Raw genomic sequence first — 56,955 nt, forward strand, 5'->3', positions numbered from 1 at the left:
GGAGCCGCAGGCGATACCCACCAGCACCCGCGGTTGAGGATCACGCCAACCAAGGCGAAACAAGGCCTTGCTCGCGACGCGCAACGGATCGTGAACGGTTCTACGACGTAACGGCCTCCAGCCTTTCCATCGCCCTCTGCAAACGCTGCTGCAAAGGCTCCAGCAAGGCCCACAAGGCCTTGCCGCGCACTTGCGCGTTCTCAGTGTGACGCAGCATCAACAGCACCGCGCCCAAGGCTTCATTGCATTGACGCAGCTCTTCGGCGATATCGTCGTAATGCTCGCAACAGCGGGCTAAATGGATCAACGCCGGATCAATGGCGGAAAGCGCGGCATTTTCCGAACGAAGACCTTGCAGATATTTGACGGTCTTGATTAGACGGCTAGCCGCCGGGGGAACGGAGGGAGATTGAACGGCCTCCTTGGGCGGAGGCGGTTTTGAAAGCAGGGACAGCACTGACAATATCGGCATGACGGGCTCCTACTGAACAGAGAGCCTGCCACCCCGCTTCCAATCAAGATGGGCAGGCATATGGCAGGGTTGGAAGACAGGCGAGTAGGAGCCAGCAGGCCAAAGGCCTCCCTGCCATAACCTGCCCTGATGGGCGCAGCTATAGCGTGGCGAGGGATGATAAATCCCTCCTACTCAATTCAGGCTTCCATTCCTGATGCCGCGCTGTATGAAACGGCATGCGGCCCATGTTGCCCACCCCGCCTGGCCTGGTCAAGCGCGGCGCGTCCGGGGACGTATTCGAAATACCGTCCCATCCCGGTGACGGCGAACACGCCAGGACATTTGGATAGCGCTTGCCAGCATCCTTGCGCCATGTTCTGCTGTGAAGCCGCCGCCCCGCCGCAACCCTGATGCCGCGGCGCAGTCAAAACAGGCCATAAAAGGGCTCAACGCATGCAAACCTTCCACCTGAACGCCGACGACGGGGAAACCCTGCACGCCGCCTGCTGGCTGCCGGACGGCGCCCCGCGCGCCGTGGTGCTGATCTCCCACGGCATGAGCGAATACGCGGTGCGCTACCACCGCTTCGCCCAGACCCTGAGCGCCGCCGGCTACGCGGTCTACGCCCACGACCACCGCGGCCACGGCGCCGCGCCGCGGCTGCGCGGCCATTTCGCCGCCGACGGCGGCTGGGACAAGGTGGTGGCCGACGTGGAGACTTTGCGCCGCCATGCCGCCGAGCAACACCCCGGCCTGCCGGTGGTATTGTTCGGCCACAGCATGGGCTCCTTCATCGCCCGCGCTTATTTCCTGCGCCACGGCGCGGCGCTGTCCGGCCTGGTGCTGTCCGCCACCGGCTACCGCCAGCGGCCGCTGGCCTGGCTGCTGCGCGGCCTGGCCCGGCTGGTGGCCCGCTGCGGCAGCCCGGAACGGCCCAGCCGGCTGCTGGCGCGGCTGGTTTTCGGCAGCTTCAACCTGGGCTTTCTGCCCGCCCGCACCAGCATGGATTGGCTGAGCCGCGACCCGGCGGAAGTGGACAAATACCTGGCGGACCCGCTGTGCGGCTTCGACCCCTGCCCCGGACTGTGGATAGATTTGTTCGGCGGCATCATCGCCATGGAGCGCGGCGAGGCGCAGGGCGACGAGCTGCCGCGCCGCTGTCCGGTCTGGCTGCTGGCCGGCAGCCGCGACCCGGTCAGCCTGGGCAAGCTGGGCCTGGGCCAGCTGGAAATCCGCTACCGCGAGGCCGGCCTGCTGGACGTGCAAACCACGGTCTACCCCGGCGGCCGCCACGAAATGCTGAACGAAACCAACCGAGTGGAAGTGGAGCAGGACATGCTACGCTGGCTGGAGCGGATAAGCGCGCAACCCGCCGGCGCGGGCTGATCCCGAGCGCGCCGGCGCGAATTGGACTAAAATCCGGCGATTCGTTTTTCGCAGGAGGCCGCCATGAGCCTGATTCCCGAGATCAAACCGCAGCAATCGCTGGAACTGCTCAAAGAGCTGCACATCCTGACCCGCGACGGCAAGATCAACCAGGACACCCGCCGCAAGCTGAAACAGGTTTACCACCTGTACCAGTTCATCGAACCGCTGATGGCCGACGTGCTGGCGGAAAAAGGCGAGATGAGCCTGGCCGACCACGGCGCCGGCAAATCCTACCTGGGCTTCATCCTTTACGACCTGTTCCTGAAGGACAAGGCCGCCGGCAGCGTCTACGGCATCGAGACCCGGCCGGAACTGGTCAGCCGCTCGCAGGAGCTGGCCGCCCGCCTCGGCTTTGAACGCATGGGCTTCTTGAACCTGAGCGTGGAACAGTCGATCACCTCGGACCAACTGCCGCAGCAGGTGGACATCATCACCGCGCTGCACGCCTGCAATACCGCCACCGACGACGCCATCCGCTTCGCGCTGGCCAAGAACGCGCGCTACATCGTGCTGGTGCCTTGCTGCCAGGCAGAAGTGGCCGGCGTGCTGCGCCAGAAGAAAAATCAGAGCTTCGGCCTGACCCCGCTGTCCGAAATGTGGCGCCACCCCATCCACACCCGCGAGTTCGGCAGCCATCTGACCAATGTGCTGCGCTGCCTGCAGCTGGAAGCCCGCGGCTATCAGCTCACCGTCACCGAGCTGGTGGGCTGGGAGCACTCGATGAAGAACGAGCTGATCATCGCCAAGTACACCGGCCAGCGCAAAAACAGCGCGCGCGAACGCCAGGAAGCGATTCTGAAAGAGCTGAACCTGGAAGATCTGCGCGAGCGCTTTGTGTACTAAACACCGGCTCAAAGCCTGACACGCCGCGAAACCCTGTACGCAAGGGGTTTCCGCGCGGGTATCGCTGCGCTCCACCCCCCCTACCGATGACAAGCCGCCGCGCGTAGGGTGGCTGAAGCCGCAGGCGATACCACCGCCCGCCGCAGTCCGCACCGGCAGGTTTTAGCTCCGGTCCGCTTCATACCGAGAAGACTCCCGCGCGGGTATCGCTGCGCTCCTCCCACCCTACCGATGACAAGCCGCCGCGCGTAGGGTGGCTGAAGCCGCAGGCGATACCGCCGCCCGCCGCAGTCCGCACCGGCAGGTTTTAGCTCCGGTCCGCTTCATACCGAGAAGACTCCCGCGCGGGTATCGCTGCGCTCCACCCACCCTACCGATGACAAGCCGCCGCGCGTAGGGTGGGTGGAGCCGCAGGCGATACCCACCGCCCAGCACTGACGCCCGTCGCCTCGGCCCGCCTCCGGGCCCTGAGCATAATGGGGACGACGCACCCGGACCGCCCCGCGCGGCCGGTCCCGCCCCCGCCCGCCTCTCCTCCCGCCTCAGTTTCTTTCGAGCGTCTCTCCGCGTCCGCCGGGGGCCCTTCCCAGGAGCCCGACATGAATATCAGCGCCAACGGCGTCAAATTGATCCAGCAATTCGAAGGCCTGCGTCTCAAGGCCTACCAGGACGCGGTGGGCGTCTGGACCATAGGCTACGGCCACACCGGTCCGGACGTGACGCCGGGCCTGGTCATCACCCAGGCCCAGGCCGACGCGCTGCTGGCGCGCGACCTGAGCCGCTTCGAAGCCGGCGTCACCCGGCTGGTCCAGGTGCCGCTGAACCAGAACCAGTTCGACGCGCTGGTCAGCTTCAGCTACAACCTGGGCCTGGGCTCGCTGCAAAACTCCACGCTGCTGCGCCTGCTGAATCAGCGCGACTACGCCGGCGCCACCGCTCAGTTCCCGCGCTGGAACAAGGCAGGCGGCAAGGTCCTGCCCGGCCTCACCCGCCGCCGCGCGGCGGAGCAGGCGCTGTTTCTGAAGCCGGCCTGAACACGCGGTCTGAGCCATGAAAAAAGCCCAAGCGGATGCTTGGGCTTTTTCTTGCGGAGCGCGGCTTACTCAGCCGCGCCAGCACCATTGCTTATTGCGGCGACTGCACCAGCTGGGACTCTTTCACCCCTTTTTGACCTTCCGCCTCGTCAACGCTCTGCAGCTTGTTGCGAGCGTACAGCACGCCCATCTTCACTTCCTGCCAAACGTAGTAAATCTTGCCCGCCATCAGGTCCAGAGTCAGGCTGGAGTCGTTCTCGGCCTTGCCCACCAGGGTATGGGAGCCCGGCTCCAGGTCCGCCATGATGTAGGTTTTGGCCACGGTGTCGCCCAGGGCCTTGTTGTCGGCCAGCACGTTCATTTTCACGGCGGCGCCCATCGCCTCGTTGCGATAGATGTAGACGCGGGCCTTGGCCGGCTGGGAGTTGAACTGCTTGGCTTGGGCGTCCGCCTCGGGCGTGGCCAGCGTGGTGGAGGCGCAACCGGACAACAGCGCGAGCAGGGAAGCCGCGGCAAATAGTTTTTTCACGGAAAGTTCTTTCTTATATTTGAATGGTATGGCGGCGGGGATTCTACATGCAAATATTCCGCCTCGCATCCATCCATTTTCACTTTTCGTGAAGCAGAGCCGGGCTCATCGCCCCCACTCAATCCTCGTCCGCCAACACCGTCTCCCCATCGCGCTGCGCCAGCGTGAAACGGCGCAGCGGCCGGTGTCGCGCAATCAGCTCCGCCAGCCGCGGCGAATGGCTGGTCACCCACAGCTGGCTGTGGCGGCCGGCTTCGGCGATCAGCCGCGCCAGCGCCGGCAGCAAGTCCGGGTGCAGGCTGTTTTCCGGTTCGTTCAAGGCCATGAAGGCCGGCGGGCGCGGGCTGAGCAAGGCCACCGCCAGGCACAGGAAGCGCAGGGTGCCGTCGGACAACTCGGCCGCCTCCAGCGGCCGCAGGATGCCGTTGCGCTGCATCAGCATCTGAAAACGACCGTGCAACGCCTCCACCTGGAAGCTGCTGTCCGGAAACGCGTCGGCCAGCACGCTGCGCAGCAGTTCGACGTCGCCGATCTCCACAATGGTCTGGAAGGCCGCCGCCAGGTTGCCGCCGTCGTGCGCCAGCACCGGCGAGCGGATGCCCACCTGCGGCGCGCGCGGCGGCGAGCCGGGCCACACCGCGAACTCATGGTAGAAGCGCCAGCGCCGCAGCGTCTCGCGCACTTGCGACACCTCGGGATAAAGATGCGGCTCAGCCAATTGGCCGAACACCGATTCCTCGGCTTGCAGGCCCAATGGATAGGTAGTCCTGACCCCGTCCACGCTGGTGAGAAAGGCGCTCTGATTGCGCCGTTCCAACACCTGGGCCGAGGGGCGGCGGCCCTGTCCGGCCAACCACAGCGTTTCCTCCTTCACCAGCGGGTCCAGCGAAAACAGGCTGCGGCTGGGTTCGGGGTAGCCCAGCTGCAATTCGTAGTCGTAGTCGGCCAACCGCGCCGCCAACGTCATGCGCTTGGGCTCGCCCTTGCGGTCGCCGCGGCGCAGGCCGCCGGCCCACATCGCCTTCTGGATGCCGCCCTCTTCCGCCAAGGCAGCGGACAGGCGGCCGCAAGCGGCCTCGTGCAGCAGGCGCACCGCCTTGTAGAGATTGGATTTTCCGCAGCCGTTGGGCCCGACGACGACGTTGAGCGGCTCCAGCTCCAGCCGCAGTTGGCGGATGGAACGGAAGCCCTTGAGGCTGAGCTCGTGAATGGACATGGCGGCTCCGGTGACGACGGAGCCGCCATTCTAGCGCGGACGCGCCGGTTTACTGCAGCGCCTGGTTGATCACCATGGCGATGCGCGCGCCGGCCTTGACCAGCTGCTGTTTGACCAGCTGAGCGCCGGCGGTCTGGTAGGTGCGGTCCAGGTAGGCCACGTCGCTGGGCGCGCTGCCGCAGCTGAAGTTGGACAGCGGGCCGTAGACCTCGCTGCGCGCGTACTGATTGGATTCCTTGATCCAGTCATTGACCTGCCCGCTCTGCCAGCCGGCGATGTTGCGCGCGTAGTACTTGAGGTTCTGCGCCGCCCAGCTCTGCTCGTTGGCGCCGCTCAAGGCCTGCTGCACCAGGGCGGTGTCCCACACCGAGTGCAGATTGCCGGTCTTGTTGCTGCCGGCCAGCCGCGTCTTGACGTCGTTGCCGCCGCGGTCGTGGTTGTCGGCCGCGTGCAGCGGCTGGTGGATGTCGCCGATCATGTGCAGCAGGAAGGTCAGCGCCTGGGCGCGGGCGGACTTGCTGGCGCTCTTGTCGGCCAGCACCTTGCTGTAACGCGTGATCTGATTGGACGCGCAGTTGCCGCTGGGGCAATCGTCCTCTTCCACGCCGTCGCACACCGGTTCGTCGTTGTAATGCCATTGATCCGAGCCCGGCAGCTGCTGCTTCAATTCCTGCTTGTGCTGGTCCATGTACAGGGCCAGCTGGGCGAAGTCCGCGTTGGGGATCAGCTGATTGACCGCGGCCTTAGCCTGAGGGCTCAACAGTTGCTGGGCGACGTAGCCGGTGACGCGGTGGCCTTCCTGACCCCAGGCCAGCGCCTGGGCGCTGGGCAGCGCGAAGGCGGCGGACAACAGCAGGGCGAGCGTAAATTTCTTCATGACGGTTTCTCTTGTGATTGTGATTGGCCAAGGCGGGCGCTCCGCCCGCCGCTTTTATGGCGGACGGATATTACCCGAAAATCGTTAAATTTAAATGCCATTATCATTTCACATGGAGATATGTCGCAGCTCGATGCCCGTAAAAAAACCCGGCAATGCCGGGCTCGGTGTTCTCGATAACTTGCGGATTCAGTCGGTGCCGTATCTAGGAGAGTACGGACCGTACAACAGACCGCCGTTGCGACCGGCGCTGAACAGACGCTGGCTGGTGACGCCGGCCATATCGTGGCTGGCGTCGGTGGCGCTGTTGATGATTTGCTTCAACGCCGCGGTCACCAACAGACCCACGAGGCCGCCGCCGGAGTTGTTGTTGCCCTCGTTGTTGGAGGCTGTGGCGAAGCCGCTCCACAGCACCGCGCCGGTCTTCAGATCCACCATCTTGGCGCTGGCGGACACCACGGTGTCGCTGCTGATCACGCTGTAGCGAGTGCCGTACTTGCTCACGGTCACGTACAGCGCGGCATCCGCGCCGAAGATTTCCTTCAGCTTGGCCGGAGCCACGCCGTGGATGTCCGAGGCCGTGCTCATGCCGTTCTGCTTGAAGGTTTCGTCCACCAGCGTCACCGGCAATACGTAGTAGCCGGCTTCGGCCAGCGGCATGGTGACTTGCGACAACATGCCGTAGCTGGCGGCCACTTCCGGCGATTCGTTCAACGGCGGCAGCACCAGCAGGGAACGCGGCCGGCTCTGCTTGTAAGCGGTGTAGTCATAGGGCTTGTGGCTGGCGCAGCCGGTGGCCAGCGCCGCGATGGCCAGGAAGGCCAGCCATTGGGCAATGCGTTTGATCATGGTGCGGGCTTTCACTTCTTGGCTTTCTTCAGCAGGAAATCCATATAGGCGGCGGACTCCGGAAACAGCTGCTTCTCGGTCTGAAATTCCTGAGCCATCTGATCCCCCTTGCCCAGACTGGCGTACAACATGCCCAGGTGGGCGTGATAGCCCGGCGGCGGGGTCTTGCCGTTTGCGCGGATCTTCTGCAGATCGCGCTCTAGCGCGGTGACCTGCTCTTCCGCCGCCGCGCCCTTGAAGTGCTGATAGACCTGGGGCTGGTAGCTTTCCCACTGGTACAACGAGTGTTGGCTGGCGCAGCCGGTCAACAATGCGCCGCCCAGCAGGGCCAGCGCCAATAGCGGCGTTTTCGCCATCTTGTGTTTCATGATGTTCATCTTGCAAAAGGTAAGGCGGACGGGCTGCCGGCCCGCCCTGTAATCATCCGAGGCTTGCTTAACGCTTAGAAGCGCAACGCAGGATCAGCCGGTCTTATTTGGCAGGCTGCCAGGCGCCGGAATCTATGGCCGCGGTCAGCTTGTTCACCGCCTCGCGCATCGCCAGGTCCAGCACCTTGCCGTTCAGCGTAGAGTCATAGCTGGCGGTGCCGCCGAAGCCGATGATTTCGCGGTTGGACAGGCTGTATTCGCCGGCGCCCTGAGTGGAGTACACCACTTCCGAGGTGGCCACCTTGACGATGTTGAGGTTGACCTTGGCGTAAGCGATCTGCTGCTTGCCGCGGCCGAGGATGCCGAACAGCTGGTGGTCGCCCACTTCCTTGCGGCCGAACTCGGTCACGTCGCCGGTCACCACATAGGTAGCGCCCTTGACCGCCTGCGCTTGCTTGCTGAACGCGGCCTCCTGCTTCATTTCTTCCAGGTTGTCGCGGTCCAGCACATTGAAGCGGTTGGTCTGCTGCAGGTGAGTGATCAGGATGGTCTTGGCCTGGCCGCCCAGACGGTCCACGCCGTCGGAAAAAATGCCGCGCATATAGCTGGAGCGATTGTCGAACTTGCCCACCGCGATAGGGGAACGCGGGCCGGCGTAAGGTTTGCCGGCGGTTTCCACCTGGGCAACCGTCAGCGCGCGCGAGCTTTCCGTCGCGCAGCCGCTCAACCCCGCCGCCGCGACCATGGCGAATACGACGCATTTGTTTGCGATCTTCATTTTTTATTCTCTCTAAACATCCAACTCGGACAGTCGAACATCATACTGCCGCGCCGATAGGCCGGTCGACGCTATTTATGCCAAAACAGACTTATCAAATATAGGTTCCAAACCCTTTTCCAGCGCTGGATAGCCAACATTAAATCCCTCAGCTCTCCGGCAATTTAAGACCATTGGAATTGAAAAGCCCGGCATAGCCGGGCTTGTTACTTTCCTCCCGCTCCGCTCAACGCGGCCGGTCGCCCAGGATGGTGGCGCGGTGCATCACCCGGCGCTGCGGCAGGTAATCCGCCACCGCGTAATGCTGGGTGACGCGGTTGTCCCAGAACGCCAGATCGTTTTCCTTCCAGCGCCAGCGCACGGTGAATTCCGGCCGCGCGGCATGGGCGAACAGCAAGGCCAGCAGGGCCTCGCTCTCGCGCGGCGCCAGCTCCAGGATGCGGGTGGTGAAGCCCTCGTTGACGAACAGGCCCTTGCGGCCGGTGACCGGGTGGGTGCGCACCACCGGGTGCACCACCGGCGGATGGTCGCGGCTGGCCTGTTGCCAGCGCGCGTATTGCGGCGTGTCCTTGAAGCGGCTTTCCGGGAAGGAATGAATAAAGCTGTGCTCGGCGCTGAGGCCGTCAAGCAACGCGCGCAAGGCCGGCGACAGCGCTTCGTAAGCGGCGCTGTTGCTGCTCCACAGCGTGTCGCCGCCCACGTCCGGCAACTGCCGCGCCGACAACACCGCGCCCAGCGGCGGGGTGGCGATGAAGGTGACGTCGGTGTGCCAGTTGTCGTTGTCCGGCAGATTGTCGACATGGGTGTCCAGCACGATGATTTCCGGCTGCTCCGCCACCGTCGGGTAGACCGGGTGCAGGTGCAGATCGCCGAAGCGGGCGGCGAAATCGCGCTGCTGGCGCGGCGTCAGCGGCTGGTTCTCGAAGAACAGCACCTGGTGGCGCAGCAGCGCCGCCTCAATCGCGTCGCGCTCGGCGCCGGACAGCGGCGCGCTCAAGTCGACGCCGGAAACGATGGCCCCCAGGGCCGGGCTGAGGGCTTGCAGTTGCAGGCTCATGAATGTGCTCCTTATCCGCTCAGCGGATTCAAATCCAAGAAATCGAAAACTCGCTCAAAACCGCTCCGGCGCGGCCCAGCCGGCGAAGCGCCGCTCCGCCCAACGCAGCCCCAACTCCAAGGCCAGCGCGATCCAGGCGATGATCAGGATGCCGGCGATCACCGCGTCGGTGACCAGGAACTGGGCGGCGGACTGCACCATGAAGCCCAGCCCGCGGGTGGCGGCCACCAACTCCGCCGCCACCAGCGTGGACCAGCCGACGCCCAGGCCGATGCGCAGCCCGGTCAGGATCTCCGGCAGCGCGCTGGGCAGCACCACCAGCCGCAGCAGCTGGCCGCGGCTGGCGCCTAGCGAGCGCGCCGCCTGCAGCCGCGCCGGGTCCGCGCGGCGCACGCCGGCGGCGGTGGCGATGGCCAGCGGCGCGAAGATGGCGAGATAGATCAGCAACACCTTGCTAGCCTCGCCGATGCCGAACCAGATCACGATCAGGGGCAGATAGGCCAGGGGCGGCACCGGTCGGTAGAACTCGATCAACGGGTCCAGCGCCGCATGCGCGCGCCGGCTCAGGCCCATCAGCATGCCCAGCGGCACCGCGGTGGCCGCGGCCAGCAGCAGCGCCAGGCCCACCCGGCCCAGGCTGGCGGCGGCGTGACGCCACAGGCTGGCGTCCATGAAGCCGTTGACCGCCAGGTCCGCCAGCCGCGCCGCCACCTGGGCCGGGCCGGGCAGAAACAGCGGCGACACCAGGCCGCCGGCGCTGGCCGCCCACCACAGCAGCAGCAGGCCGCCCACGGACAGCGCGCTGGGCCAGCGCCGACGCCAAACAGCGCGGCCAGGACTAGGGGTGGGGGGATGGGCCGGCGGCGGCGCACTCAGCTCGGCCTGCGCGGCCGGGCCCAGTTCAGTCAGCTCAGTCAGTTCAAGCGGCGGCATGGTCGGCCTCCTCGGCGCGTAAAATCCAATCCAGCAAGTGCTCGCGCATGGCGATGAAGGCGGGATCGGCCTTGATCGAACGCGCCGATTCGCCGGCGGCGTAGCGCTGGGCGAAGCCCAGCTTCTGCCGCAGCGCGATGCGGCCGGGACGCGGCGTCAGCACCAAGAGCTCGGTGCCGAGAAACAGCGCTTCCTCGATGCTGTGGGTGATCAGGAAGATGCCCTTGCCGCTGCGCTGCCACAGGCTGAGGATTAGCGACTGCATCTTTTCCCGGGTCAGCGCGTCCAGCGCGCCCAGGGGCTCGTCCAGCAGCAGGAAGTCGGGATCGGCCGCCAGCGCGCGCGCCAGGCCCAGGCGCTGGCGCATGCCGCCGGACATCTGGCTGAGCGCGTGGCCGGCGAAGGCCTCCAGCCCCACCCAGCCCAGCATGCGGCGCGCCTCGCGCCGCCGCTGCTCGCGCGGCACCCCGCGCAGGCGCAGGCCGAAGGCCACATTGTCCTCGGCGTTGAGCCAGGGCATCAGCGCGTCGTCCTGGAACACCACGCCGCGATCCGCGCCCGGCCCGCGCACCGGCCGGCCGTTGGCCAATACCCGGCCCTGGCTGGGCGTCTGAAAACCGGCCATCAGCCCCAGCAAGGTGGATTTGCCGCAGCCGGACGGCCCCAGCGCCACCACGATTTCGCCGGAACGCAGCTCCAGCGACACCCGGTCCAGCGCCTGCACCGGGCCGGACGGGCCGGCGTAGCTGACGCCGGCGTTTTCCACGATCAAGCTCGCCATCGCGGCCTCCTGGCGCTCAGCGCGGCTGCGCCAGCCGCACGAAGCGCGGCTCGACATAGGCTTGATAATCCGGCAGCACCGCTTCCACCTTCTTCTGCTCCTTCAGGAACAGCGCGGTGTCGCGCAAGGCCTTGGCGGTGCCGCCGCCCAACAAGCGCGGCGACAGCTGCTCCTGCGCCAGCGGGAAGCGGCTGCCGGCCAGCAGGCCGGGAATCTGCGCCGGATCGGCCCCGGTCAGCCGCGCGATCTTGGCCACCTGCGGCGAGCCGGCGCTCCAGGCCGCCGGCTTGGCGCGGTAATCGGCGAAGGCCTGCAAGGTCACCTTGGCGAAGGCGGCCAGCGCCTGCGGCTGGGCGGCGGCGAAATCCTTGCGCGCCACCCAGGCTTCGAAGGTGGGCGCACCCCATTGCCCCACTTGTTCGGAGTTGACCAGCACCGAGCCGGTTTTCAACGCCTGGCTCAGCGCCGGATCCCAGACATAGGCGGCGTCGATGTCGCCGCGCTGCCAGGCGGCGCTGATCTCGGATGGGCGCAGATTGACGATGGACAGCTTGGCCGGGTCCAGCTTCCAGTGTTTGAGCGCCGCCAGCAGGCTGTAATGGGTGGTGGAGACATAGGGCACCGCCACCTTTTTGCCGATCAGGTCCCGCGGGCTCTTGATGCCGCTGCCCTTGCGCGCCACCAGCGCTTCGGAGTTGCCGATCTCGGCGACGATCAGAAAGGTCTGGATCGGCAACTGGCGGGTGGCGGCGGCGCTGAGCGGGCTGGAGCCGAGGTCCGCGATGTGCACGTCGCCGGAGGCCAGCGCGGCGAGCACTTCCGCGCCGCTCTCGAACTTGCGCCACTGCAGCGGCCGGCCGATGGCTTTTTCGTACAGGCCATCGGCCTGGGCCACCTTGGAAGGATCGACCCCGGTCTGGTAGCCGATGACGATGGGGGCCTCGGCGGCGTGTGCCGCCAAGGCAACAAGAGAGAGGCTGGCGAGGCTGAGCGCCAGCAGGGAACGGCGGGAGATGAACATGGACATGGCGAGTTCCTGAACAAGGGGGACTCAGCACACTATAAAAGCCATGTTTAATATCAAAAAGTAATTAAATTTGCTTTCAATATTCCAAATAAATCAATAGCGTATTGGAGCCTGTTCAAAGTCTCGCGAGCAAGAGCGAGACAAGGCGAAAACGAGCGAAAAAGCGGAATGTACGAGTGGTACATGAGCATTTTGAGCTTGCTTTCAACGCCGTATCGCCGAAGCGCAGCAGACTTTGAACCGGTTCTTAGAGCCCGGCCCGCCTCACCAAGCCACCTGATCATTCAACGTCAGCCCGCCGGCCGGCGCCTGCAACACGCGGTTGCCGGCGCGCTGCTCCCAGCTCACGCTGCCGTCGGCGTTCTTGCGGTAGTACTTGTACTCGATGCGCTGGCCGGCTGGCAGATTGACCCGGGTCTTCCACAGCGGATAAGCCGCCGCGTCGGCCGGCAGGCCCAGGTCGGTGTTCCAGTTGCCCAGAGCGCGCGCCGCGCCGGTCACGTACAACTGCTGTCCCCAGCTGGTCTCGGCGGCGGCCTGGATCTCCACTGTCGCCTCGCCGGCCTTGGGCGGCACCCGGCAGGCGTAATAACGCGCGCAGGCGGCTTCCGGCAGATCGACGACGCGGCCGGCGCGGATGGAGGCCAGCAGGCTGATGTATTCGCCCATCGCCCAGCTCAGCGGCGCGATCGAACCGGTGGGCGTGCCGGCCCGCTTGCCGGCCGGCGTCTCCACCGCCCAGCCGTCCGGCAGCACCGCGCTGTGCGGCCACACCTGCTCCGGCAACATGCCCTCCGGCGTGGCCAGCTGCTTCAGCGCGGCAAGATAGGGCTGGCCGGCCGCGCCGCCGCCCTGGCGCGCAATCTCGTAGATGCCGCGCTCGGCGGTGAAGATGGGCCACAGCCGACCCACGCCGCTGCCGGCGAAATCGCCGCCGTCGTTGCGCTCGCCGTAGCCGTCGAAGTTGTAGCGGAACCAGGCGTTCACCGGCAACGCCGGCGCGCCGGACAGTTCCAGCCGCTGGCCCAGCACCGCGTCGTAAATGCCCAGCGTGGCGGCGATGGCCGGATCGTCGGCGCGCTTCACTCCCATGCGCACCAGCTCCAGGAAACCGCCGTCTACCACCCGGCGCGCGTCGCGGCTGCCGCCGCCGTTCTTCACCTCCAGCGTCTGCGGCGTGTCCGGGCCCAGCGCCGGCGCCTGGCCGGCGCGGCTGGCTCCGCCGGCGCGCGCCGACGGGTTGAGGCGCAGATAATAACGGCCGTCGCCAAAGCCGCCGCTGCGGGTGAAGGTCCAGGCGTCCACGTTCTGCTGCCAGTAATCGGCGGCGGACAGATAGCGCGCCGCGCTGGCGTCGTCGCCGTTGGCGCGGGCGATGTCGGCGGCGGCGGCCAGGCCGGCGATCTGCGCCGCCAGCGTGGACGGCGAATAGCCGCTGTTCTCCTCCCAACGCTCCTGATAGGTCCACGGCCCGGCGCTCAGAATGTAATCGGCGGCCAGCTTGATGTGCGGCCACAGCGGCGAATACACCGCCGGCCCCTGCCGCCAGGCCAGCAGGATGGGCATGGCCTGCTCGTCCATCTGGGTGCCCTGCCAGTACTGCGTACCGCCGACCCAGGCGTTTTGCGGAAAGCGGCCGTTGCGGCTGAAGCCGTCCGGGCAGCCGGCGGCGTCGTATTCGGCCGTGCCGCAGTCGCGCCGCTGCTGCAAGGTGTTGAACAGATAATCCGTCACCCGCGCGGCGGTGGCGCGGTCGCCGGCGGTGAGCAGGGCGTTGGCGAACTTGAACAGGTCGCGCGGCCACACCAGGTGGTAGCCGCCGGCGTTGGCGTCGCCCTGGCTGGCGCCCCACGGCGTGCCCAACCCTGCCACCATCGCGCCGCTGTCCTTGTCCTGCATGGTTTTCAGCGTCATCGCGGCCAGGTAATAGCCGTCGTCGGCGCTGCCGCCCTGATCGGACAGGCCGGCGGCGTAAGCCTGCCAGCCGGCGTCGTAGCGCCGCTGCGCCGCGTCCAGATCGCCGCCCAGCGCGGCGGCGGCCACGTCCAGCGCCTGCCCCTGGCTTACGCCGAAGCCCAGCACCACATCGAAGGACACGCTGGCCGCGCGCGGGTCGCCCAGTTCCAGCCAGCCCATCTGCGCCACATTGCCGTTGCCGGCGGAATCGAAGGTCCAGTCCATGCGCTTGTCCGCCGCGCCGCCCAGCAGATCGGTCCAGCCGTCGCTGAGGCCGACGAAGCCGTTGGACAGCATGCGGCGGCCGTTCTGCGTCTTCCACGGCAAGCTGCTCAGCAGCGCCGAGGCGCGTTGATTGCGGCTGGCCGCCAAGGCCGCGCCGCCGCCGGCGCGCGCCAGGGTGGCGGCGCTGTTGCCGGCGCCGGCGTTGTCCAGATAGGGTTTGAACAGCAGATAGAGCCGGAAATCGCCGACGCGGCGGCCGTCCAGCGCGCTGAAGGTGACGCGCTGGATCAGCGCGTCGCGCGCCGGGTCAGTGAAGATGCGCTTGCTGATGCGCCAGTGATGGGCCGGGTTGCCGGTCTGCGCCTGCCAGCTCATGCTGCGCGGATGCAGCCGCTGCACGCGGTAGTCCTGCCGCTTTTCCTCGTCGACGAAGCCGCCGCCGGCGTCGCCCACCAGGAATTGCAGATCCACCGCCGCCTGGGTGTCCACCGCCGGGTAGAACACCTCGGACACCACGCCGCGATAGCCGGTGAAATACACTCGCGACGGCCCCTCCGCCGCCACGCCGACGAAAGACTTGGCAGCCGGGCCGCGCACCGCCGTCAGCCCCGGCGCGCCAAACGCTTCCCCGGCCTGCGCCGCGCCGCCCAGCCCGCCCAGCAGCAGGGCCAGGCCCATCCATTGCTTGATCATGTCCGCTCGCTCCTGATTTTGGCTGGGAGCGTAGCAAAACAAAATCCAAATGTCATTCCAAAAACAGAGGATTTCCAGCCTGGTCAGGCCTTAGGGTCAGGCGCTGAAATTTTACTACCCGTTGTTTAGCCGCTGTTCACAATCACGCAAGCTAAAAAGAAAGCTGAGTGACCTAAGGTGGGTGAGCATTTAGAAGGTGCGCCCACCGTGTTACGCCTCACAACGCAAGACTTGGGTGCGCAGCCACCAGAAGCAAACTCGAGCGGCATTTTGCCGCAGTCTCAAGCAGACAGAGATCACCCAGGATGATGGCGACCCCAACGATGGAGTTGGTCGGCATGCCGGAACGCACCGCCACGACACCTACGCATGCGGCAAGGCGGTGGCGGCGTGCAGGATGGTTATTGAGCAGAGTAAGTTCTATTGCATGCGTCGCCGGGTAACTCAGGATGCGTTGCACACCTCATCGCCATGCCATTATTTATGGCAAATTGGTTAGGGTAAAATGCTCCGCCAATGCTGTATAACGCGGGGGGTCTCCAGCATTGGCTCTATGCGCGCAAAATAAGGCGCATAGTAAGGCCGCTTGAGTTGCTGCTGCTCTAGGTAGGCCCGACTGCTCCAAACTTCATGCAGCAGTAATTGACAGGGCTGGTCAGCATTCTGCAACACATCAAAACGCAGACAATCCGGTTCTCGCCTAATGTGAGCCAGCAAGCCGGACAACTCCTGCAAATAGTCCGCCAGATACTCCGCTTTTATCGTTAGCGGAACAGTGATGATATGCATGTTATCCCCCTGTCACCACCCATGTACCAAGCCGCCATCAGTGAGCAAAGTCCGACCGGTGATCCAGCCCGCATCCTCTGAAGCTAAGAACTCCACCACCTTGGCAATGTCCTCTGGCACCCCGATTCGTCCCAGCGGCGTAGCATCTATCACTTGCTGGCGGCTGGCCGCCGGCATGGCCGCAGTCATATCGGTCTGGGTCATTGATGGCGCCACCGCATTAACAGTAATGCCGCGCGGCCCCAGCTCCCCAGCAAAAACACGGGTTAGCGCCGACACCGCAGCTTTGCTAGCCGAATAAATCGCACTGTCTGGTTTTGATTGGTAAACAAGATTACTTGATATATTAATAATACGCCCGTTGTTGAGTGGAAAATACGGCAATGCTTGCTGGGTCAGATAAACCACGCTATTGACATTGACATTGAACTGCCGCGCGATGTGCTCAGCATCAATCTCCGCCAAACTGCGCATTTCCAACATGCCGGCGTTATTGACCAGAATATCGATCTGGCCAAACTGGGCAATGATTTGCCCAATGGCCTGCTGTACTGCAGTTTCATCACTGACATCGGCGGCGAAAGCGGCTGCGTGACCACCAGCGTCTTGGATCGCGGCCACCACTTGCTGCGCCTGCTCTTGCTGTCTGTGGTAGATAATGGCAACGCTGGCGCCCGCTTGCGCCAACTGACGGGCAATGGCAGCGCCGATGCCACGCGAACCACCCGTAATTACAGCCACTTTCTGTTTAAGTTTCATTTGCATGCTTCCTGATAGTGATAGGTCGTTAAATTGTGCTTTTCGCGCTTGTGAGCCGCCTTTATGATGCAGATGAAACGACAATAGAAAAATAGCCAAATAAACAACTTATCGTTCCACCAGTGGAACGACAAGAACGAGACTCTCATGGTTAAGCCGCTAGCGATGGATTTGAACGACCTTTATTTGTTTGCGCAAGTAGTGCAACAACAGGGCTTTACCGCCGCTGCCGAATTGCTGGGCATACCGAAATCACGCGTGTCGCGCCGTGTTGCCAAGCTGGAAGCCAGCCTGGGGGTTCGGCTATTACAGCGCAGCTCCCGCCGTTTAAGCCTGACCGACGCAGGGCAGGCGCTATATCAACATTGTGTCGCGATGATCGCCGAGGCACAGGCGGGCAGTGAGGCCGTGCGTACCCGCCTCTTGGAGCCCAGCGGCACCGTGCGGCTGAGTTTGCCGGTGATGATCGCAGAACAGGCATTGGCGCAGTTATTGCCGCGCTTTATGTTGCGCTACCCCAAAATACGCTTGGTAGTGCAAGCGACTAACCGACGGATTGACCTGCTATCAGAACAGTTTGATGTGGCGGTCCGCAGCGTGGACATGGGGCTTGATTCCTCTAGTTTGGTACAGGCCAGACTATGTACTGTGCCTTGGTGTTTACAAGCTAGTCCGGCTTATCTGGCGCAAACCGGCCCGATTGAAACGCTAGCGGCTTTAGCTGCCGCCGATGCACTGTTTTATGCCCCGGCCAGTGAGCAAGAACAGTTGTGGCGTTTGATCGGGCCGGCGGGACAGCAAGCTAAAGTACCGCTGCGAGTTAGGCTACAAAGCGACAGCCTACCGCTACTTAAGCAAATAGGCCTGGCCGGTCAGGGTGTTTTAGCACTACCGCTACATGCCTGCGCGGCGGAGCTGAAAGCGGGTAGCCTGCAAATGGTCTTGCCAGACTGGCGCTTGGAGCGAGGGCCGTTGGTGGTTTTATTTCCAAGCAGGCGGGGCTTGGCACCAGCGGTACGCGCCGTGGTGAGTTTTTTACAAACCGAGCTGCCTCACTGTTTGGCTGCGCCTGAGCTGCCCGGCAATGCTTTACCAGCAACGGCATTATGGCCAGAACAAGATGTTGATGCGGGTGTCGACATCGGGCTTCAGTAACCCGGCCATAGCCTGATCGTACCAAGCACAATTAATGTGTAACTCCTTATTCCCCAAGCCTTCCATGGTAAAACCCAGCCGCTTCTGGAACGAAGCGCGACGCTGACTGTGCAACTGAAGCATTGACTTGAATACGGTGCAACTTCAGCGTCTTGCTTAAGCATCATCCCGTACTCTGCAACAAACTGATGCTGCACACCGCACCCGCTCTGAACATCCACGTACCGCGGCGGTTTAGCAGAAAATGACCGATCCCGGCTGTACCGCTTTTTGAAACGGCGCCCAGCCTGCCGGTGGAAACTCATCCCGGACCGGCGACCGGATGGTCGGCCGCCGATATCGTCATCACCACGAGCCCGCCCTGGCCACCCCACTTTCACACCGTGCCCTTTGTCTGAGCCTCTCGCCGCGACAGTCCAAGCAGCCGGCGGCGCGGGCCGTGCGCGATTGGTTGTTCGAGGAGGCCGCCGAAACCACGCCCGCGCGTCAAGCCGACCACCGCTAGCGCCGTCCCAGCCCCTCCGCCGCAACGCCAGCCCTTATCAGGCAGGCCGCCTTCCCCTTGCCCAAACGCCCTGCTCAGCATTTGCCAGCGTTCTCCCCGTCCGGCTCGTCTATAAAACAATGTCATGCAAAACGCATGGGCACCGCCCTTGCGGCCGACTCAAAGGAGAACTAGACATGGGCTTGAACGCCATCACCCCGGACGACCGCCGTTACGAAACGCTGAAAAAAGGCTTCAATCTACGCTGGCCGGAAGCCGGCCAGGCGGCCGGCGGCATCGTCGTCTGCAGCGACGAGGCCGAAGCCATCGCCGCCTTGCAATACGCGCTGGACCACCGGCTCAATCCCACCATCCGCAGCGGCGGCCATTGCTACGAGGGCTTCGTCAGCAACAATCCCGGCGGCCTGATCATAGACATCGGCCAACTCTCCGGCCTGCGCCGGGATGTGACGACGGACGGCCGCCGCTACGGCTTCCAGCTCCTGGCCGGCAATCAGAACTGGGATGGTTACGTCGGCCTGTACAAGCTCACCGGCAAGACCGTGCCCGGCGGCTCCTGCTATTCCGTGGGCGCCGGCGGCCATATCAGCGGCGGCGGCTACGGCCTGCTGTCGCGGCTGCAGGGCCTGACCGTGGACTGGCTGAGCGCGGTGGACATCCTGCTGGCGGACGGCGGCAAGGTGCGCAAGGTGCACGCCCGCGCCGACAATGAATTCGCCGGCCTGCTCAAGCTGTGCAAGGGCGCCGGCGGCGGCAACGTCGGCCTGATCACCAGCTATTACTTCGACGATTTGCCGCCGGCGCCGCAACAGGTGGGCATCCAGCTATTGCAATTCAGCTGGGACGATTTCAAGGACCTGGGCCGCTTTACCGCCTTGCTGCAAACCTATGGCCAATATTGGCAGGAGGCGGACAGCGAGCCCGACGGCTACGGCCTGTTCAGCCTGCTCAAGCTCACCCATATCAGCGCCAAAAACCTGGGGCTGGTGGTGCAATACACCGACCGGGACGGCAAGCTGAACCACACCGCGCCGTTCAACGATTTCTACCGGCGCATCGAGCAAGTGGCCCAGCCGCAGCTGCTCAACACCTACCTGCCCGGCGGCGGCCACCTGCCCCACATCCCGCACCGCTCGCAGCCGAGAAACAGCGCGCCGCTGCCGGAACACGCTCAGGCGATGGACTGGCTATACGCCACCCAGACGCTGAACGGCTCCGGCAACAACCAGCGCGGCAAGTACAAATCCGCCTATATGAAGCGGAACTTCAGCCCGGCGGAGTGCAAGGCCATCCACCAGCACCTGACCGCCGACCCCGACAACAAAGACCTGGCCCAATCGCTGCTGCAAGTGGACTCCTACGGCGGCGCGATCAACCACCGCAGCGCCGGCAACAACGGCTTCGATCCGGCCGACAACCAGACCGCGGTGCCGCAGCGCGCCTCGGTGATGAAGCTGCAATACCAAAGCTACTGGACCGACCCGGCCAACGACGCTCAGCACCTGCGCTGGATGCGCGACTTCTTCGACGCCGTCTACGCCGCCGACGGCTTCAACGGCACGCCCTACCCGGCCTCGGCGGCCTTGCCGGACTCGCCCTACGAGGGCTGCTACATCAACTATCCGGACGTGGACATGCTGAGCGGAGCTCAGCCGGGCACGCCCGGCTATAGCTGGGGCGAGCTGTATTACGGCGCGCTGTATCCGGAGCTGGTGGCGATCAAACGCCAGTACGACCCGGGCAATGTGTTCAAGCACGCGATGTCGCTGGGCGCGGAGTAAGCGCCAGTCCCGGCCGACGCGTGTCCGTACAGCGTCGGCCAATCCCTTTCCGGGCCGCGCCGCGGCCCGCCCATCCACCTGTCCTAAAGAACATTGCCCTTACGGCCAGCGCCGCCTATACCCGCGCTATGCCCATGGAATTAAATCGCCTACAAAAACCGTCAGCGCATTTTCCTGCCGGCAAGGAGCCAATATGAGCTATCTGCAGTTCCCCCGCCTGGCCTTTGCCGGCCAGTTCCAATCCGACGTCTCCACTGTCAACAACGATCCGCGCCATTACGACAACGCCACCTTCGAACCACACTTCCAGGAATATCAGCAAGCGGGGGAAAACGGGCGCACCAAAACCTTCAACGGCTGGTGGCACCCCACCGGCACCGCCATCATGCGCTTCGCCAACTGTCAGGTGAGCAGCTTGCGCGGCCCCAGCGGCATTCTGATCACCGATCCGGCGCAAGACCCGCTGCTGTCCTGCAGCGTGGGCAACGCCATCGGCAAACCGTCCGGCAAGATGGTGGACCTGGACCCGGACTGGCAGCTGGCCTCCAGCATCTACGGCCTGGCGGTGTCCCTGCTCAAGCCGGACGGCACGCCGCTGATGACCGCCGACTACCAGAGCAACCCCTTCCGCGATCTGTGGTTCTCCCGCGCCGCCAGCCAGGGCGACAGCGGCGCCTCCGCCGTCTTTCAGTCCGTGCTCACCAATATCCAGTGGCATCTGGACGGCTTCGACAGCCCGCTGCTGACGCGCCTGATCGAGTTGAGCGAGCAGAACCGGCTATCCATTCGCCTGTCCACCTACGGCTACAGCACCACCTATAGCGACCCCGGCTTCGGCTACGGCACCGTGCTCGGCGCCATCGGCCCGGCCTATCTCGGCCAGCCGCGCTCCTTCATCCTGGGCCGCCGCTTCATGCCCACCACGCAACAGGGCAGCGATCTTGCCAGCCAGAACGGCATCGGCTGTTTCTCCTCCTGGCTGGATCAGGATACCGCCAGCCTGCAAGTGGACCTCAGCAACGCGCTGCCGCTGGACAGCCACTACCAAGTGGCGGCGCTGCCGCCGCTGCAATACGCGATCCTGCACAATGAATGGACCGCGCAGGACGCGGAGATAGGCCCGGACGACTACACCGCCATCGCCGGCGTGGACACCTCGCAGACGCTGCAAGACCAGCAGGCCGGCATCCAGTCCGTGCCGCTGAACGAGGCGCAGCTGCGGCTGGCCAATCAGCCCTTGCCGCTGGCCATCGTCCAGCCGGTGGGCGCGGAGGGACGCGCCGTGGTCTGCGTGCGCGAGGCGCTGCTGGGCAACGAGGTGCGCGCCGAGGACTTCGCCATCCGCCTGGACCCCAACCACCCGGACAAGAACCACCTGCACACTCATCTCTACGCGGCGCGCTACGGCCAGCCGCTGGCCGGCGCGGCGCTGGCTTTCTGGGCCGGCGCGCCGATGCTGGATTACAGCGACACCCCCACCGACAAGACCCAGGGCACCACTCCGCGCGCGCTGCTGCCGGTCAACAACGTGCCCAACGCCGCCATCCGCATCAGCCCGGCGGACCCGATCACCGACCAGGCCGGCCGGGCCGCCGTCACCCTGCACGGGCCGGAAAGCTTCGGCACCCCGCGCGAATACATGGACGGCCAGCTGTTCACCATCTCCTACAATCTGGCCGGCTCCGATCCGGCGCTGCAACAGCCCTTCGACAACTTCGCGGTGGTGGTTTTCAGCAGCTTCCCGCAACCGGGCCAGGACATCGACCTGGACAACCCGCGCTGGGAGGACGTGCAGCCCATCCTGCAGCAATACGCCAACCTCTACCCGGTGATGAGCCAGGGCCTGTTCGACTTTTCCAAACAAGCGGTGGCCGACGCCAGCGCCTTCATCATGCGCTTCGTCTTCGACAAGCCCATCGAAGACCCGGACCAGATGCCGGTGACGCGCGATCTGTCCGCCAGCAAGCGGCGCATGCTGATCAACTACTTTCAGAACGTGATTGACCGCACCGGCAAAACCTTCGACCGCCAGTTGATGTACGGCAAGCGCTGCCCGCTGCGCCAGAGCGCGCCGCCCAGCGAGGCCGACATCGCCGCCACCCGCGGCTCTCTCAGCACGAGCAAGAGCCGCAAGGGCAACGACTCCTGAGCGCCCAAACGGCCCCCCTTTCAAGGAAACCAAGCAAGGAAACCAAGCCATGCTGAAGATACGTCAAGAACTGATGGCCGAACTGCTTCAAGCCGAGCACATCAATGATGTGCGGACCATGCTGGCCGGCGCGGTGCGGCTGGAGCTGTCCACCATTCCCACTTATCTGACCGCGCTGTTCTCCATCAAGCCCGGCCAGAACCAGGAGGCGCGCGCGCTGGTGCAGTCGGTGGTGGTGGAGGAAATGCTGCACATGACGCTGGCCGCCAACACCCTGATCGCCATCGGAGGCAATCCGCGCGTCATCGAAGACGGCCGGGCGCTCAATTACCCCGGCCCGCTGCCGATGTGCGTGGACACCGGCCTGATCGTCACCCTCAAGGCCTTGAGCCGGCAGCAGGCGCAGGAAGTGTTCATGGAGATAGAACGGCCGGACACCCAGGCCATCCTGCCCGGCGAAACCCAAGCCTCTGTCGACAACCAGCCCGGCTTCGACTCCATCGGCCGCTTTTACCAGGCCATCCTGGAGCGGCTGCAATACTTGGAAAACCACGGCCACGACTGCTTCGCCCAGCCGCGGCTGGACGAGCAGGTGGACGTCAGCCAGTGGTTCCCGCACGAGGTGCCGGGCTGTCCAGACGGCAAGGTCTACGACATGGCCAGCGCCCGCGCGGTGATAGACACCATCGTGCGCCAGGGCGAGGGCGTGCAGGTGGAGGACGACTGGATCAATCCCAAGGAAGACGCCGGCGGCGGCTACGCCCATTATTTCAAGTTTGGCGAGATCTACTACGGCAAGCGGCTGGTGCGCGACGACTCCAGCCCCTCAGGCTGGTCCTACACCGGCGAGCCGGTGCCGCTGGACGAAACCGGGGTGTTCAACCTGCTGCCCAACGCCGCGCTCTCGGACTATCCGGCCGGCAGCGGCGCGGCCGTCAGCGGCGCCCAGTTCTATCAGGCCTACCAGAACCTGCTGGCCGCGCTGGACCGCACCTTCAACGGCCAGCCGCGGGAATTGGACGCCGCCATCGGCATCATGTACGAGCTGAAGCTGGTGGCGCAGAAGGTGATGCAGCACCCGGTCAACAGCAGCGTGCCGGACGTGGTGGCCGCGCCGCCTTTCATGCGCATTCATCAGTCGAGCTGAGCACCGGCAGCGTCAGGGCGGCGCATAGCCCGCCCTCCTCGCCGGCCAGCAGTTCCAGGCGGCCGCCGAAGCGCCCGGCGACCGCGGCCGCGATGGACAGGCCGAGACCGCTGCCGGCGCCGGCATGCCGCCCGCGCCAAAAGCGCTGCGCGGCCTGCTCGCGCTGGGCGGCCGTCAGCCCCGGCCCCTGATCGCGAACCTCGAAGCGCAAGCCCCCCTCGCACAGCGTGGCCTGCAGACGCACCGGCGCGTCCGGCGGCGAATAGCGCAAGGCGTTGTCCAGCAGATTGCGCAGCGCGGTGGCCGCCAGCGCCTGAGGCAAGGCCAGCGCGGCCTCCGGCAGCGGCGCGCAGACAATGCGCCGCGGCGGCGCCGGCTCCGCGTCGCGCATCGCCAGCCTCGCCACCTCGTCGGCGCAGGCCGGCGGGCCTTCCTCCCAATCGAAAGCCCCTTCCAGCCGCGCCAGCATCAGCAGCTGCCCCAAGGTGTTCTGCAAACGTTCCGCTCCTTCGGCGGCGTGGGCCAAAGCCTGCGCCGCGTCCGGCCCCAGGGTGATGCGCGCCACCTGCAGGTGGGTCTTGATCGCCGTCAGCGGGGTGCGCAGCTCATGGGCGGCGTCGCTGGTCAAACGCCGCTCGCGTTGCAGCGCCTCGCCGATGCGACGCAGCAATTGATTCAGGCTGTCCGCCAGCGGCAGCACATCCCGCGGCAAGCCCCGCGTGGACACCGGCTCCAGGGCGTCCGGCGCTCGGCGCGCCAGGGCGCGGCGCAGCCGCTCCAGCGGCCGCAGCCCCCGGTTCACGCCCAGCCACAAGACCACCAGGCTGCCGGCCAGGGCCGCGATGAAGGGCACGGCGGCGGCCCAGCGGATATCCGCCAACATCGCGTCGCGCTCGGTCAGCCGGTCCGCCGTGGTCACCCTCAGGCCGTTGGCCACCACCGTATAGCTGCGCCAGCGCTCGCCGCGCAAGCTTTGCTCGGCATAGCCCGGCGCCGGCGCGGCGCGGGTATCCGGCGCGCCCGGCGTGCGCGCCAGCACTTCGCCGCGCACGGAAACGATCTGACACGCGATGCCGGCGCCTATGCCGTCGAAACGCGGCAAGGCGCGCGGCGGCGGCGCCGGCAGCTGTTCCATCAGGCCGGCCACCATCTGCGCCGACATCGCCAGCCGCCGGTCCAGCGTCAAGCGCATCTGCCGCTCCAGATCATGCAGCGTCCAGGCCGCCACGCCGCCCCACAGCAGACACAGCGACACCCCTATCCACAACAGCAAGCGCAGGCGCAAGCTCATGCGCCGGCCCTGCCGTAGCGATAGCCCAGGCCGCGCACCGTCTCCACGATCGCCGGACCCAGCTTGCGCCGCAAATGATGGATGTGCACGTTCAGGGCGTTGCTTTCGATTTCCTCACTGTAATCGTAGAGCCGGTCCTTCAGTTGCTCGGCGCTGAGAATCCGCTCCCGCGCCTGCATCAGAGCCGCCAGCAGCGCCAGTTCTCGGCGCGCCAGCGCCACCGGCCGGCCGTGCAGCCAGACTTCGCCGCGCACCGGGTCCAGCCGCAGCGGGCCGTCCTCGATCGCATCCACGCAGCGCCCGGCGGCGCGGCGGCGCAAGGCGTGCAGCCTGGCCACCAGCTCGTCCAGATCAAAGGGCTTGAGCAGATAATCGTCCGCGCCGGCGCGCAGGCCGGCCACCCTGTCCTCCACCGCGTCGCGCGCGGTCAACACCAGCACCGGCAGCGCCGCGCCGCGCGCGCGCAAGCGCGCCAGCAAGCGCATGCCGTCCTCGTCCGGCAACCCCAGGTCCAGAATCATCACATCGGCGTCCAGCGTCGCCAGCGCCGCCTCGGCCTGGGCCGCGCTGCCCACCACGTCCACCGTCAGGCCGTGGGCGCGCAGCCCGGCGACGATGCCCAGCGCGATCAACTCGTTGTCTTCCACCAATAACACCCGCATTCCCGCCTCCTTGTCGTCCCCAGCTTGCCGGCAACGGATTATCCCATTGTTAACGGCGGCTTAATCCCCGGCGCCCAGGCTGTGCGCATTCATCGCCATGGAGACCGCAATGCCGCTTATTTTCCGCAGCCTGTTGCTGCTGCTTGTCCTCTGGATGCCCGCCGTCCAGGCGCAAACCGGCTTTTTGCCGCCGGAACAGGCCTTCCGCCTCAGCGTCAGCGAGTTGGGCGACGGCCAGGTCCGCCTGCGCTGGGACATCCGCGACGGCTATTACCTGTATCGCAAGAATATCAAGATCTCGGCCGAGCCCGCCGGCAGCGTCCCGCCGCCGGCGATGCCGGCCGGCAAAACCATCCATGATGAATTCTTTGGCGAATCCGAGGTGTATTACCAGCGGCTGGAACTGCTGGTGCGGGCCGGCCAGGCGCGCCGCCTCGCTCTGAGCTGGCAAGGCTGCGCCGAAGCCGGCCTGTGCTATCCGCCGCAACATCGCGTCGTCGAGCTGTCCGGCGGCGGCCAGGCCGTCAACACCGCCGCCGCGGGAGCGCCCGGAACCGCCTCCCTCGCCGCGCCGCCCCTGGGCGAAGATCAGGCGCTGGCCGCGCGGCTGGCGCAATCCGGCGCGGGCTGGGTCTTGCTGGCCTTTTTCGGCCTGGGCCTGCTGATGACCTTCACGCCCTGCGTGCTGCCGATGGTGCCCATTCTCAGCAGCCTGATCGTCGGCAGCGGCGCCACGCCGCGGCGCGGCCTGGTCTTGGCGCTGGCCTTTGTGCTGCCGATGGCCTTGACCTACGCGGCGCTGGGCGCGCTGGCCGCCAGCATGGGGGCCAATCTGCAGGCCGCGCTGCAAACGCCGTGGGCGCTGGGCCTGTTCGCCGCGCTGTTCGTGCTGCTGGCGCTGGCCATGTTCGGCGTTTACGAGCTGCAATTGCCGGCTGCGCTGCGCGACCGGCTGGCCATGGCCAGCCAGCGCCAGCGCGGCGGCACCCTGGGCGGCGCGGCGGCGATGGGCGTGCTGTCCGCCTTGCTGGTGGGCCCCTGCATGACCGCGCCGCTGGCCGGCGCCCTGCTCTACATCAGCGACAGCGGCGACGTGCTCAAAGGCGGCCTGGCCTTGCTGGCCATGGGCCTGGGCATGGGCGTGCCGCTGTTGCTGGTGGGCGCACTGGGCGCCAAGCTGCTGCCGCGTCCCGGCCTGTGGATGAACCGGGTCAAAGCGGTGTTCGGCTTCCTGCTGCTGGGCATGGCGATCTGGTTCCTAGACCGCGTGCTGCCCCCTGCGGCCAGCCTGGCCTTGTGGGGCGCGTGGCTGGCCGCCGTCGCCGTCGGCCTGCTGACGCTGACCCGGCCCTGGCTCGCCAGCCCGGGCCAATGGACGCTGCGCGGCGCGGCGGCGCTGCTGGGCCTGTGGGCGGCGGCGATGCTGATCGGCGCGGCCGCCGGGCAGGGCGATCCGCTGCGGCCGCTCGCCTTCGTCTCCGCGGCGCCCGCGCCCGCCGCCGACATGGAACAGCTCGGCTTCGTCACCGTGCGCGATATCGGCGCGCTGCAACAGGGCCTGGACGAGGCCGCGCGCCAAGGCCAGTGGGCGCTGGTGGACTACTACGCCGACTGGTGCGTGGCCTGCAAGGAAATCGAGCGCAAGGTGTTTGGCGATCCCCGCGTGCAACAAGCGCTGGCCGGCATGAAGCTGCTGCGGCCCGACGTGACCGAGTCCGGCCCGGACAGCGCCGCGCTGCTCGCCTCGCGCCAGGTGATCGGGCCGCCGACGCTGCTGCTGATCGGCCCCGACGGCCAGGAGCGCCGCGCCCAGCGCATCGTCGGCGCGCTCGGTCCGGACGCCTTCCTGGAACGCCTGAACCAGGCGCGGCAGGCCCGCTGAACCCAACAACGCCGCCAAGGACCCTCAAATGCTTTTCAAAACCATTCCGCCGCTGCTGCTGGCCTTGAGCCTGCCTGTCCACGCCCTGGCCGCCCCGGCCAGGCCCGCGCCCATCCAGGCGCTGGAGCGCCAAGGCTATCAAATCCTGGACAGCTTTCCCGGGCCCGGCGGCCTCACCGGCTACGCCGCTCTGTATCTGGGGCGGCCGCAAACCCTCTACCTGACGCCGGACCGCAAGCAGGCCATCGTCGGCCAGCTCAGCGACGCCAACGGCGAGCCCTGGAACGCTCCGCTGCTGAATAAACAATTCAGCCAAGTCATGTGGCGGCAGTTGGAAGCCAGCCATTGGGTCGCCGACGGCGACGCCCGCGCCCCGCGCGTGGTCTACGCCTTCACCGACCCCAACTGCCCGTTCTGCAACCGCTTCTGGCAAGACGCCCGCCCCTGGGTGCAAGCCGGCAAAGTTCAAATCCGCCACATCCTGGTGGGCGTGATCAAGGCGGACAGCCCGGGAAAGGCCGCCGCCATCCTGGCCGCCGCCGACCCGGCCGCGACGCTCAACCGCCATGAGCGCCAACACGCCTCCGGCGGCGTGGCGCCGCTGGCCAAACCGCCGGCGGCGGTCAGCGCCAAGCTGGTCGCCAATCACCAATTGATGGAGCGCTTCGGCGTGTTCGCCACCCCGGTCATTTTCTACGCGGACCCCAAAGGCGATCTGCAAAAAATCCAGGGCGCGCCCAACGCCGAACGGCTGCTCCGCATTCTGGGGCCGCGCTGACGCCGGACTGGCGCAAGCCGCTGAATTTTTTGGAAGGCGCCCAGTCTATTCAGGCGTTTTAAAAAAACCGCCCCTCCATGCACGCGGCCTTATTCGGCAGCCGGCGCGCCGAGGGAGCCATGCCGCTCCGCGCGGCGCAGGACTGAATCATGCTTTCTTTTCACCTTGGCCCGCTGGCCATTCCGGTCAGCCTGGCCATTGTCGCCGCCGCCTGGCTTGCCGCCCACGGCGCCGGCCTGCTCGCAGGCCGCGGCCGCCGCGTCAGCGTGGCCGCCGACCTCAACGACATGCTGCTGTGGGGCTTCGTCGCCGCGCGCGTCGGCTTCGTCCTGTCCTGGTTTTCGCTGTACGCGCACCGGCCGCTGGCGATGCTGGACCTGCGCGACGGCGGCTTTCTGCCCTGGGCCGGCATCGCCGCCGCGCTGCTCCTGGCTGTCTGGCGCGGCTGGCGCGGCCCGGAACGGCGTCGCCCGCTGGCCGTCGCCGTCCTGATAGGCGCCCTGGCCTGGGCCGGCGGCGAGGCGCTGCAACAGGGCCGCACCAAGGCCGCGCTGTCCACCCGCGCGCTGCCGCAGCTGGACGGCGCTCCGGCCTCGCTGCCGGCGCTGGCCGCCGGCAAGCCGGTGGTGCTCAATCTCTGGGCCAGTTGGTGCCCGCCCTGCCTGAGGGAGATGCCGCTGCTGCAAGACGCCCAGCGGCAAAGGTCCGACGTGAGCTTCATCTTCGCCAATCAGGGCGAGGACGAAGTCGCTGTGCGCGAGTTCTTCCACAAGCAGCCGCTGCGGCTCAAGCACGTGCTGCTGGACCCTGGCGGCGCGCTGGGCCGAGAATACGGCTCGGCGGCGCTGCCCACCACCCTGTTTTTCGACGCCGACGGCCGCCTGGCCTCCGTCCACCTGGGCGAACTGTCAGCGGCCACCCTGGCCAGCAAACTGCAAACGCTCACCCGCTCAGACTCCAAGGAATAAGCGCACCATGACCGCCCCGCTCTCTTTCCGCCTGGCGCCGCTGGCGCTCTGGCTCAGCCTGAACGCCTTCGTCGCCCACGCCCAGTCCTGGCCTGCGCCCATCCAGGCGCTGGAGGCCCAGGGCTATGAAATTCTCGGCAGCTTCCCCGGCCCGTCCGGGCTAACCGGCTACGCCTCGCTCTATCTGGGCCGGCCGCAGGCCGTCTACCTGACCGCGGACGGCCAGCAGGCCATCGTCGGCAACGTCACCGACGCCAACGGCGACAAATGGCAGCCGGAGATGCTGGACCGACAGTTCAGCGCCGCGCTGTGGCGGCAACTGGAAAGCAGCCACTGGATCGCCGACGGCAAGGCCGGCGCCGAGCGCGTGGTCTACACCTTCACCGATCCCAACTGCCCGTACTGCCAACAGCTGTGGCGCGACGCCCGGCCCTGGGTGAGCGCGGGCAAGGTCCAGATCCGCCACATCCTGGTGGGCTTGCTGGCCGAGGACAGCCCGGCCAAGGCCGCCGCCATCCTGGCCGCGCCGAACCCGGCCGCCGCGCTGGCGCGCCACGAGGAAGGAGATTCAGTGCGGCCGCTGGCCAAACCGCCGGCCGCCGTCGGCGCCAAATTGGCGGCCAACCAGCAGCTGATGGAACGCTTCGGCGTGTTCGCCACCCCGGCGTCCTTCTACCGCGACGCCCGGGGCCAACTGCAAAAAGTGCAAGGCGTGCCCACGGCGGCCACGCTGCAAAAACTGCTCGGGCCGCGCTGAGCCCCTCGCTCTCGCCACCGCTGAATTGAACAAAACTTGCAAGCCCGCCGGCAACGCCGGCGGGTATCTTTACGCCAACAAACAGCGCTAGCCCCGTCCAAGCCGAACACCCCACCTTGCTTATAGCAACACCCTCGCCCGGCCTGCCACTCAGCCAATCCGCTGCCCTCAATTCAGCCTTGCCTCCCGCATGCCAATTTAAGGATCAAGCCATGCCCAGCCCCATTCACGCCAACCGAACCTCTTTCTCCCTGAACACGGCAACGGCCTCTCAACAGACACCGCTTCAGGTTGCCAGCGGCCCCCTGGCCAGCCGACTGCGAGGCATCTCGGCACAAACTATTCAACCCGTGCTGCGACAAACGGTGCCGGAGAGCGCCAAAACACTGAGCGAACCCCAATGGCGGCAATACTCATCCCGCGTGGCGGAAAAACTGACGGGCATACAGCAAGCAGAAATGTCGCTAGGCCTGGCCTACATGATGAATATGAATGAAAACGCCGGCCAACTCCCCGGAGAGAAAGCCAAAGCGCTGGAGCAATTGCTGGCACGCAACAATCAGGCGGGTGGCGCAGCCAGCCAACGCTGGCGAGCGGATACTCAAAAAGAAATCGAGCTGCTCAAAGCCGCGGATGCCAAGAACAGCGCGGTGGGACATACCTCCATCGCCTACGCCAATCTGGACGACTCCGCCAATCCGGGCTATGTCCGGGCCTATATGGCGGTATACGCCAAATCCACCGGGGACAACTTCAAGGATGTCGGCCAAAATCCAGACGGCAGCCTGAACGCCAGCGGCAAAGCGTTATGGATAGGCTTCGGCACGCCCCACCGCGCCTTGGGCTATTTGATGAAGTACAAAATGGCGGGGGCGGAAAGCCCGCTGATTCGCAGCTTTCTGGTCGACAAGCAGTTTTTGGAACAACAGCTGGGCAAGACGGAATCCGAGCCGCTGCGCGCCAAGCAAAGCGCCGCTGAAAAAAAACAGGTGAGCGGACAACACCTGATGAATGTCGACACCAAAGAGTTCAACCAGTTCGAAGTCAAAACCACCGCCAGGCGCGAGCAGGTGGAAGTCTTGCAAATTCGCGACAAAAAAACCGGCGAGCTCGTTGAAAAAACCATCAAGAAATCCAAGGAAGGGGAATCCGAGCTTATTCAAAGTCTGCTCGCCCACGCCAAGCCAGGCTCTTTGGAAACGATTGGCTACTCCTCTGCGCAAGCACAACACAATGACGCCAAAGAAGGGGTCTTCGTCGACATCGCCCGCTTCCACCAACAACTTGGATTTGACCCCGAGCATGGAGCGGTTGCATTCGGCGCGGATCATCTGCTCAATCTCAGCAAGGACAGCAAAGGCGACTGGGGCTTCGATACACCTACCGTTTTCCAAGACAAGGTTGTGCAATGGAAAAGCTTTTTCCACATGCTCGAATCGCTGGACGCCCCGGAAACCGCCGAGTTGCTGGCAGACCCCGCCATTAACGAACGCTTTCAGTCCATGCTGCGGGACGTACTGAGCGCCAACCGCCTGATGCCGGACGATATGAGCTTCGAGCCCGACGCGCCCAAGCAAAGCGATACCGAACAAGCGCGCGCCCAGCAACTGGCCCGCCCCTTAACTGCCGGCGCCCAGAAACTGCAACAGATCATCGCCAACGCGGAAACCCAGTCGCCATTACGGCAACTGGAGGCCATTAGCCGGAAAAACAGCTTTGGCCAATTCGAATTGAATCAGCAATTGCTTCGCAGCCTGAATTACAACCAGGCTTGGGACCGTCAACTTGGAGTCGAACTCAACGAAGCCTATCTGCAACTGCTGCAAGCCTTGGCCCAAGACCATGGGCAAACCGTGGCCGAGAAAACCGCCAAGCTGCTGCGCTCTCCCGACAATGGCAAACTCACTCTGGGCAAGCTGACTGGCTACTACCAGTCCGTGCTGGAGCACGGCAAGGCTCACCCGGAACTGCTGGATGCGCTCAAATCCTTGCTCAACACCATAGACAGCCAGGCCAGCCCCGCCACCATGGCCAAGCTGACCGCAAAGATCCAGAAGCAGTTGGACAAGATGCTGCGCGAGCGCGCCGGTCAGATGCCGGCCGCCCAAGCGCTCACCCTGAGTGCCATCAATGATCGATTGGAAAACATCAAGGAACGCGGCCTCGCGCTTGCAAGCCGACAAGCCGCCGCCGAAGCTCAACGCGAAGCCTTCCAACAGCAGCAGCAACAACGGTCGGCGCAGCTGCAGCAAGTGGCCAGCCATTACGGACTTGAAGTGCCCCGCTATATGCGCGATCAATTGAAACCCATCCACCTGGAACTGGCCGCCGCCCTGCACGCAGACTTCGAACGCCAAGCGGGGCAATTGCGCGCAAGTAGCCAAGATAAACAGAACATCGCTCTTGGGCACGCTCGGCAACTGGCACAGGGCTATAACGCCAACACTGAGGCCAAGCAAGCTCAGTTGACGCAGCTCCAGTCCCAACAGGACAAAGCAGGCCAAAAAACACTGAAGCAAGAATTGAAAGCCAACGCCAAAGCACTGGATGCGGTGCATAACGAGGCCTCTCGCATCAGCGGACAACACCGCCGCGAACTGGATTCCGCGCTCAGCGCTCTGACACGCGCCGGTAGGGAGCAATTAGCCAAGCAACTACTGGCCAGCGGCGTCTACCTGGAGCATCCCGCCGCGGAGAAAGCCGCGCTGGAACGCTGTCTGCAATCCGACGCCGCGCAACGCATCGTGGCCAAGGCGGTGGACGAAGCCAAGGACTTCAGCGGCCAGGTAAACAAGCACAAAGCCATTGAGCTGGCCAGCCGGCGACTGGTAGACCATGTGATGAGCGACAGTTTTTTCCGTGAAAAGATGAGCCAGATTGGACAAAGTTTCGCCAATCACGCGCAAGCGGCCCCGGAAGCCGGGGCCAGCGCAGCCGCCATCCCATCCTTGAGGCAGGCTCAATCCGCCGCAGGCAGCGAAGCCGAGCGGCAGGTGGCGGAAACCGCGCAGCAGCAAGTCAAACAGCAGGCCAAGACCGTGGCGGAAGAGCTGGCGCGCAAGCAAGCCGAAACTTCGGCCCGACAAGAGGCGGAACGCGTCGCCAAACAACAGGCGGAGCAGGCCGCTCAAGAACAGGCCGAGCGACGCGCGCGTGAACACGCTGAATCCGCGGCCCGCAAACAGGCCGAGCAAGCTGCGCGGGAGCAAGCGGAACGAGCCGCGCGCGAGCAGGCCGCCAGCGCGGCTCGCCAGCAGGCGGAACAAGCCGCGCGCCAACAGGCGGAAGCCGCCGCCAGACAGCAGGTGGAAGCGGCGGCGCGCGCCAGGGCGGAAGAATTATGGGTGCGCGATTTCAATCGCAAGATGGAACCGGCGGACACCAACTTGCTACACGCCCGCCTGGGCATGCTGAAAGACGAGCATGAAGAAATCCGCGTGAACAATGCTCTGGAAAATGCGCCAAGAGTGCCCAAAGCCAGCCCAGCCAGCGCGACCCGAGTCCGCCAGGCGGAAGCGCTAACGGCCGATGGCAAACCCCGCATTCTCTGACGCAAGCCTCAAGATCATTCCATGAACATCGCCGGCGGCGCGGACCTTGAATCCGCGCCGTTCGACGTCAAGGCCGGCAGCGCCGCGATCATGGCGCAGCCTGCTGCGCGTCGGCGAAATGGATAGAAACCGGAGTTGAAACCGTCTCCAAAACCTTCAGCCGGCCTGACGGCGGCTGCGCCGCCACTGCCACAAGGGCGGCAGCAAGAGCAGCGCGACCATGCCCAGCACCAGCCACAGCATATTGTCCTGCACCCACGGAATCGCCCCCAGCCAGTAGCCCATGGACAGCAGCCCGCCGCACCAGATCACCGCGCCCAACACGTTGTAGCAGGCGAAGCGGCGCGGACACATGCCGGACAAGCCGGCCAGAAACGGCGCCACCGTGCGCACGATGGGCACGAAGCGGCCGATGGTGATGGTGGGCGCGCCGTAGCGGTCGAAAAAGACCTGGGTCTTGGCCAGGTGCTGGGGCTTGACCCAGCCGCGCCGGATCAGCGTCTGTCCCAGCGCGGAGCGGCCGATGCTGTAATTCAGCAAATCCCCCAGGATGGCCGCCAGCGTGATCAGCCCCATCGGCCACCACGGCGACACCCCCTGCGCGCCCAGCAAGGCGCCGGTGGCGAACAAGAGCCCGTCGCCGGGCAGGAAGGGCAGCACCACCAGGCCGGTTTCGCAAAACACGATGGCGGCCACGATCCATACCCCCAGCACCCAGTTCTGCGCCAACAAGGACATCAGATTCTCATCGCCGAACAACCAGCTCAGAAACCCCATGGTCAACACGCTTGCTCTCCTCGCTCCAGTGAATTCTACGGCTCTAGCTGTTGACCGCCGCGCCGGGCGGATGTTTCCAGGTCCATGGCCGCTTCGCCGGAATCTTAATTTGACATGGGCATATTGTTTTGTTTTTAATGATGACAGCAAATGTCAGAATTGATTCTGCAACGGCTATCGACTTTCAAACTAAACCGCTTTTAGGAAGCCGCCATGCCTCAGTTGCCGCAAGCCCCCTTCTTATCCTCCTGTCCGCGCGCGGGAGCGCCGACGTGAGCGCCGGCCTGGCCGCCCCGGAACTCTCCAGCCAGGACGACGCGCTGCCGCTGTACCGCCAAGTGTATCAACGCTTCATCCAGGCCATCAGCCAGGGCAGCCTGACGCCGGGCCAGCGGGTGCCGTCCATCCGCGCGCTGGCCAGCGAGCTGCAAGTGTCGCGCAATACCGTGGAACTGGCTTACGAATTATTGATAGGCGAAGGTTATCTGGAGGCGCGCGGCCAGGCCGGCACCGTGGTGTCGCCGCGGCTGGCGGACGTGCGCATGCAGCAGCCGCGCCCGTCGGACGCGCCGGCGCCGCGCCCGGCCGGCCTGTCACTGTTCGACTCCGCCTCGGACTGGCAACCCTTGCCCTATCAGCTGGGCTTGCCGGCGCTGGACCTGTTCCCGCGCAAGCTGTGGGCCAGCCTGAACACCCGCCAGCTGCGGCTGCAAAACCGTTTCCTGTCCTACCCGCAACCGGCCGGCTACGGGCCGCTGCGCGAGGCCATCGCCGCCTATCTGCACCTGTCGCGCGGGCTGGACTGCTCGCCGCAGCAGGTGTTCATCACCGCCGGCTACCGCGGCGCGCTGAACCTGATCGGCCGCACCCTGCTGCGGCCGCTGGACCAGGTGTGGATAGAAGACCCCTGCTTCCCGCCCAGCCGCCACCTGATGGCGGAAATGGGCGCGGAGCTGGTGCCGGTGCCGGTGGACCGGGACGGCATGCAGGTGGCCGCCGCCAAGGAGAGGGCGCCGCACGCCCGTTTCGCGCTGGTGACCCCGGCGCATCAAAGCCCGCTGGGGGTGTCGCTGTCGCTGGTGCGGCGCCTGGAGCTGCTGGCCTGGGCCGAGCACAACAACGCCTTCATCATCGAAGACGATTACGACAGCGAATACCGCTACGACGGCCGCCCGCAGCCGGCGCTGGCCAGCCTGGGAGCCAACGACAACGTGCTCTACGTCGGCAGCTTCAGCAAGGTGCTGAGCCCGGCGCTGCGCCTGGCCTATCTGGTGGTGCCCAAGCCCTTGCTGGCGCGCTTCAACGCCGCCTGCCACACCTGGCACGACGGCTGCCCGCTGTTGAACCAGGGGGTGGTGGTGGATTTCATGCAGGAAGGCCACTTCATCCGCCATCTGCGCAAGATGCGCTCCGCCTACGCGCAGCGCCGCGAGCTGGTGATCGCCAGCCTGCGCCATGAGTTCGGCGACAGGATGAGCTTCGACGTGCCGGCCTGCGGCCTGCATCTGCTGGCGAGGCTGGATCGCTCGGAAGACGACATCGCCCTGGCGCAGCGCGCCAAGCGCGAGCGCTTCGGCATCGCCGCGTTGTCGGCGCGGGCGCTGGAGGCGGATTGCGGCAAGGGCCTGTTGTTCGGCTTCGCCAACGTAGCCACGCCGGAACAGGCCGCGCAGCAGGCGCGGAATCTGCGCCTGTGCCTGGAAGGCCGATTGTTGCCGCCAGGAGGCTGAGGGCGAGCTCTCTTGCCTGTCGCCGGCGGGTTTGGCGGGTATCGCCTACGGCTCCTCCCACCCTACAAATCCACATCTCGTAGGGTGGGCGGAGCGTAGCGATACCCACGCGGAAATGCGGCGGGATTGATGGGTATTCGATGGCCGAGTTTGGTGGCGGGGTTTGGCGGGTATCGCCTACGGCTCCTCCCACCCTACCAATCCGCCTGCCGTAGGGTGCGGTGGAGCGTAGCGATACCCACGCGGAAACGCGATGGGATTGAACTTTGGGCTTGGATGGCGGGGTTTGGTGGGTATCGCCTACGGCTCCACCCACCCTACAAATCCACATCTCGTAGGGTGGGTGGAGCGCAGCGATACCCACGCGGAAACGCGATGGGATCAATGCTTGGGCCTTGGCGGCGCGGTTTGGCGGGTCTAGCCTATCGGCTCCACCCGCCCTGGCAAGCCTCAATCCGGAATCACCGCCGTCGCTTCGATCTGCACCTTGGCGCCCGGCACCATCAGGGACGCCACCTGGAACGCGCTCATCACCGGGAAATGGCCGATCAATTCCCGGTAGGCGCGGCCCACTTCCCGGGCCTCGGCGAAATAGGCGTCGCGGTCGGACACATACCAAGTCAGCCGCACCAGATGCTCCGGCTTGGCGCCGGCCTCGGCCAGGACCGCCACGATGTTCTTCAGGATCTGGATCGCCTGCTCGGCGTAGCCCGGCCCCACCAGCTTTTCCTCCGCGTCCCAGCCCAGCTGGCCGGAGGTGAACACCATGGTGCCGCGCGCGGCGATGCCGTTGGCGTAGCCGCGCGGGCGCGCCCATTCCGGCGGTTGCAGAATTTGCATCATGCCGTCGCCTCCTCCAGCAAGCCGCTCAAGGCGGCGCGCACGTCGGCCGGCGTGTCGATGGCGGCGCCGCTGTCCAGCGAGATGTGCACCAGCACCTGGCGGCAGCGCAGCCGCAGTTCGCCGTTGGCGTGGCCTTCCATGTCCAGGGTCAGCGAGCTGCCGCCCAGCCGCGCCACGCGCAGTTGCAGCGTCAGCTGCTCGCCCTGGCGCGACGGGCGCAGGAATTCGCAGTCCAGCTTGACGATGGGCAGGCCCAGCCGGCGCGGGCCGATGAAGTCGGCGAAGCTGATGCCCAGGCCTTCGGTGAACCAGTCTTCCACCAGCCAGTTGCTCAGCACCAGATATTGCGGGAAGTAAACGATGCCGGCCGGATCGCAGTGGGAGAAGCGGATCGGGTAGGCCTTGGAAAAATGGGGATCTTGCATCTTGTCGCTTTCTTGGCGGGGGCGGCCGCGGCCGCCCCCTTGCATGTGTCAGACCAGCTCGGTTTCCGCTTGCGCGGCGCGCTCGGCCAGCCGCAGATAATTGCCCAGCATGCTGAGCCCCTGTTCGGTCAGCACCGATTCCGGGTGGAATTGCAGGCCGTGAATCGGCAGGCTGCGGTGGCGCAGCGCCATGATTTCGCCCCGGCCGCCGTCGGCGCGCAGCGCCCAGGCTGTGGCCACCAGCTCGTCCGGCAGCGCGTCCGCCACCAGCGAGTGATAGCGCGCCACCTTGAGGCCGTCGGCCAGGCCTTCGAACAGGCCCTCGCCGTCGTGATGGATGCGCGACACTTTGCCGTGCAGCACTTCGTCGGCGCGGCGCACCTGCGCGCCGAAGGCGGCGGCGATGCACTGGTGGCCCAGGCAGATGCCGAGGATGGGCAGGCGACCGGCGAAGCGGCGGATCGCCGCCAGCGACACCCCGGCCTCGGCGGGCGAACAGGGTCCGGGCGAGACGATCAGCGAGCGCGGCCGCAACGCTTCCATCTCCTCCAGGCCGATCTCGTCGTTGCGCCGCACCATGATGTCCGCGCCCAGCATGCCCAGGTACTGCACCACGTTGTAGGTGAAGGAATCGTAGTTATCGATCATCAAATGCATGCCGCCTCCTCTTGCCGCGCCGCCGCGGCCAGCTTGGCCGCCAGCAGCATCAGCCGGCTTTTTTCCAGGGTTTCCTGCCATTCGCGCTCGGCCAGCGAGTCCTGCACCACGCCGGCGCCGGCCTGCACGTGCAGCTGGCCGCCTTGCAGCACGCCGGTGCGGATGGTGATGGCCTGGTCGGCGTTGCCGCGCCAGCCGATGTAGCCGATGGAGCCGCCGTAGACCCCGCGCGAATGCGGCTCCAGCTCGGCGATCACCTCCAGCGCCCTCACCTTGGACGCGCCGCTGAGGGTGCCGGCCGGGAAGGTGCTCTTGAGCACGTCCAACGCCTGCGCCTGTTGCGGCAGCTTGCCGGACACGGTGGAGACGATGTGCATGACGTGCGAAAAGTTCTCCACGGTCAGCAACTCGTCCACCTGCACGCTGCCCAGCTCGGCCAGCCGGCCCAGATCGTTGCGCGCCAGGTCCACCAGCATCATGTGTTCGGCGATTTCCTTGGGATCGGCCAGCAGTTCGCGGCGCAGGTCCTGGTCTTCCGCCGCGTCCGCGCCGCGGCGGCGGGTGCCGGCCATCGGGCGGCTGGTCACGCGCTCGTCTTGCTGACGGAACAGCATTTCCGGCGAGGCGCCGACGATCTGGGCGTCGCCCAGATTGAGCAGGTAGCGGTAAGGCGTGTCGCCCAGGCCGGACAAGGCCCGGTACAGCGTGGGCGCGTCGGCGGCGAAGGGCTGGCTCATGCGCTGGGACAGCACCACCTGCATCACGTCGCCGGCGGCGATGTAGTCCTTGATCCGGCCCACCGCCCGCTGGAAGTCTTCGCGCGAAAAAGCGTGATTCAGCGCGGGGTCCGCCGCCGCGTCCGCGGCGAACGCCGGCGGCGGCTCCGGCGGTTCCGCCAACAGCGCGCGGGTGCGCTCGCACAGCTCCCGCAAGCGCCGCTGGCCGCGCGCGTAAGCGGCCGTCGCCTCGGTGGATTCGTGGACGATGCAATAGACGCTGGCCTGCTGGTGGTCCAGCACCAGCAAGTCCAGGCTCAGCCATTGCAGCGCGTCCGGCAGCGCCAGCCCTGACGGTTTGCGCGGCTGGCGGCGCAGCCGCGGCTCGATCAAACGGGTGGTTTCAAAGCCGAAGTAGCCGAACAGGCCGCCGGAGAACGGCGGCAAGGCGCTGAAGTGCGGCGCGCTCCAGCCTTGCCGCAGCCTGGCCAGCTCCGCCATCGGGTCCTCGCACTCCAGTTCGCGCAGCAGCTGGCCGTCGCGCCAATGGCGCAGCCGGCCTTCGTCCAGTTCCACCCGCTCGCGGCAGGGCAGGCCGATCACCGAATAGGCGCGCTGGAACTCGCCGTCGCGCCAGTGGCCGGTTTCAAACAGATAGTCGCTGCCCTGGTTGGCCAGCGCCTGGTACAGCGCCAGCGGGTCCGCGCCCGCCGGCAGCGGCAGGGTCTGCCACAGCGGCGCCAGGCTGAAGCCGTGGTCGCCGTAACGCAGAAACGCCTCTTCGCTCAGCATACTTTTTCCTCCTTGCGCTCCGCCTGTTCCCGGGCGGCCAGTTGCGCCATCGCGCGCCGGTCCGGCTTGCCGTTCTTGTTCAGCGGAATCTCCTCCAGCGCCAACACCAGCGCCGGGCGCTTATAGCTTTCCAGATGGGCTTCCAGCGTGGCGTGCACCAGGCGCACCAGCGCCTCGCTGTCGTCGCCGGCGCGCAGGATCAACGCCGGGCGGGCTTCGCCGTCGCGGTCCGGCGCGGCCACCACGTAGGCGTCGCCCAGTTCCGGCAACAGCGCGGCCAGCAAGTTTTCGATTTCCACCGGCACCACCCAGCGGCCGAACACCTTGAAGCGGTCGTCCTCGCGGCCGTGGAAACTCAGATAGCCGTGCTCGTCGCGGCTGAACAGGTCGCCGGTGCGATACCAACCGTCCTGGAAACGCTCCTGTTCTTCCTGCGGACGCCGCCAGTAGCCCAGCGCGCGGCTGGGCGCCTTGACCAGCAGCACCCCGCATTCGCCGGCCGGCGCGTCCCGGCCGTCGGCGTCGACGATGCGCGCCTCCCAGCCCGGCAACATGCGGCCGACGCTGCCGGAGCGCAGCGCGTCCGGGTAGCTGGTGGCGAACACATGGCACATTTCGGTGGCGCCGATGCCGTCGTGCAGATCGAAGCCGAAGCGCTGCCGCCAGCGCCGCGCCAAGGGGGCGGACAGCGGAGCGCCGGCGGAGAAGGCCAGCCGGATCGCCACGTCGGACGGCTCCAGGCCGTGTTCCAGCAGCAGCCGGTACAGGGTGGGCACGGCGAACAGCACGGTGGGGCGGAACTGGCGCAGCACGCCGGCCACCCGTTCGGCCGACGGCCAGGCGCCGTCCAGCACCCCGCAAGCGCCCAGATAGAGCGGGAAGAACAGGCTGTTGCCCATGCCGTAGCCAAAGAAGGATTTGGGCACCGAGTACAGCACGTCGTCCGCGCCCAGCCGCAGCTGGCCGGCGGCGAAATGCGAGCACACCGCCAGCATGGAGCGGGCGCTGTGCACCACGCCCTTGGCCTGGCCGGTGCTGCCGGAGGTGTACTGGATCAGCGCCGGCGCGTCTTCCGGCTGCCGCGCGAAATCGTCCCAGTCGTCGTCGGGGCTGTCGCCGGCCAGCCATTCCAGATGAGCGCCGGCGTCCAGCAGCCGCAGCTTGGCCGCGGCCGGCCACACCGCGATCTGCGAGGACTGGCCCAGGCACAGCGCCGGGGCGGCGTCGGCCAGCAGATGGTGCAGCGAGGCGGCGTCCAGCCGCGGATTGGCCACCACCGGCAAAGCGCCCACCGCCAGCGCGGCGTAGAAGGCCACCGCCAGCTCCGGGCCGTCGTCCAGCGCGATCAGCACGCGCTCGCCGGCGGCCACGCCCTCGCCTTGCAGCCAGGCGGCCTGGCGGCGCAGCGCGCGGTTGAGCTGGCGGTAGCTGAGGCTGAAGCCGGGGCCGACGAAGCAGAGCCGGTCGCTGTCCGGCCGGCTGGCGGCCAGGCGCTCGGCCAGATTGATCAGCGGTTCCGGGGCGGCGGCGTCCGGCGCCGGCCGCGCCGCCGCGCCGGAGGGCTGGGTCAGCGCGGCGATCAAGCGATCGGTCAGGGCCAGCGCCTGGCGCGGGTTGAGGCGCGGGTCGCAACTGCTGTGGTAGGCGCGGCCCAGGTCTTCCTCGGCCAGCGCGTCCGGCCCGCCCAGGCATTCGGTGACGTCCTGGGCGCTCAATTCCAGGTGCACGCCGCCGGCGTGGCTGCCGCAGTCGCGGTGGGCGGCGAGGAAGGCTTCCACCTCGGCCAGGATGTCTTCATAGCGCCGGGTCTTCACGCCGTTGGCGGCCTGTACGCCGTTGCCGTGCATCGGGTCGCACAGCCACAGCACCTGGCGGCCTTCGGCGCTCACCGCGTCCAGCAGCTCCGGCAGGCGCTGGATGTTAGCCGCGCCGAAGCGGGTGATCAGGGTCAGCCGGCCGGCTTCGTTGTCCGGGTTCAGCGCGTCGATCAGGCGCAGCAGCTCGTCGCGCGCCATGCCGGGGCCCACTTTGACGCCGACGGGGTTGTTCACGCCGCGCAGGAATTCCACGTGCGCGCCGTCCAGCTGGCGGGTGCGTTCGCCCACCCACAGGAAGTGGCCGGAGCCGCAATACCAGTCGCCGCGCTCGTCCTGCTGCAGCTGGGCCTGTTCATAGGGCAGCAGCAGCGCCTCGTGGCTGACGTAGTAGCCGCTGTCGCGCGGCGCGACCTCGCGGTCCAGGCCGCGCAGATAGTTGAGGCTGGCGGCGGCGTGGAAGTAGGCGGATTCCAGCCGCTGCGGGTCGTGGGCGCGCGCGGCGGCGGCGAATTCCACGCCGTTGATGATGTCGCCGCGATAGCTGGGCAGGCTCAAGCCGCCCAGCGCTTCTTGCGGCTGGCTGCGCGGCTTGGCGTACTGGCCGGCGATGCGGCCGATGCGCAGCACCGGGCGTTGCAGCGCCTGGCCCAGGTCCGCGGCCATGCGTTCCAGCAGGCGGTAGTGGCCGCCCAGCACCTCCGGCCGCAGGCCGGCGAAGCGCTCGGCGCAGTCGCCGGCCTGGATGACGAAGCCCTCGCCGCGCGCCACCCCGGCCAGCGCGGCGCGCAGCCGGCGGATTTCGGCGGAGGGCACCAGATTGGGATAGGCGCTCAAACGCGACAGCACGGCGCGCAGCGCGGCGCCGTCGTCGTAATCGGGCATTTGCGTGTGCGGTTTCGCCTGCCAGCTGCTTGGGCTCCAGGCTTTGGATAGTGTCAGCATCGTGATCTCGTTTTATCGGGTGCTGATTGGGAAAACCTCGCCCGGCAAGAGCCGCTTGCGCCGGGCAAGGCTGCGGGCCGGGCCGCCCGGTGGGCAGGCGGTCCGGCCGGGGCTCAGGCGCTCAGTTCTTCGCGCAGCGCGATGCCGCCCAGGTTCTGCAACAAGGGCGCGTTCTCGCAGGCCAGGTAGACGCACTCCTCCGCGCCGGTGTTGACGTGCTGGTGCTCGGCCCAGACCGGCACGTAGATGGCGTCGCCGGCGCGCCACGGCACTTGGCGGTCGCCGATACGGGAATAGCCCTGGCCCTGGGTGACGTAGATCACCGTCTCGTAGTTGTGGCGGTGCAGACGGGTGGCCTCGCCCTCTTCCAGCCGGCCTATGGTCAGGCTGATGGTGCGGCTGGGCAGGTCGACGATGTGCACCTTGTGCTTGCGCTCGGAGGAGAAGGCCTGGTCGCCGCCCTGGCTGGCCGCCATCACCTGCTGGTGGCTCAGCCGCTCCGGCAGCTGGGCCTGCAACTGGCTGGGCACGCGCCAGAAATCGGCGGAGGAGAAATGGCCGGCCGGGGCCGCGGCCGGCGCGGCGACCGGCTGCGCCTGGCAATGCGCCCAGATGGCGTCGAACATCGCCACGCGGCGGGCGATCAGCTCGCGGCCCACGGCGATGGCCTGCTCGCGGCGCGCGTCCTGGTCCAGGGTCAGGCGCTGCATGATGGCCAGCATGGTCAGCGCGTGATCCTCGTCTTCCTCGATGTGCAGGCTGAAGAACTCGGTGGCGTCCTCGCCGAAGCCGTGGTGCTGCAGCGCTTGCAGGATGGGGCGGTAGATCAGCGGCACGATGGCTTCAGCGCCCAGGCACATCGCGGCCAGGCCGGCCAGCGCGTCCGGGGACTGGCAGTGGCCCATCATGGTGTCCACCATCGCCAGGGTCTGCGGCAGCGGCGCGTGCGAGGCCGGGGCCGCGCCCACCACGCGCAGGGTGCGCTGGAACATTTCGGCGTGGGTGATGCTGCTGCCGCCGTCCACGCCCATTTCCTCGCGCATGTTTTCCATCAGCGCCATCACGTCGGCCGGGTCGCTCAGCTGGCCCATCAGCGCGCACAGATAGCGGGTGAAGTGGCGCGAGTAATGGCTGTGCTGGATCAGCAGGGTGCGCACGGTGGCCAGGCTGGCCTCCTTGCGCTCCAGCGCTTGCAGCAGCGGGTGCTCCACCAGGCCTTGCAGGTCTTCTTCTTTCAACCAGTCTGCCCAGATCAGGCTCATGCCTGCGATCAACGGGGTCTTGCTGCCGCTTTTTTCCAACAATGCTTCCATGTCCATCTCCCAATCGAAGTGTGCGGTTCGCGGCGCGGAAGGCGCCGCGGCGTCCAGGTGTTGCGGTGTTGCGAAATCAGGCCCGGGCAAAGCGCAGCGCCGGGTTGCGCCAGCTCAGGAACAGCAGCCCGGCGGCGGCGCAGGCCGCCGGGAACAGATACATGCCGGCCCAGCCCAGCCGGTGGATGGCGAGGCCGCCCAGCCAGGAGCCGAGCGCGGCGCCGAAGAAGAAAACCGTCATGAACAGGCTGTTCAGCCGCGAGGCGGCGGCCGGATCTATGCCCAGCACCCGGCCCTGGGCGATGGTCTGCACCGAACGCACGCCCAGATCGGTCACCATCAGGAAGGCCACGATCATCAGCACCTGGCTGCCCAGCCAGACGCCGGCCAGCGAGGTGGCGGCGATGCCGACGCCCAGCAGCGCGATCACGCCGTGCCAGTCCAGCCGGCGCTGCAGCCATTGCGCCAGCCACGGCGCGCGCAGCGCGGCGATGGAGGTGAAGGCCAGCAGGCCGGTCTGGCCGGCGTTCCAGTTCAGGGTGGCGTGGGTCAGCGAGGACAGATTGGCCCAGATGCCGTTGGAGGCGGCGAAGAAGCAGGCGGCCACCAGCGCCAGCCGGCGCAGCTCCGGCAGCTTCAGCCACAGCGCGCCCTGCTGGCCCAGCATGCGGCCGTAGCGCAGCTGGCCGGCCAGCGGCACCTCGCCGATGCAGCCGCGCAGCGCCAGGCCGATGACGAAGGTCAGGGCGCCCACCACCAGGTAGATGCCGCGCCAGCCGATGTGCTCGCCGCCCCAGCCGGCCAGCACCCGCGCCAGCAGCAGGCCGGCGAACAAGGAAGTGAGCAGGCTGCCCACCACCCGTCCGCGCTGCTCCGCCGCCAGCGCCTTGGCGCTGTAGGCCAGCAGCAGCTGGCCGCCGATGGACAGCAGGCCGGCCAGGCCGCATAACAGCACCATCAGCCACGGCGACGGGGCGATGCCCACCAGCAGCAGCACCGCGCCCAGCGCCAGCATGGTGGCGGGGATCAGCCGGCGCGGCGCAATCATGTCGCCCAGCGGCAAGCCCAGGATCAGCCCGGCGCCGTAGCCGAACTGCGTGGCTACCGACAGCCCCCACAACGAGTCCGCGGACAGGCCGAAGGAGACGGCGATCAGCTGCGTCATCGATTGGTGGTAGACCACCGCCGCCACGGAAAACCCGGTGGCCAGGCAATAGAGGGTCAGCGCCCAGCGGGACAGGGCGTTTTGAGAGGTCATGATGTGTGTCCTTAGGCGCGGATCAGTCGAATGACAGCGCCAGTGTTGAAGTCAGCGGGCGGCTGCGGCAGCTGAGCACATAGCCGGCGGCCACCTCCTCCGGCGCCAGCGCGTGCGGCGCTTCCATATCCACTTCGCCGGCCAGCACCTGGCAGCGGCAGGTGGCGCAGACGCCGGCCTTGCAGGAGTAACGCGGCGTGACGCCGGCTTGCAGCAGCGCGTCCAGCAGGTTGTCCACCGGCGCGCCCAGTTCCACCTGGCGCTGCATGCCGTCCATCCTCACCGTCACCCGCACCCGCTCCGGGCTGTCCGCCGGCGCGCGCTCTGCGCGGGCCGGGCCGGCGGCCGGTGCCGCGGCGTAGTGTTCGCTGCGGACGCGCTCCGGCGGCAGGCCGCTGTCGCTCAGCGCCTGGCTGACCGCCGCCATCATGCCGGCCGGGCCGCAGACGTAGGCGTGGTCGATGGAGGCCGCCGGCAGGCAGCCGCGCAGCAGCGCCAGGCAGCGTTCGCGGTCCAGCCGGCCGTTGAACAGCTCGATCTCCTGCTCTTCCGCGCTGAACAGATAGATCAGCGACAGCCGCGCCGGGTAGCGGTCCTTCAGCGTGGCCAGCGTTTCCCGGAACTGCAGCGAGGCCAGGTTGCGGTTGCAATAGACCAGGGTGAAGCGGCTGAGCGGCTCGCGCAGCAGCGTGGCCTGCAAGATGGACAAGACCGGGGTGATGCCGCTGCCGGCGGCGAAGCCGGCGTAGTGGCGGGCCGCTTCCGGCGCCGACGGCAGGCCGAAGCGGCCGGACGGCGGCAAGGCCTCCAGCATCGCGCCCGGCCCCAGGCTGTCGTGCGCCCATTGCGAGAAGCGGCCGCCGGCCACCCGCTTGATCGCCAGCTGCAGCCGCGGCGCGTCCGGCGCGTTGCACAGCGAATAACTGCGGCGCACTTCCTCGCCGTCCAGCCAGGCGCGCAGGGTCAGATGCTGGCCCGGCTCGTGGCGGAAGCGGTCGCGGTGCTCCTCCGACGGCTCCAGCGTCAGCAGCAGACTGTCCGGCGTGTCGCGCTGGATCTCGGTCAGCTGCAAGGGGTAAAACTGCGGCATGGCTGCTTCCTCATAAACTCTTGAAGTGCTCGAACGGATTGCGGCAGGCCTCGCACTGGTACAGCGATTTGCAGGCGGTGCCGCCGAATTCGCCCTGCGGGCGGGTGGCGTCGGAGCCGCAGCGCGGACAGGGCACCCGCGGCGCGGCGACGGCGACGAAGCTCAGCCGCTGCCAGCCCGGCTCCGCCGGCAAGGGCGGAGCGATGCCGGCGGCGCGCAGCTTGGAGCGGCCGCTCTCGCTGAGCCAGTCCGTGCTCCAGGCCGGGTGCAGCCGCGTTTCCAGCCGCACCGCCTCCACGCCGCGGTCTTGCAGGGTCTGGCGGATATTGCTGTCTATCTGCGCCTTGGCCGGGCAGCCGCTATAGGTGGGCGTCACCACCACGCGCAGCGCGTCGTCCTCCCAGCGCACGTCGCGCACGATGCCCAGGTCCACGATGGAGACATAGGGCATCTCCGGGTCCGGAATGCCGGCCAGCCATTCCCAGACGCGCTCGGTGCCGCTTTGCACCTCCTGGCCGTGCACCCGGCTCACCAGCCGGCTCCCGGGTGGGCGCGGCTCAGGAACTGCATTTCCATCAGCAGCGCCACCAGCGCCTCGCCGTGCGCGCCGCGCTTGCCGCCGCTGACGCCGGGCGCCGCGCGCGGCGGCTCCAGCGTGGCCGCGGCCAGCACTTCGTTGACGTAGGCCAGCCATTCCGGATACAGCGCGGCCAGGTCGCAACCCACGCCCTGGGCCAGCATCGCCTGTTCCAGTTCGTCCATCTCGAACAGCTCGCCCACGTAATGCCAGCAGCGCTCCAGCGCCAGCAGGCAGAATTCGCGGCTTTGCCGGCTGCCGTCGCCCAGCCTCACCACCCAGCCGCTGCTGCGGCGCAGGTGGTAAGTGGCCTCTTTCAGCGCCTTGGCGGCGATGGCGGCCACTTCCGCGTCCGCCGAATCCGACAGCTCGCGCAGCAGCAGGCAATGCCAGCTGTCGAACAGGAACTGGCGCATCTGGGTGTCGGCGAAATTGCCGCGGGTCAGCTCCACCAGCAGCACGTTGCGGAAGGCCTGGGCGTCGCGGCCGTAGGCCAGATCGTCCTCGCTCTGCGCCGGCGTCAGCCCGCGGCCGGCGGCGTCCAGCCACAGCCGCGCCTGGCCCAGCAGGTCCAGCGCCACATTGCTCAGCGCCAGGTCTTCTTCCAGCGTGGGCGCGTGGCCGCACCATTCGCACAAGCGCTGCGACAGGATCAGCGCGTTGTCGCCCAGGCGCAGCAGGTATTCCGCGCGCAGGTTTTTCAATTCCGGATGCAGGGTCACAGGTGTTGCACTCCCTCTGGCACCTCGTAATAGGTGGCGTGGCGGAAACCCTTGTCCGCCGCGGTCTCGAACCACGGCGCGCGCTCCACCTCGCCGCTGCTCACCAGATCTTCGGCGGCCACCAGCCACAGGCTGACGAACTCGCCGCGGCGGGTGAACACATCGCGCGCGTGCTGCAGCGCCATCGCCGCATCGCTGGCCTGCACGCTGCCCACGTGGCGATGCGCCACGCCGTTCTGGCTGCGCGCGAACACTTCCCACAGCTTCCACTCATGCATCTCGTTCTCCTTGCGGCCGCGCCGCCAGCTTGGCGGCGTGGCAGGCGGCGGCTTCGCGCACCCAGGCACCCTCGTCCCAGGACCGGCGGCGGCTGGCGATGCGTTCGCGGTTGCACAGGCCCTGGCCCCGGATCACCCGGTTGAATTCGTCCCAGTCGATGCGGCCGATCTCGTAATGGCCGGTGTCCGGGTTGAAGCGCAGATCCGGGTCCGGCACCGTCAGGCCCAGGTGCAGCACTTGCGGCACGGTCTGGTCGACGAACTTCTGGCGCAGGGTGTCGTTGGAATACAGCTTGACGCCCCAGCGCATCGAGCGCTGCGAGTGCACCGAATCCTCGTCCGGCGGGCCGAACACCATCACCGTCGGCCACCACCAGCGGTTGAGCGCGTCTTGCGCCATCCGCCGCTGCGCCGGCGTGCCCTCCGCCAGCCGCCGCACCAGATCGAAGCCCTGGCGGTGGTGGAAGCTCTCCTCCTGGCAGATGCGCACCATGGCGCGGGCGTAAGGGCCGTAGGAACAGCGCGACAGCGGCACCTGGTTGACGATGGCGGCGCCGTCGGTCAGCCAGCCGATCATGCCGACGTCGGCCCAGCTCAAGGCCGGATAATTGAAAATATTCAGATACTTGGCCTCGCCGGCCAGCAGCTGGCCGTAAGCCTGCTCCCGGCTCAGGCCCAGGCTCTCCAGCGCGCTGTACAGATACTGGGCGTGGCCGGCCTCGTCCTGCACCTTGGCCAGCAGGATGCATTTGCGGCTGAGGCTGGGCGCGCGGGTGATCCAGGCGCCCTCCGGCAGCATGCCCACGTATTCGGAATGGGCGTGCTGCGCCATCTGCCGCTGCAGGGTGCGGCGGTAGGCCGCCGGCATCCAGTCCTGCGGCTCTATCTTCTCGCCGCGGTCTATCCGCTGTTGAAACGCCTGCTCCAGCGCTTCCAGATCGTCCGTCGTCGCCATCCCTCAGCCCCTCAGGTAATCCAGCAGGCTCTGCGGCTCCGCCGCCGCCTCCGGCTGACGGTCCAGCGACTGGTTCCAGCGCAGCGCGCTGAATACGTCGCGCAGGCCGTCGTCGTAGTCGCGCTGCCAGCTCCAGAACTGCTCGCGCGCCACGCGCTTGAGCACCTTGCCGGTGGAGCCCACCGGCAGCGCGTAGCCGTCGCCCAGCACGCCCACGCACACGGTGTAGTCCGGCAGCGCGCCGCGGCCCTTGAACGGGAAGCAGTCCAGCGCCTGGCGCAGCACCTCGTCCGCGTCCAGCGTCGCGCCGGCCTTGCCGCGCGCCAGCACCAGCACCGCTTCTTCGCGCGTCGGCCCGCGCGAAACGCCGATCACGCTGACGTCGAACAGGTCCGCATGGCTCAGCAAATGCTCTTCCAGCAGCAGGGTGTAGGCCGGCACGCCCAGCGGCGTCGGCACCGCGTCCACGATGCGGTCCAGGTGCACGAACTCGCCGTTGTCCAGGCGCAGGCCGATGTCGCCGGTCAGCCAGTAGCCGTTCAGCGTGGTCAGCGCGGTCAGGTGCGGCTGGCCGTAATAGCCCGGCGTCACCGTGGGCGAGCGCACGCCGATATAGCCCGGCTGGCCGTCCGGCAGCAGCTCGCCCTGCGGGGTGAGCACGTCGCAGCGCGCGTAGGACGCGGCCGCGCCCACGGTGCGCTTGCTGGCCACCTGCTCCGGCGTGGACACCTTGAAGAACTGCGACATGCCCAGCTCGGACGCGCCGAACATATCGGTGAAGCGGCCCCGCGGCGCCAGGCGCAGCAGCTGGCGGATATGCGCCTCGTGCGCGGTGTCGCCGGTGTTGTAATAGCGGCGCACCGAGTCGAAATAGCCGTCCGGCAGGTTCAGCTCGGCGAAGGAAGCGTAAGTCTGCGAGAACGCGGTGACGATGGTGGGCTGGAAGCTGGCGATCAGATTGGCCGCCACCTGGCCGGTTTGCGTCGCCAGCGCCAGCGCCGGCAATTGCAGCATGGTGGCCGTCATCAGATAGCTGATGCCGGCCGCGTGGGTGGGCGGCATCGCCGTGGCCAGCTTGTCCTCGTCTTGCTCGACGAAGCCGCGCAAGCGCTCGCGCTTGCCGTTGAAGAACTGCGCGTGGCCGAACAGCACCGCCTTGGGAATGCCGGTGGTGCCGGAACTGTGGCACACCATCACGATGTCCTCGTCCTTCACCGCCGCCGGCCAGCCGGAGGACGGCAACGGCGCCAGCGCCACCGCCGCGCCGGCGTTGAAGCCCGCGTCCAGCGCGGTGAGGCCGCGCAGCGCGCCGGCCAGGTCCCAGCGCGCGTCGGTTTCCTTGTCGTAGACGAACACGTCGAAGCGGTTGCGCTGCGCGTACAGCGCCGCGATGTCGGCGCGCAGATGGCCGTTGATCAGCACCGGCACGCAGCCCAGACTGCCCAGCGCCAGGAAGTGCAGGAAGGACGGAATGCCGTCGCCCAGGAACAAGCAGACATGCCGCCCGGCCTGGATGCCCTGCTGGCGGTACCAGGCCGCCAGATCGCTCACCAGATGGAACAGGCTGTCCAGGGAAAAGGACTGATAGGCGTTGCCGCGCGGGCCGATAAAAGGCTTTTCCAGGAACAGATAGTCTTCCCGGCTGCCGCCGTAGGCGGCGTGGGCTTTGAACAGGAAATTGCCGGCGCCCAGTTCCGGATCGTTGAACAGCGCGTCCCAGGCTTGCTTTTTAATCAGGTGGTCCATGTCGGTGTGTGTCTGCTGGCGTTGGTTAAGCCCGCCGCTTGCGGCCAGGCGGGTGGGGGGACTGTCCGCGAGCCCGCTCCGCGAGCGGGCCCTGGCTCAGGCGCTTACTGGCGCATGCCGACGGCGAGACGGTTCATGCCGTTCATCAGCGCGATGGCGAAGGTCAGATCGGAAATCTCCTGATCGCTGAAATGCGCTTTCAGCGGCAGATAGGCGGCGTCGTCGGCGTGGCTGTCCACGACATAGGTCAGCGCCTCGGCCCATTCCAGCGCGGCCTTCTCGCGCTCGCTGAACTGGGCGCTGACGCGCCAGCCGGCCAGCTCCGCCAGGCGGCGGTCGCTTTCCTCGCGCTCGCGCAGCGCCTTGGTGTGCATGTTCAGGCAGAAGGAACAACCGTTGATCTGCGACACGCGCAGATAGATCAGCTCGATCAGCGGCAGGCCCAGCACGCTCTTTTCCAGGCCCTGCTTCACCAGGCGGAAGCCCTGCAGCAGTTCCGGGGACAATTCGTAATAAGCAAGACGCAAGCTACTCATGATCAACACTCCTAAATTTGGATAAGGACAGGAAGCGGGCGCGGCCCGGCCGCGCCCGGAAACTTCAGACGCGGCGCGCGCCCGGCGTCGGCTCCAGCGAACTGGCCAGATACACCAGCGCGGCGCAGGCGGCGCAGGTGAGCACGCTGAAATTCAGCGACAGCTTCAGGCTCTGGAACGCGGCCATGCTCAAGGCGAACACCAGCAGCAGCGCCGCGCTGATCCAGGCGGAGGCGCGCAGTTGAACGCCCAGCAACAGGGTCACGCCCAGCACCGCCTCCAACGCGTTCACCGCCCAGGCCAAGACCGGAATCAGGCCGGCCGGCGCCCACGGGCACAGCTTGGCCACGTGGCGATAGAAGTTCTCCATCGTTCCCCAGGACACCCCCAGTTCGCCCATATGGCCCCAGAAGCCGAAGCGATCCGCCACCGCCGACAAGAACGCCGCCGCCAACGCGAACCGGGCCAACAGCAACACCGCCTTCCAGGCGCTTTCCTTTTGCATGCCTAAACCTCCCAATCGATATGGATGCCAAACAGCGGCGGCGCGCCGCCACGTTATGCAATATGGATTGCACTGTAATAGACATACTCGATACGCATAAGGGACAAGAATGAATTTTCCGACCATGACAAAGCGCATGACGGAATTTGGAAACCGGAAAGACGGCGCGCGGATCGCCAGGCGGCAAGATACGCAAGCCATTGAAAAGAAAACGGGATTCATAGAAACAAGAACGCGCGGACCTGGGCCGCGCCAACGTCCAAGCCGCCGGGACATGACCCCGTCGCCGCCGCGCCGGCATGACCCCGTCCGCGCCGCAGCCTGTCCGGACGGACAGCCCCGCCTGGCAAAAACACCCTTTACCCGCCGCCGCCGCCGCGCTTAGAGTCTGTTTACGATCTAGCGAGCAAGAGCGAGACAAGGCGAAAACAGCTGAGGAAGCGGAATGCACAAATGGCACATGAGCATTTCGAAGCAGTTTTCAACGCGGTATCGCCGCAGCGCAGCAGATCGGAAACAGGCTCTTAAATGACAAGCTTATCCACAAGCAAAGGCAAACCATGCGCCGCCTCCTGCTCCTAGCCGCCGGCCTGACCCTGTCCGCCGCCGTCCAGGCCAAGACCCTGAATTTCTCCGGCTACGCCTGGGAAGTCCGCAATCAAAGCCAAAGCGGCCCCGGCCCCAACGACTGGGACGAAAACAACGCCTGGGTGGACGCCCAGGGCCGGCTCCACCTGAAGATCGCCCACCGCGGCGGCAAGTGGAGCAGCGCCGAGGTCTACCTGCCGCAGCGGCTGGGCTTTGGCCGCTACCAGTTCAAACTGATAGGCCGGCCGGATCTGTTCGACGACAATATCGTGCTGGGCCTGTTCAACTACCCGACGCCGGACGTGGGCCCGGACGCCACCAATGAGATCGACATCGAATTCGCCCGCTGGGGCAATCGGCAAAATCCGATGGGCAACTACACCGTCTACCCGGCCGTGCCCGGCCCCAAGCCCACCTCCTACGCCTTCGAACCGAATCTCAACGGCGACTACAGCACCCACCGCTTCAACTGGGACGCCAGCCGGGTGCTCTATCAATCGCTGCACGGCCACCAGGACGGCGACCGGTATGAAATGGCGCGCTGGAACTTCGCCCCGGCGGACCCCATGCGCCTGGTGCCGCAACAGCCGCTGCCGCCTCACATCAATCTATGGCTGTTCCAGGGACGACCGCCCAAGGACGGCAAGGAAGTGGAGATCGTGATCAAGGAGTTCTCCTTCATCCCGGCCGCCGCCAAATAAGACCCGCTAACAAAACCCCTGATCCTGCGTTGCGCCTCCTTGTCGTACTACTGGTACTGTAGCTTCGCAGAAACTTCGTTTTCTGCGTCGGCGCGCCTTGGCTCAGGTACGCTGCGCGGTTTTGTTCGCAGCTCTTAACGCGCAGCGGCATTTCTCGAAGAGAGCGGCAATGAAAACCCGGCCAGGCGGCCGGGTTTCGCGTTGCGGACAAACAGCGTCAAAGCTTGATCAGAGCCAAACGCTTGGGCCAATAACGCTCCAGCAAGGCAAACAGAATGGCCGCGGTCTCCACGTCCAGCGCGCCGCTGTAATCGCCGGCGCGGAAATGCATCTGGAAGGCGCGCACCAGTGCGGCGAAGCCGGCGTCGCCGCCCGCCGCCGCCACCTCATAGCCGTAATGTTTGAACGCCTCCAGCATCTTCTCCCGGCCGGGCAAGCCCTGCTGCTGGAACTGCTCTGTGTATTTGCGCTGCGTCTCCGCCTCCGGCCAGGCGCCCACGCCGGCCTGGTGCAGCTCCCGCCACGGGAACATCGGGCCCGGATCGCTCTTGCGGCCCACGGCGACGTCGGAATGGCCCAGCACGTTCACCGGGCTGATGTCCGGATAGCGCGCCAGAATGTTCCGCGCCAATTCCGTCACCGCCTCCACCTGCTGCGGGTGAAAAGGCGGAAACACCATGCCGCCCTTGTCCTCCCGCGCCAGATTGACGATTTCCACGCCGATGGATGAATCGTTCAGATTGCTGCGGCCATTCCAGGCACTGGCGCCGGCATGCCAGGCGCGGTCGTTCTCGTCCACCAGATTGAACAGATTCATCTGCTTGAAGCCGGCCTGCTGATAGCTGGGGTCGCAAGGGTCCGGCGCCAGATAATGCGCGCTCACCTGGCCGGAACCGGTCAGCGCCTTGATGGAGCCGGCGAAGTCCAGCGCGGTGTAATGCAGGATCAGGAAACGGACGCGTTTGTTGAAGCCTTGGACCGAGCGATAGGTATTGAACAGGATGGGCGTCATGAAGAATCTCCAGGAGGGGAATGGGAAGGGATGCGGCCGGCCAGACAGCCGGCACATAGAGTCTGAGTCCCCCCGGCCGCAGGGGTTCGGCGGGGGTGACGGGCGTCAGTTCAGCGCGAACAGGCCGCGACCCGCTGCAAAACCGGCGTCAATCGCGCCCCCCGCCCGGCGGCCGTCCGGTCTTAGAGTCCAGGCCCTTGGCCGCGGCCAGCTGCTTCATCAAGGCTTCCGACGGTTTTTCCGGCGGCGCATTGGCCTTGAACGCCTCCAGCCACTTGAGCTTGCCGTCCCAAGCCGGCAGCGGAGCCGGCGGCAGCGGCACGATCTCGTCCAATTCCGGCACCTTGGGGTGAGCGTAGGAGTAGTCGCTGAGAACATCGCTAATGATTTTGTAGCGACGGCTACGCTCATCATCCTGCTTCAGACCCAGGCCAAACCTCTCCTTATTTGAATCTGCTATTGGGCCAAAACCCTTTTGTAACTTGTAAGGAGCAGCCTCATCTCCCCATTTGGTAGCAAGCTGGAAGAATTTGACAGATTCTTCATTATCTTTTCCTGCTATTAGGTAGGCATACTCCTTTGCCGCCTTTCCATGCCCCTGCTCACCAGCACACTTCAGCATTTGGGTTCCAATAGCAAAGGGGCCTGGTTGCGCGATCGTCAAACCCGTCAGCTTGTCCCCCACCAGATACTGCGCTTCCGGGCTGCCCAGGTCCGCCGCCTTGCGGTAGTAGCGGTTGGCCAGTTCCTCGTCCTGCTTCACGCCGTAGCCGGCCTTCAGATAACTCCCCATATCGTAGTAGCCGCCGGGAATGCCGCGGTCTATCAGCTCCTGGGTCAGGTCCAGCGTTTCCTTGACCGGGTCGTCGCTGCGCGCCGTGCCCCGCCCTATCATGTCGCGCAAGTCCAGATTGGCCTTGTAATGGCCGTGAGCCGTGGCGATGCGGTAATAACGCTCCATCTCCGGGAAGCGCAGCGGGTCTTCCTTCTCGATCTGGTTCTTCTGCAACCAGCGGGCGTAGCGGTATAGCTGCTCCGCCTCCGGGGTCAGAGCCGGCAGATGGTCTTTCTCATACGCGCAGTTGAAGGCCAGCTTGGCTTCGACTTCTTTCAAATCAGGCACGGAACGCTCCTTGGCGCCGCAGGCGGCTAGGGAGCCAAGTGACAACATGACAAATAATAATTTATTTATATCCCCTCCTGAATTTCCCCTACACACAATCGTCCATCTATTTGATACACTATCAAATCAGAAATTAGAACCCATTAGATCGTACTCGCAAAGTAGCTAAGATAGCATTCCACAAAGCAATTGTTTGCGCCTCGCTAAAAGATGCTTTTTCTAAATCCTTACCATCCATTCTTGAATTTACCTTTGAGACAACTTGCAATAGAGGTACAGGATCTCCATCTCGTACATCTCGCGCATATGCGCGTTGACCATTCGACAAAGTCAACTTAATGTAGGGCAATTTAAGCTGATCTGCATGAGAGCTTTCTGCAACAAATGAATTCCCCTGAACAAAGTGCTCTTTATTTTCAGCATCCAAATAAGACTCATCTGTCGGAAGCTCAATTAAAACTTCCTTCAAATCAACACCGCTCTTAGTTTTTAATTTAGCAGCACGAATAATACGAAACTTACCATTCTTATCCTTTGCGATACTTTCACCTGACTTGGCTTCTTCGTCAACTGCATCATAGGATGTAACCCCAGAACTGGGACGATTGTCAGTAACAACTGACAGAGTTATATCTTCCAACCCCATTAAATGAAATGACAACTCAGGAGACTCATGGGCCAAAGATGGACCGACCATGAAACCATTCATAAAACAAACCCCAGCTTCTTTGGGAATTTCCGTATTATTTCGACCGCTGATTTTATTAGAGATACCAAGTAGCTCCTGCATTACATTTTGACTATTTGTTTTTGTATCTAACGAATTATCTTTAAGCTTAGTTGCATCCCAATGGTTAGCTATAATTCTTTTGGCATACCCATTTTCAAAACTCCATAGCTCATATGTACGCTGGGCAAGCTCAGAAACATCACTTCTGACTCTATCAAATATTACCCCTTCTTTTCCTTGTAAAGGAACCGTATCAATAAGCATTGGCTGCTTACCATTAGCAACAAGCGTTGTGAGTAACTCATTTTTACGCTTAACAAGAGCCATTCTGAACTGAACTAGGTTCATCGGCTGTACTTCGATTACTGTTTCTGTATCAAGATGCCCAGTATAAACATTTGCCACTCTGAAAGATGATTGATCAGGAATCAACGAAGCTGGCAAATCTACTAAAAACCGCCCAACACAATAAGTTTGCATATTAGACAAAAATGGCTCTAATTGTTGCTTTTCAGTAGCGGTCATCATTTTGGGTGAATCCTTGCAAGCGGCTAGCATGCTCGCCATTATTAAATTGACAAGTAATATTAATATTTTTCTCATTCGGGATATGCCAATGCTGTCTGCTTAATCGCTTGAGTAATCTGCACAATGGCACGCAAAGTAAATTGCTGAGCAGGCTGGCAATCTCGATAGGCAGGTTCATGCTCAGTCGAAACTCGCATTAGCGTCTTTGCGTTTGAATAAGGTGCATAGCCTGATCGGTGAGGAACAGTGCCATCTCCAGGCTCATCCTGATTTGCAAATTTGTATGCTTGGTGTTTTCCTGTCTTCCATCCACCACTCACAGGCGTAGCAACAGTCCTAGTTTCTCCAATCTCCGTTGGATCTAAAGCCCGTGCATTAAGAACATCTCCCTTTCTCTTACCCGAAAGTAGCTCTTCACCCCATGCGCTCTCTCCATGCCATGTTACATTACCAAAAGAAAGATGCTCTTCACTACTCCCATAAAATGCATGAGTATTTGAATGATATTGTTTTGATATAGAAGTATGGAAGTCTTTAACTATCTGTATAACAGTTTTAAATCTCTCCCAATTTCTATCTTTTGCAACTGTATCATTTTTTATGCCAGACGGGTCAATTAAATGATCTTCACACAAACTCCACCATTTTCCACGAACAGTGTATATCTCACGATATGGATCACCCGACTTTGGGAAAGAGTAACGATCTTCGTTAACCTCTATTTTGAGCCAATTATTTCCATACTCTGGCGTTGGCAACAACTGCAATGGGCCAGGGGATTGAGAAAGTACAGAAGTCATTTCCAATCCATTTCCACCAAGAATTTCACTAGCTACTGCACCTTCTACGCGCTTCTTGGCCCCTTGCCCTTTTCCTCCATTTTCAGTGCCGGCCTTCATTCGACGATATACTGCAGCAGCACCTATCGCAGGCATAACCCCATGAACAACACCAAGTATCTGATCTCTCATACCCAGCACTTCCGAACAATAGCGTGCGACTAACCCACCCATTGAGTGAGTTACCACAATTACCTTCTCGCACTTATGACCAAGCTTTTTCTGCTCAGAAATGGCTTTTTGGATTCTATTTTTCAGTAACTTAGCAGAACTAGCATTATCATCAAGCCAATTATACCCACATGCATATACGGGAAATGCATAGCGATAAGATAAAGCGACTTCATCCTCTTTTAGAGATGCCTCACCTTTTTCTGCGTTTAAATTTTTCCCTACAAGCATCTTGCGCGGAGAATAGTTCCAACCACCACAATGAAAATCATTCAAAGCCAAATAAAGATCGGCAAGATATTCACCGTAGCTCATATAGCCAACCTCCCCCCAGCCTCTATCTTTCAGCAATTTATTATTTA

At 65.2% G+C, this 56,955-nt stretch carries 50 protein-coding genes (1 of these 50 only partly in view); 14 read left to right on the forward strand and 36 right to left on the reverse strand.

Features of this window, described 5'->3' with window-relative positions; genetic code table 11:
- Positions 1-100 precede the first annotated feature (100 nt).
- Positions 101-472, reverse strand: coding sequence for a hypothetical protein (locus VK98_RS23945; protein WP_156188019.1), 372 nt, complete (start codon positions 470-472; stop codon positions 101-103).
- A gap of 435 nt (positions 473-907) precedes the next feature.
- On the opposite strand from VK98_RS23945, the gene VK98_RS22030 reads away from it, so the two are divergent.
- The 3 genes from VK98_RS22030 to VK98_RS22040 all read left to right on the forward strand — a co-directional run bounded on the left by VK98_RS22030 (position 908) and on the right by VK98_RS22040 (position 3,759).
- Complete coding sequence (locus tag VK98_RS22030) at positions 908-1,840, forward strand: alpha/beta hydrolase (RefSeq protein ID WP_048416073.1); 933 nt, start codon at positions 908-910, stop codon at positions 1,838-1,840.
- Between the two features lie 63 nt (positions 1,841-1,903).
- Positions 1,904-2,725 (forward strand): SAM-dependent methyltransferase, encoded by an 822-nt coding sequence (locus tag VK98_RS22035; protein WP_048416074.1) that lies wholly within the window; start codon positions 1,904-1,906, stop codon positions 2,723-2,725.
- Between the two features lie 599 nt (positions 2,726-3,324).
- The gene (locus VK98_RS22040) at positions 3,325-3,759 is read left to right on the forward strand and encodes a lysozyme (RefSeq protein ID WP_048416075.1); all 435 of its coding nucleotides are present in this window, start codon (positions 3,325-3,327) and stop codon (positions 3,757-3,759) included.
- A gap of 91 nt (positions 3,760-3,850) precedes the next feature.
- Here VK98_RS22040 and VK98_RS22045 read toward each other — a convergent pair whose 3' ends face one another.
- The 13 genes from VK98_RS22045 to VK98_RS22105 form a co-directional block, all read right to left on the reverse strand.
- Positions 3,851-4,288, reverse strand: coding sequence for a DUF2846 domain-containing protein (locus VK98_RS22045; protein ID WP_048416076.1), 438 nt, complete (start codon positions 4,286-4,288; stop codon positions 3,851-3,853).
- A 118-nt stretch (positions 4,289-4,406) separates the two neighbouring features.
- Positions 4,407-5,504, reverse strand: coding sequence for an AAA family ATPase (locus VK98_RS22050; RefSeq protein WP_048416077.1), 1,098 nt, complete (start codon positions 5,502-5,504; stop codon positions 4,407-4,409).
- A gap of 49 nt (positions 5,505-5,553) precedes the next feature.
- A complete protein-coding gene (locus VK98_RS22055) occupies positions 5,554-6,381 on the reverse strand; it encodes a S1/P1 nuclease (protein WP_053077546.1) in 828 nt (275 codons plus the stop codon).
- A 189-nt stretch (positions 6,382-6,570) separates the two neighbouring features.
- Entirely contained in the window at positions 6,571-7,230 is a 660-nt protein-coding gene (locus VK98_RS22060) for a DUF799 domain-containing protein (RefSeq protein WP_048416104.1), read from the reverse strand.
- Positions 7,231-7,241: 11 nt separating this feature from the next.
- Positions 7,242-7,598 (reverse strand): DUF4810 domain-containing protein, encoded by a 357-nt coding sequence (locus VK98_RS22065; protein ID WP_231589351.1) that lies wholly within the window; start codon positions 7,596-7,598, stop codon positions 7,242-7,244.
- Positions 7,599-7,701: 103 nt separating this feature from the next.
- Positions 7,702-8,376 (reverse strand): CsgG/HfaB family protein, encoded by a 675-nt coding sequence (locus tag VK98_RS22070; RefSeq protein WP_048416078.1) that lies wholly within the window; start codon positions 8,374-8,376, stop codon positions 7,702-7,704.
- Positions 8,377-8,602: 226 nt separating this feature from the next.
- Positions 8,603-9,433 carry a taurine dioxygenase gene (gene tauD / locus VK98_RS22075; RefSeq protein WP_048416079.1) on the reverse strand — a complete coding sequence of 277 codons (831 nt, stop codon included), beginning with the start codon at positions 9,431-9,433 and terminating at the stop codon, positions 8,603-8,605.
- Positions 9,434-9,487: 54 nt separating this feature from the next.
- Complete coding sequence (tauC, locus tag VK98_RS22080) at positions 9,488-10,366, reverse strand: taurine ABC transporter permease TauC (RefSeq protein ID WP_082159190.1); 879 nt, start codon at positions 10,364-10,366, stop codon at positions 9,488-9,490.
- Positions 10,353-11,147, reverse strand: coding sequence for a taurine ABC transporter ATP-binding protein (locus VK98_RS22085; protein ID WP_048416107.1), 795 nt, complete (start codon positions 11,145-11,147; stop codon positions 10,353-10,355). The genes tauC and VK98_RS22085 overlap by 14 nt, the downstream gene beginning before the upstream one ends.
- 16 nt (positions 11,148-11,163) lie before the next feature.
- Positions 11,164-12,174 carry a taurine ABC transporter substrate-binding protein gene (gene tauA / locus VK98_RS22090; RefSeq protein ID WP_231589352.1) on the reverse strand — a complete coding sequence of 337 codons (1,011 nt, stop codon included), beginning with the start codon at positions 12,172-12,174 and terminating at the stop codon, positions 11,164-11,166.
- 264 nt (positions 12,175-12,438) lie between these two features.
- Positions 12,439-15,048 carry a glycoside hydrolase family 15 protein gene (locus VK98_RS22095; RefSeq protein WP_048416109.1) on the reverse strand — a complete coding sequence of 870 codons (2,610 nt, stop codon included), beginning with the start codon at positions 15,046-15,048 and terminating at the stop codon, positions 12,439-12,441.
- Positions 15,049-15,543: 495 nt separating this feature from the next.
- On the reverse strand, positions 15,544-15,837 hold the full coding sequence (locus VK98_RS22100) for a putative quinol monooxygenase (RefSeq protein WP_048416080.1): 294 nt from the start codon (positions 15,835-15,837) through the stop codon (positions 15,544-15,546).
- Between the two features lie 12 nt (positions 15,838-15,849).
- Complete coding sequence (locus VK98_RS22105) at positions 15,850-16,596, reverse strand: SDR family NAD(P)-dependent oxidoreductase (protein ID WP_048416081.1); 747 nt, start codon at positions 16,594-16,596, stop codon at positions 15,850-15,852.
- A 147-nt stretch (positions 16,597-16,743) separates the two neighbouring features.
- On the opposite strand from VK98_RS22105, the gene VK98_RS23530 reads away from it, so the two are divergent.
- From VK98_RS23530 to VK98_RS22120, 4 genes are all read left to right on the forward strand, one after another.
- Positions 16,744-17,751, forward strand: coding sequence for a LysR substrate-binding domain-containing protein (locus VK98_RS23530; RefSeq protein WP_082159191.1), 1,008 nt, complete (start codon positions 16,744-16,746; stop codon positions 17,749-17,751).
- A gap of 681 nt (positions 17,752-18,432) precedes the next feature.
- Positions 18,433-20,037, forward strand: coding sequence for an FAD-binding oxidoreductase (locus VK98_RS22110; protein ID WP_048416082.1), 1,605 nt, complete (start codon positions 18,433-18,435; stop codon positions 20,035-20,037).
- A gap of 193 nt (positions 20,038-20,230) precedes the next feature.
- Positions 20,231-22,186: a hypothetical protein gene (locus tag VK98_RS22115; RefSeq protein WP_048416083.1), complete on the forward strand. Its 1,956-nt coding sequence runs from the start codon at positions 20,231-20,233 to the stop codon at positions 22,184-22,186.
- Positions 22,187-22,235: 49 nt separating this feature from the next.
- Positions 22,236-23,333, forward strand: a complete 1,098-nt coding sequence (locus tag VK98_RS22120) for a ferritin-like protein (RefSeq protein WP_053077547.1) — start codon at positions 22,236-22,238, stop codon at positions 23,331-23,333.
- Here the strand turns inward: VK98_RS22120 and VK98_RS22125 are convergent.
- Both VK98_RS22125 and VK98_RS22130 read right to left on the reverse strand, forming a co-directional pair.
- Positions 23,308-24,624, reverse strand: coding sequence for an ATP-binding protein (locus VK98_RS22125; protein ID WP_048416084.1), 1,317 nt, complete (start codon positions 24,622-24,624; stop codon positions 23,308-23,310). The two genes, VK98_RS22120 and VK98_RS22125, sit on opposite strands and share 26 nt — an antisense overlap.
- A complete protein-coding gene (locus tag VK98_RS22130) occupies positions 24,621-25,286 on the reverse strand; it encodes a response regulator (RefSeq protein WP_048416085.1) in 666 nt (221 codons plus the stop codon). The genes VK98_RS22125 and VK98_RS22130 overlap by 4 nt, the downstream gene beginning before the upstream one ends.
- A gap of 109 nt (positions 25,287-25,395) precedes the next feature.
- On the opposite strand from VK98_RS22130, the gene dsbD reads away from it, so the two are divergent.
- The 5 genes from dsbD (at position 25,396) to VK98_RS22155 (ending at position 33,222) form a co-directional block, all read left to right on the forward strand.
- Entirely contained in the window at positions 25,396-27,168 is a 1,773-nt protein-coding gene (gene dsbD, locus VK98_RS22135; RefSeq protein ID WP_048416086.1) for a protein-disulfide reductase DsbD, read from the forward strand.
- Positions 27,169-27,196: 28 nt separating this feature from the next.
- Positions 27,197-27,946, forward strand: a complete 750-nt coding sequence (gene dsbG / locus VK98_RS22140) for a thiol:disulfide interchange protein DsbG (protein ID WP_053077548.1) — start codon at positions 27,197-27,199, stop codon at positions 27,944-27,946.
- 149 nt (positions 27,947-28,095) lie between these two features.
- Positions 28,096-28,914 carry a TlpA disulfide reductase family protein gene (locus VK98_RS22145; RefSeq protein ID WP_048416087.1) on the forward strand — a complete coding sequence of 273 codons (819 nt, stop codon included), beginning with the start codon at positions 28,096-28,098 and terminating at the stop codon, positions 28,912-28,914.
- A gap of 7 nt (positions 28,915-28,921) precedes the next feature.
- Entirely contained in the window at positions 28,922-29,671 is a 750-nt protein-coding gene (gene dsbG, locus VK98_RS22150) for a thiol:disulfide interchange protein DsbG (protein ID WP_048416088.1), read from the forward strand.
- 212 nt (positions 29,672-29,883) lie between these two features.
- Entirely contained in the window at positions 29,884-33,222 is a 3,339-nt protein-coding gene (locus tag VK98_RS22155; protein ID WP_156188020.1) for a hypothetical protein, read from the forward strand.
- Positions 33,223-33,378: 156 nt separating this feature from the next.
- On the opposite strand, the gene VK98_RS22160 is transcribed toward VK98_RS22155, so the two are convergent.
- Positions 33,379-33,999 carry a VTT domain-containing protein gene (locus VK98_RS22160; protein ID WP_048416090.1) on the reverse strand — a complete coding sequence of 207 codons (621 nt, stop codon included), beginning with the start codon at positions 33,997-33,999 and terminating at the stop codon, positions 33,379-33,381.
- 272 nt (positions 34,000-34,271) lie between these two features.
- Between VK98_RS22160 and VK98_RS22165 the strand changes: the two genes are divergently transcribed.
- Positions 34,272-35,729 carry a PLP-dependent aminotransferase family protein gene (locus VK98_RS22165; RefSeq protein WP_197083143.1) on the forward strand — a complete coding sequence of 486 codons (1,458 nt, stop codon included), beginning with the start codon at positions 34,272-34,274 and terminating at the stop codon, positions 35,727-35,729.
- A gap of 450 nt (positions 35,730-36,179) precedes the next feature.
- Here the strand turns inward: VK98_RS22165 and VK98_RS22170 are convergent, their stop codons facing one another.
- The 15 genes from VK98_RS22170 to VK98_RS22250 all read right to left on the reverse strand — a co-directional run bounded on the left by VK98_RS22170 (position 36,180) and on the right by VK98_RS22250 (position 50,901).
- Positions 36,180-36,572 (reverse strand): RidA family protein, encoded by a 393-nt coding sequence (locus tag VK98_RS22170; protein ID WP_048416091.1) that lies wholly within the window; start codon positions 36,570-36,572, stop codon positions 36,180-36,182.
- Complete coding sequence (locus VK98_RS22175; protein WP_048416113.1) at positions 36,569-36,997, reverse strand: thioesterase family protein; 429 nt, start codon at positions 36,995-36,997, stop codon at positions 36,569-36,571. The genes VK98_RS22170 and VK98_RS22175 overlap by 4 nt, the downstream gene beginning before the upstream one ends.
- Before the next feature lie 48 nt (positions 36,998-37,045).
- Positions 37,046-37,654 (reverse strand): aminodeoxychorismate/anthranilate synthase component II, encoded by a 609-nt coding sequence (locus VK98_RS22180; RefSeq protein WP_048416092.1) that lies wholly within the window; start codon positions 37,652-37,654, stop codon positions 37,046-37,048.
- Positions 37,645-39,162: an anthranilate synthase component I family protein gene (locus VK98_RS22185; RefSeq protein WP_048416093.1), complete on the reverse strand. Its 1,518-nt coding sequence runs from the start codon at positions 39,160-39,162 to the stop codon at positions 37,645-37,647. Before VK98_RS22185 ends, VK98_RS22180 begins: the two co-directional genes overlap by 10 nt.
- Complete coding sequence (locus VK98_RS24090) at positions 39,156-41,921, reverse strand: 3-deoxy-7-phosphoheptulonate synthase (protein ID WP_197083144.1); 2,766 nt, start codon at positions 41,919-41,921, stop codon at positions 39,156-39,158. Before VK98_RS24090 ends, VK98_RS22185 begins: the two co-directional genes overlap by 7 nt.
- Positions 41,922-42,034: 113 nt before the next feature.
- Positions 42,035-43,234 (reverse strand): iron-containing redox enzyme family protein, encoded by a 1,200-nt coding sequence (locus VK98_RS23950; RefSeq protein WP_156188021.1) that lies wholly within the window; start codon positions 43,232-43,234, stop codon positions 42,035-42,037.
- Positions 43,235-43,310: 76 nt separating this feature from the next.
- Positions 43,311-44,492 carry an MFS transporter gene (locus tag VK98_RS22210; RefSeq protein ID WP_048416094.1) on the reverse strand — a complete coding sequence of 394 codons (1,182 nt, stop codon included), beginning with the start codon at positions 44,490-44,492 and terminating at the stop codon, positions 43,311-43,313.
- A 22-nt stretch (positions 44,493-44,514) separates the two neighbouring features.
- Positions 44,515-45,582, reverse strand: a complete 1,068-nt coding sequence (locus VK98_RS22215; protein WP_048416095.1) for a 2Fe-2S iron-sulfur cluster-binding protein — start codon at positions 45,580-45,582, stop codon at positions 44,515-44,517.
- A gap of 10 nt (positions 45,583-45,592) precedes the next feature.
- Positions 45,593-46,114, reverse strand: coding sequence for a 1,2-phenylacetyl-CoA epoxidase subunit PaaD (gene paaD / locus VK98_RS22220; protein ID WP_197083145.1), 522 nt, complete (start codon positions 46,112-46,114; stop codon positions 45,593-45,595).
- Positions 46,111-46,881: a 1,2-phenylacetyl-CoA epoxidase subunit PaaC gene (gene paaC / locus VK98_RS22225; protein WP_082159193.1), complete on the reverse strand. Its 771-nt coding sequence runs from the start codon at positions 46,879-46,881 to the stop codon at positions 46,111-46,113. The genes paaD and paaC overlap by 4 nt, the downstream gene beginning before the upstream one ends.
- Positions 46,878-47,159 (reverse strand): 1,2-phenylacetyl-CoA epoxidase subunit PaaB, encoded by a 282-nt coding sequence (gene paaB / locus VK98_RS22230; protein ID WP_019104274.1) that lies wholly within the window; start codon positions 47,157-47,159, stop codon positions 46,878-46,880. Before paaB ends, paaC begins: the two co-directional genes overlap by 4 nt.
- Positions 47,152-48,114, reverse strand: coding sequence for a 1,2-phenylacetyl-CoA epoxidase subunit PaaA (paaA, locus tag VK98_RS22235; protein ID WP_048416096.1), 963 nt, complete (start codon positions 48,112-48,114; stop codon positions 47,152-47,154). Before paaA ends, paaB begins: the two co-directional genes overlap by 8 nt.
- Before the next feature lie 3 nt (positions 48,115-48,117).
- Entirely contained in the window at positions 48,118-49,860 is a 1,743-nt protein-coding gene (locus VK98_RS22240; RefSeq protein WP_048416097.1) for a class I adenylate-forming enzyme family protein, read from the reverse strand.
- A 104-nt stretch (positions 49,861-49,964) separates the two neighbouring features.
- Positions 49,965-50,396 (reverse strand): carboxymuconolactone decarboxylase family protein, encoded by a 432-nt coding sequence (locus VK98_RS22245; protein WP_019104277.1) that lies wholly within the window; start codon positions 50,394-50,396, stop codon positions 49,965-49,967.
- A gap of 64 nt (positions 50,397-50,460) precedes the next feature.
- Positions 50,461-50,901 (reverse strand): MauE/DoxX family redox-associated membrane protein, encoded by a 441-nt coding sequence (locus VK98_RS22250; RefSeq protein WP_048416098.1) that lies wholly within the window; start codon positions 50,899-50,901, stop codon positions 50,461-50,463.
- 560 nt (positions 50,902-51,461) lie between these two features.
- Here VK98_RS22250 and VK98_RS22255 point away from each other — a divergent pair.
- Positions 51,462-52,190, forward strand: coding sequence for a glycoside hydrolase family 16 protein (locus tag VK98_RS22255; RefSeq protein ID WP_048416099.1), 729 nt, complete (start codon positions 51,462-51,464; stop codon positions 52,188-52,190).
- A 217-nt stretch (positions 52,191-52,407) separates the two neighbouring features.
- Here the strand turns inward: VK98_RS22255 and VK98_RS22260 are convergent, their stop codons facing one another.
- The 4 genes from VK98_RS22260 to VK98_RS23960 all read right to left on the reverse strand — a co-directional run.
- A complete protein-coding gene (locus VK98_RS22260) occupies positions 52,408-53,202 on the reverse strand; it encodes an N-acetylmuramoyl-L-alanine amidase (RefSeq protein WP_048416100.1) in 795 nt (264 codons plus the stop codon).
- Positions 53,203-53,350: 148 nt separating this feature from the next.
- Positions 53,351-54,325 (reverse strand): DUF6396 domain-containing protein, encoded by a 975-nt coding sequence (locus VK98_RS22265; protein ID WP_156188024.1) that lies wholly within the window; start codon positions 54,323-54,325, stop codon positions 53,351-53,353.
- A gap of 133 nt (positions 54,326-54,458) precedes the next feature.
- Positions 54,459-55,583 (reverse strand): T6SS immunity protein Tli4 family protein, encoded by a 1,125-nt coding sequence (locus tag VK98_RS23955; RefSeq protein WP_156188025.1) that lies wholly within the window; start codon positions 55,581-55,583, stop codon positions 54,459-54,461.
- Positions 55,584-55,654: 71 nt separating this feature from the next.
- Positions 55,655-56,955, reverse strand: the 3' portion of a protein-coding gene (locus tag VK98_RS23960; protein ID WP_156188026.1) for a triacylglycerol lipase. 322 nt of this gene lie beyond the right edge of the window; the window shows 1,301 of its 1,623 coding nt (coding positions 323-1,623); the start codon falls outside the window, past its right edge; its stop codon occupies positions 55,655-55,657.

It is taken from the genome of Chromobacterium sp. LK11 (assembly GCF_001043705.1).
GTDB classification, from domain to species: domain Bacteria; phylum Pseudomonadota; class Gammaproteobacteria; order Burkholderiales; family Chromobacteriaceae; genus Chromobacterium; species Chromobacterium alkanivorans.

Coding starts and splice junctions, on each gene's coding strand:
- VK98_RS23945 (WP_156188019.1), bottom strand. CDS start 472: ATGCCGATATTGTCAGTGCTGTCCCTGCTTTCAAAACCGCCTCCGCCC.
- VK98_RS22030 (WP_048416073.1), top strand. CDS start 908: ATGCAAACCTTCCACCTGAACGCCGACGACGGGGAAACCCTGCACGCC.
- VK98_RS22035 (WP_048416074.1), top strand. CDS start 1,904: ATGAGCCTGATTCCCGAGATCAAACCGCAGCAATCGCTGGAACTGCTC.
- VK98_RS22040 (WP_048416075.1), top strand. CDS start 3,325: ATGAATATCAGCGCCAACGGCGTCAAATTGATCCAGCAATTCGAAGGC.
- VK98_RS22050 (WP_048416077.1), bottom strand. CDS start 5,504: ATGTCCATTCACGAGCTCAGCCTCAAGGGCTTCCGTTCCATCCGCCAA.
- VK98_RS22055 (WP_053077546.1), bottom strand. CDS start 6,381: ATGAAGAAATTTACGCTCGCCCTGCTGTTGTCCGCCGCCTTCGCGCTG.
- VK98_RS22060 (WP_048416104.1), bottom strand. CDS start 7,230: ATGATCAAACGCATTGCCCAATGGCTGGCCTTCCTGGCCATCGCGGCG.
- VK98_RS22065 (WP_231589351.1), bottom strand. CDS start 7,598: ATGAAACACAAGATGGCGAAAACGCCGCTATTGGCGCTGGCCCTGCTG.
- VK98_RS22070 (WP_048416078.1), bottom strand. CDS start 8,376: ATGAAGATCGCAAACAAATGCGTCGTATTCGCCATGGTCGCGGCGGCG.
- tauD (WP_048416079.1), bottom strand. CDS start 9,433: ATGAGCCTGCAACTGCAAGCCCTCAGCCCGGCCCTGGGGGCCATCGTT.
- tauC (WP_082159190.1), bottom strand. CDS start 10,366: ATGCCGCCGCTTGAACTGACTGAGCTGACTGAACTGGGCCCGGCCGCG.
- VK98_RS22085 (WP_048416107.1), bottom strand. CDS start 11,147: ATGGCGAGCTTGATCGTGGAAAACGCCGGCGTCAGCTACGCCGGCCCG.
- tauA (WP_231589352.1), bottom strand. CDS start 12,174: ATGTCCATGTTCATCTCCCGCCGTTCCCTGCTGGCGCTCAGCCTCGCC.
- VK98_RS22095 (WP_048416109.1), bottom strand. CDS start 15,048: ATGATCAAGCAATGGATGGGCCTGGCCCTGCTGCTGGGCGGGCTGGGC.
- VK98_RS22100 (WP_048416080.1), bottom strand. CDS start 15,837: ATGCATATCATCACTGTTCCGCTAACGATAAAAGCGGAGTATCTGGCG.
- VK98_RS22105 (WP_048416081.1), bottom strand. CDS start 16,596: ATGAAACTTAAACAGAAAGTGGCTGTAATTACGGGTGGTTCGCGTGGC.
- VK98_RS23530 (WP_082159191.1), top strand. CDS start 16,744: ATGGTTAAGCCGCTAGCGATGGATTTGAACGACCTTTATTTGTTTGCG.
- VK98_RS22110 (WP_048416082.1), top strand. CDS start 18,433: ATGGGCTTGAACGCCATCACCCCGGACGACCGCCGTTACGAAACGCTG.
- VK98_RS22115 (WP_048416083.1), top strand. CDS start 20,231: ATGAGCTATCTGCAGTTCCCCCGCCTGGCCTTTGCCGGCCAGTTCCAA.
- VK98_RS22120 (WP_053077547.1), top strand. CDS start 22,236: ATGCTGAAGATACGTCAAGAACTGATGGCCGAACTGCTTCAAGCCGAG.
- VK98_RS22125 (WP_048416084.1), bottom strand. CDS start 24,624: ATGAGCTTGCGCCTGCGCTTGCTGTTGTGGATAGGGGTGTCGCTGTGT.
- VK98_RS22130 (WP_048416085.1), bottom strand. CDS start 25,286: ATGCGGGTGTTATTGGTGGAAGACAACGAGTTGATCGCGCTGGGCATC.
- dsbD (WP_048416086.1), top strand. CDS start 25,396: ATGCCGCTTATTTTCCGCAGCCTGTTGCTGCTGCTTGTCCTCTGGATG.
- dsbG (WP_053077548.1), top strand. CDS start 27,197: ATGCTTTTCAAAACCATTCCGCCGCTGCTGCTGGCCTTGAGCCTGCCT.
- VK98_RS22145 (WP_048416087.1), top strand. CDS start 28,096: ATGCTTTCTTTTCACCTTGGCCCGCTGGCCATTCCGGTCAGCCTGGCC.
- dsbG (WP_048416088.1), top strand. CDS start 28,922: ATGACCGCCCCGCTCTCTTTCCGCCTGGCGCCGCTGGCGCTCTGGCTC.
- VK98_RS22155 (WP_156188020.1), top strand. CDS start 29,884: ATGCCCAGCCCCATTCACGCCAACCGAACCTCTTTCTCCCTGAACACG.
- VK98_RS22160 (WP_048416090.1), bottom strand. CDS start 33,999: ATGGGGTTTCTGAGCTGGTTGTTCGGCGATGAGAATCTGATGTCCTTG.
- VK98_RS22170 (WP_048416091.1), bottom strand. CDS start 36,572: ATGATGCAAATTCTGCAACCGCCGGAATGGGCGCGCCCGCGCGGCTAC.
- VK98_RS22175 (WP_048416113.1), bottom strand. CDS start 36,997: ATGCAAGATCCCCATTTTTCCAAGGCCTACCCGATCCGCTTCTCCCAC.
- VK98_RS22180 (WP_048416092.1), bottom strand. CDS start 37,654: ATGCATTTGATGATCGATAACTACGATTCCTTCACCTACAACGTGGTG.
- VK98_RS22185 (WP_048416093.1), bottom strand. CDS start 39,162: ATGCTGAGCGAAGAGGCGTTTCTGCGTTACGGCGACCACGGCTTCAGC.
- VK98_RS24090 (WP_197083144.1), bottom strand. CDS start 41,921: ATGCTGACACTATCCAAAGCCTGGAGCCCAAGCAGCTGGCAGGCGAAA.
- VK98_RS23950 (WP_156188021.1), bottom strand. CDS start 43,234: ATGGAAGCATTGTTGGAAAAAAGCGGCAGCAAGACCCCGTTGATCGCA.
- VK98_RS22210 (WP_048416094.1), bottom strand. CDS start 44,492: ATGACCTCTCAAAACGCCCTGTCCCGCTGGGCGCTGACCCTCTATTGC.
- VK98_RS22215 (WP_048416095.1), bottom strand. CDS start 45,582: ATGCCGCAGTTTTACCCCTTGCAGCTGACCGAGATCCAGCGCGACACG.
- paaB (WP_019104274.1), bottom strand. CDS start 47,159: ATGCATGAGTGGAAGCTGTGGGAAGTGTTCGCGCGCAGCCAGAACGGC.
- paaA (WP_048416096.1), bottom strand. CDS start 48,114: ATGGCGACGACGGACGATCTGGAAGCGCTGGAGCAGGCGTTTCAACAG.
- VK98_RS22240 (WP_048416097.1), bottom strand. CDS start 49,860: ATGGACCACCTGATTAAAAAGCAAGCCTGGGACGCGCTGTTCAACGAT.
- VK98_RS22245 (WP_019104277.1), bottom strand. CDS start 50,396: ATGAGTAGCTTGCGTCTTGCTTATTACGAATTGTCCCCGGAACTGCTG.
- VK98_RS22250 (WP_048416098.1), bottom strand. CDS start 50,901: ATGCAAAAGGAAAGCGCCTGGAAGGCGGTGTTGCTGTTGGCCCGGTTC.
- VK98_RS22255 (WP_048416099.1), top strand. CDS start 51,462: ATGCGCCGCCTCCTGCTCCTAGCCGCCGGCCTGACCCTGTCCGCCGCC.
- VK98_RS22260 (WP_048416100.1), bottom strand. CDS start 53,202: ATGACGCCCATCCTGTTCAATACCTATCGCTCGGTCCAAGGCTTCAAC.
- VK98_RS23955 (WP_156188025.1), bottom strand. CDS start 55,583: ATGATGACCGCTACTGAAAAGCAACAATTAGAGCCATTTTTGTCTAAT.